Origin of the sequence: Micromonospora sp. NPDC049559 (assembly GCF_040676675.1) — a bacterium.
GTDB lineage: Bacteria > Actinomycetota > Actinomycetes > Mycobacteriales > Micromonosporaceae > JBFAPK01.
Map to the genome: position 1 here is coordinate 57,672 of NZ_JBFAPK010000026.1, position 56,676 is coordinate 114,347.

Annotated in this window: 45 protein-coding genes, 15 tRNA genes and 1 pseudogene (2 of these 61 running past the window's edge); 24 read left to right on the forward strand and 37 right to left on the reverse strand. The window is 73.7% G+C overall.

Features of this window, described 5'->3' with window-relative positions; translation table 11 throughout:
* On the forward strand, positions 1–458 hold the 3' end of the coding sequence (locus AB0J86_RS25150) for an ABC transporter permease (protein WP_363860059.1). It extends 904 nt beyond the left edge of the window; only the last 458 of its 1,362 coding nucleotides appear in the window; the start codon falls outside the window, past its left edge; the stop codon is at positions 456–458.
* Between the two features lie 3 nt (positions 459–461).
* Entirely contained in the window at positions 462–3,227 is a 2,766-nt protein-coding gene (locus AB0J86_RS25155) for a phosphoesterase (protein ID WP_363860060.1), read from the forward strand.
* Positions 3,228–3,275: 48 nt separating this feature from the next.
* Here the strand turns inward: AB0J86_RS25155 and AB0J86_RS25160 are convergent, their stop codons facing one another.
* Entirely contained in the window at positions 3,276–3,758 is a 483-nt protein-coding gene (locus tag AB0J86_RS25160; protein ID WP_363860061.1) for a MarR family transcriptional regulator, read from the reverse strand.
* 31 nt (positions 3,759–3,789) lie between these two features.
* Here AB0J86_RS25160 and AB0J86_RS25165 point away from each other — a divergent pair, with 31 nt between their 5' ends.
* Positions 3,790–4,851 (forward strand): GNAT family N-acetyltransferase, encoded by a 1,062-nt coding sequence (locus tag AB0J86_RS25165; protein WP_363860062.1) that lies wholly within the window; start codon positions 3,790–3,792, stop codon positions 4,849–4,851.
* A 46-nt stretch (positions 4,852–4,897) separates the two neighbouring features.
* On the opposite strand, the gene AB0J86_RS25170 is transcribed toward AB0J86_RS25165, so the two are convergent.
* The 3 genes from AB0J86_RS25170 to AB0J86_RS25180 form a co-directional block, all read right to left on the reverse strand.
* Positions 4,898–5,125 (reverse strand): hypothetical protein, encoded by a 228-nt coding sequence (locus AB0J86_RS25170; protein ID WP_363860063.1) that lies wholly within the window; start codon positions 5,123–5,125, stop codon positions 4,898–4,900.
* 64 nt (positions 5,126–5,189) lie between these two features.
* Positions 5,190–7,694, reverse strand: coding sequence for an L-tyrosine/L-tryptophan isonitrile synthase family protein (locus tag AB0J86_RS25175; protein WP_363860064.1), 2,505 nt, complete (start codon positions 7,692–7,694; stop codon positions 5,190–5,192).
* A 57-nt stretch (positions 7,695–7,751) separates the two neighbouring features.
* Positions 7,752–8,579, reverse strand: coding sequence for a class I SAM-dependent methyltransferase (locus AB0J86_RS25180; RefSeq protein ID WP_363860065.1), 828 nt, complete (start codon positions 8,577–8,579; stop codon positions 7,752–7,754).
* A 259-nt stretch (positions 8,580–8,838) separates the two neighbouring features.
* Here AB0J86_RS25180 and AB0J86_RS25185 point away from each other — a divergent pair, with 259 nt between their 5' ends.
* A complete protein-coding gene (locus AB0J86_RS25185; RefSeq protein WP_363860066.1) occupies positions 8,839–10,293 on the forward strand; it encodes an AMP-binding protein in 1,455 nt (484 codons plus the stop codon).
* On the opposite strand, the gene AB0J86_RS25190 is transcribed toward AB0J86_RS25185, so the two are convergent.
* From AB0J86_RS25190 to AB0J86_RS25200, 3 genes are all read right to left on the reverse strand, one after another.
* Positions 10,271–10,594 carry a phosphopantetheine-binding protein gene (locus AB0J86_RS25190; protein WP_363860067.1) on the reverse strand — a complete coding sequence of 108 codons (324 nt, stop codon included), beginning with the start codon at positions 10,592–10,594 and terminating at the stop codon, positions 10,271–10,273. The two genes, AB0J86_RS25185 and AB0J86_RS25190, sit on opposite strands and share 23 nt — an antisense overlap.
* Positions 10,595–10,758: 164 nt before the next feature.
* The gene (locus AB0J86_RS25195) at positions 10,759–12,009 is read right to left on the reverse strand and encodes an MFS transporter (RefSeq protein ID WP_363860068.1); all 1,251 of its coding nucleotides are present in this window, start codon (positions 12,007–12,009) and stop codon (positions 10,759–10,761) included.
* Entirely contained in the window at positions 12,006–13,310 is a 1,305-nt protein-coding gene (locus AB0J86_RS25200; protein WP_363860069.1) for an ATP-grasp domain-containing protein, read from the reverse strand. The genes AB0J86_RS25195 and AB0J86_RS25200 overlap by 4 nt, the downstream gene beginning before the upstream one ends.
* A 155-nt stretch (positions 13,311–13,465) precedes the next feature.
* On the opposite strand from AB0J86_RS25200, the gene AB0J86_RS25205 reads away from it, so the two are divergent.
* Positions 13,466–14,032: a CGNR zinc finger domain-containing protein gene (locus tag AB0J86_RS25205; RefSeq protein ID WP_363860070.1), complete on the forward strand. Its 567-nt coding sequence runs from the start codon at positions 13,466–13,468 to the stop codon at positions 14,030–14,032.
* Between the two features lie 74 nt (positions 14,033–14,106).
* On the opposite strand, the gene AB0J86_RS25210 is transcribed toward AB0J86_RS25205, so the two are convergent.
* Entirely contained in the window at positions 14,107–14,589 is a 483-nt protein-coding gene (locus tag AB0J86_RS25210) for a hypothetical protein (RefSeq protein ID WP_363860071.1), read from the reverse strand.
* A gap of 112 nt (positions 14,590–14,701) precedes the next feature.
* Between AB0J86_RS25210 and AB0J86_RS25215 the strand changes: the two genes are divergently transcribed.
* From AB0J86_RS25215 to AB0J86_RS25230, 4 genes are all read left to right on the forward strand, one after another.
* Positions 14,702–15,385 carry a response regulator transcription factor gene (locus tag AB0J86_RS25215; RefSeq protein ID WP_363860072.1) on the forward strand — a complete coding sequence of 228 codons (684 nt, stop codon included), beginning with the start codon at positions 14,702–14,704 and terminating at the stop codon, positions 15,383–15,385.
* The gene (locus AB0J86_RS25220; RefSeq protein WP_363860073.1) at positions 15,382–16,686 is read left to right on the forward strand and encodes a HAMP domain-containing sensor histidine kinase; all 1,305 of its coding nucleotides are present in this window, start codon (positions 15,382–15,384) and stop codon (positions 16,684–16,686) included. Before AB0J86_RS25215 ends, AB0J86_RS25220 begins: the two co-directional genes overlap by 4 nt.
* Positions 16,687–16,764: 78 nt before the next feature.
* Complete coding sequence (locus tag AB0J86_RS25225; RefSeq protein ID WP_363860074.1) at positions 16,765–17,340, forward strand: PepSY domain-containing protein; 576 nt, start codon at positions 16,765–16,767, stop codon at positions 17,338–17,340.
* A gap of 198 nt (positions 17,341–17,538) precedes the next feature.
* Positions 17,539–17,611: transfer RNA gene (locus tag AB0J86_RS25230), tRNA-Gly, on the forward strand.
* 115 nt (positions 17,612–17,726) lie between these two features.
* Here AB0J86_RS25230 and AB0J86_RS25235 read toward each other — a convergent pair.
* From AB0J86_RS25235 to AB0J86_RS25310, 16 genes are all read right to left on the reverse strand, one after another.
* The gene (locus AB0J86_RS25235) at positions 17,727–20,339 is read right to left on the reverse strand and encodes an MXAN_6230/SCO0854 family RING domain-containing protein (protein ID WP_363860075.1); all 2,613 of its coding nucleotides are present in this window, start codon (positions 20,337–20,339) and stop codon (positions 17,727–17,729) included.
* 485 nt (positions 20,340–20,824) lie between these two features.
* A tRNA-Tyr gene (locus AB0J86_RS25240) sits at positions 20,825–20,907 on the reverse strand.
* 57 nt (positions 20,908–20,964) lie between these two features.
* Positions 20,965–21,035, reverse strand: a tRNA-Glu gene (locus AB0J86_RS25245).
* A gap of 5 nt (positions 21,036–21,040) precedes the next feature.
* A tRNA-Val gene (locus AB0J86_RS25250) sits at positions 21,041–21,113 on the reverse strand.
* A gap of 33 nt (positions 21,114–21,146) precedes the next feature.
* Positions 21,147–21,220 (reverse strand) — tRNA-Pro (locus AB0J86_RS25255).
* Between the two features lie 5 nt (positions 21,221–21,225).
* Positions 21,226–21,298, reverse strand: a tRNA-Arg gene (locus AB0J86_RS25260).
* A gap of 1 nt (position 21,299) precedes the next feature.
* Positions 21,300–21,375, reverse strand: a tRNA-Ala gene (locus AB0J86_RS25265).
* Between the two features lie 6 nt (positions 21,376–21,381).
* A tRNA-Leu gene (locus tag AB0J86_RS25270) sits at positions 21,382–21,456 on the reverse strand.
* A gap of 55 nt (positions 21,457–21,511) precedes the next feature.
* Positions 21,512–21,587, reverse strand: a tRNA-Thr gene (locus AB0J86_RS25275).
* Between the two features lie 4 nt (positions 21,588–21,591).
* Positions 21,592–21,665: transfer RNA gene (locus AB0J86_RS25280), tRNA-Leu, on the reverse strand.
* Between the two features lie 5 nt (positions 21,666–21,670).
* A tRNA-Gln gene (locus tag AB0J86_RS25285) sits at positions 21,671–21,741 on the reverse strand.
* Between the two features lie 54 nt (positions 21,742–21,795).
* Positions 21,796–21,869: transfer RNA gene (locus AB0J86_RS25290), tRNA-Gly, on the reverse strand.
* 8 nt (positions 21,870–21,877) lie between these two features.
* Positions 21,878–21,950: transfer RNA gene (locus tag AB0J86_RS25295), tRNA-Thr, on the reverse strand.
* Positions 21,951–21,960: 10 nt separating this feature from the next.
* Positions 21,961–22,033 (reverse strand) — tRNA-Ala (locus AB0J86_RS25300).
* Positions 22,034–22,213: 180 nt separating this feature from the next.
* Positions 22,214–22,286: transfer RNA gene (locus tag AB0J86_RS25305), tRNA-Trp, on the reverse strand.
* A gap of 459 nt (positions 22,287–22,745) precedes the next feature.
* Positions 22,746–24,272: an MFS transporter gene (locus AB0J86_RS25310; RefSeq protein WP_363860076.1), complete on the reverse strand. Its 1,527-nt coding sequence runs from the start codon at positions 24,270–24,272 to the stop codon at positions 22,746–22,748.
* A 103-nt stretch (positions 24,273–24,375) separates the two neighbouring features.
* On the opposite strand from AB0J86_RS25310, the gene AB0J86_RS25315 reads away from it, so the two are divergent.
* The 3 genes from AB0J86_RS25315 (at position 24,376) to AB0J86_RS25325 (ending at position 27,196) form a co-directional block, all read left to right on the forward strand.
* Positions 24,376–25,113, forward strand: a complete 738-nt coding sequence (locus tag AB0J86_RS25315; RefSeq protein ID WP_363860077.1) for a TetR/AcrR family transcriptional regulator — start codon at positions 24,376–24,378, stop codon at positions 25,111–25,113.
* 173 nt (positions 25,114–25,286) lie between these two features.
* A complete protein-coding gene (locus tag AB0J86_RS25320; protein ID WP_363860078.1) occupies positions 25,287–26,747 on the forward strand; it encodes an O-antigen ligase family protein in 1,461 nt (486 codons plus the stop codon).
* Positions 26,744–27,196 carry a hypothetical protein gene (locus AB0J86_RS25325; RefSeq protein WP_363860079.1) on the forward strand — a complete coding sequence of 151 codons (453 nt, stop codon included), beginning with the start codon at positions 26,744–26,746 and terminating at the stop codon, positions 27,194–27,196. Before AB0J86_RS25320 ends, AB0J86_RS25325 begins: the two co-directional genes overlap by 4 nt.
* A gap of 159 nt (positions 27,197–27,355) precedes the next feature.
* Here AB0J86_RS25325 and AB0J86_RS25330 read toward each other — a convergent pair whose 3' ends face one another.
* The gene (locus AB0J86_RS25330; protein WP_363860080.1) at positions 27,356–28,324 is read right to left on the reverse strand and encodes a pyridoxal-phosphate dependent enzyme; all 969 of its coding nucleotides are present in this window, start codon (positions 28,322–28,324) and stop codon (positions 27,356–27,358) included.
* A 220-nt stretch (positions 28,325–28,544) separates the two neighbouring features.
* On the opposite strand from AB0J86_RS25330, the gene AB0J86_RS25335 reads away from it, so the two are divergent.
* Positions 28,545–29,120: a hypothetical protein gene (locus AB0J86_RS25335; protein WP_363860081.1), complete on the forward strand. Its 576-nt coding sequence runs from the start codon at positions 28,545–28,547 to the stop codon at positions 29,118–29,120.
* Here AB0J86_RS25335 and AB0J86_RS25340 read toward each other — a convergent pair.
* Positions 29,018–30,067 (reverse strand): DMT family transporter, encoded by a 1,050-nt coding sequence (locus AB0J86_RS25340; protein WP_363860082.1) that lies wholly within the window; start codon positions 30,065–30,067, stop codon positions 29,018–29,020. The two genes, AB0J86_RS25335 and AB0J86_RS25340, sit on opposite strands and share 103 nt — an antisense overlap.
* A gap of 286 nt (positions 30,068–30,353) precedes the next feature.
* Between AB0J86_RS25340 and AB0J86_RS25345 the strand changes: the two genes are divergently transcribed.
* Positions 30,354–33,809 carry a S8 family serine peptidase gene (locus AB0J86_RS25345; RefSeq protein ID WP_363860083.1) on the forward strand — a complete coding sequence of 1,152 codons (3,456 nt, stop codon included), beginning with the start codon at positions 30,354–30,356 and terminating at the stop codon, positions 33,807–33,809.
* 87 nt (positions 33,810–33,896) lie between these two features.
* Here the strand turns inward: AB0J86_RS25345 and AB0J86_RS25350 are convergent, their stop codons facing one another.
* The 6 genes and pseudogenes from AB0J86_RS25350 to AB0J86_RS25375 form a co-directional block, all read right to left on the reverse strand.
* A complete protein-coding gene (locus tag AB0J86_RS25350) occupies positions 33,897–34,946 on the reverse strand; it encodes an OmpA family protein (protein ID WP_363860084.1) in 1,050 nt (349 codons plus the stop codon).
* Complete coding sequence (locus AB0J86_RS25355) at positions 34,946–35,932, reverse strand: helix-hairpin-helix domain-containing protein (RefSeq protein ID WP_363860085.1); 987 nt, start codon at positions 35,930–35,932, stop codon at positions 34,946–34,948. The genes AB0J86_RS25350 and AB0J86_RS25355 overlap by 1 nt, the downstream gene beginning before the upstream one ends.
* 369 nt (positions 35,933–36,301) lie before the next feature.
* On the reverse strand, positions 36,302–37,303 hold the full coding sequence (locus tag AB0J86_RS25360) for a histidine kinase (RefSeq protein ID WP_363860087.1): 1,002 nt from the start codon (positions 37,301–37,303) through the stop codon (positions 36,302–36,304).
* Positions 37,303–37,794, reverse strand: coding sequence for a DUF418 domain-containing protein (locus AB0J86_RS25365; RefSeq protein WP_363860088.1), 492 nt, complete (start codon positions 37,792–37,794; stop codon positions 37,303–37,305). Before AB0J86_RS25365 ends, AB0J86_RS25360 begins: the two co-directional genes overlap by 1 nt.
* Before the next feature lie 72 nt (positions 37,795–37,866).
* Positions 37,867–38,343 (reverse strand): annotated as a pseudogene (locus AB0J86_RS25370) (response regulator transcription factor).
* Between the two features lie 41 nt (positions 38,344–38,384).
* Positions 38,385–39,428, reverse strand: coding sequence for a LacI family DNA-binding transcriptional regulator (locus AB0J86_RS25375; RefSeq protein WP_363860089.1), 1,044 nt, complete (start codon positions 39,426–39,428; stop codon positions 38,385–38,387).
* A gap of 157 nt (positions 39,429–39,585) precedes the next feature.
* On the opposite strand from AB0J86_RS25375, the gene AB0J86_RS25380 reads away from it, so the two are divergent.
* Genes AB0J86_RS25380 through AB0J86_RS25390 form a run of 3 tightly spaced genes read left to right on the forward strand, consistent with a single transcriptional unit; the run spans position 39,586 to position 42,781 of the window.
* Positions 39,586–40,911, forward strand: a complete 1,326-nt coding sequence (locus tag AB0J86_RS25380; RefSeq protein ID WP_363860090.1) for an extracellular solute-binding protein — start codon at positions 39,586–39,588, stop codon at positions 40,909–40,911.
* Entirely contained in the window at positions 40,908–41,855 is a 948-nt protein-coding gene (locus tag AB0J86_RS25385; protein WP_363860091.1) for a sugar ABC transporter permease, read from the forward strand. The genes AB0J86_RS25380 and AB0J86_RS25385 overlap by 4 nt, the downstream gene beginning before the upstream one ends.
* The gene (locus tag AB0J86_RS25390; protein ID WP_363860092.1) at positions 41,852–42,781 is read left to right on the forward strand and encodes a carbohydrate ABC transporter permease; all 930 of its coding nucleotides are present in this window, start codon (positions 41,852–41,854) and stop codon (positions 42,779–42,781) included. The genes AB0J86_RS25385 and AB0J86_RS25390 overlap by 4 nt, the downstream gene beginning before the upstream one ends.
* A 12-nt stretch (positions 42,782–42,793) precedes the next feature.
* Here the strand turns inward: AB0J86_RS25390 and AB0J86_RS25395 are convergent, their stop codons facing one another.
* On the reverse strand, positions 42,794–44,074 hold the full coding sequence (locus AB0J86_RS25395) for a hypothetical protein (RefSeq protein ID WP_363860093.1): 1,281 nt from the start codon (positions 44,072–44,074) through the stop codon (positions 42,794–42,796).
* Between the two features lie 297 nt (positions 44,075–44,371).
* Between AB0J86_RS25395 and AB0J86_RS25400 the strand changes: the two genes are divergently transcribed.
* Positions 44,372–45,814: a serine hydrolase gene (locus tag AB0J86_RS25400; RefSeq protein WP_363860094.1), complete on the forward strand. Its 1,443-nt coding sequence runs from the start codon at positions 44,372–44,374 to the stop codon at positions 45,812–45,814.
* Between the two features lie 285 nt (positions 45,815–46,099).
* Positions 46,100–46,855, forward strand: coding sequence for an FkbM family methyltransferase (locus AB0J86_RS25405; protein WP_363860095.1), 756 nt, complete (start codon positions 46,100–46,102; stop codon positions 46,853–46,855).
* 76 nt (positions 46,856–46,931) lie between these two features.
* On the opposite strand, the gene ribA is transcribed toward AB0J86_RS25405, so the two are convergent.
* Both ribA and AB0J86_RS25415 read right to left on the reverse strand, forming a co-directional pair.
* The gene (ribA, locus tag AB0J86_RS25410; RefSeq protein WP_363860097.1) at positions 46,932–47,615 is read right to left on the reverse strand and encodes a GTP cyclohydrolase II; all 684 of its coding nucleotides are present in this window, start codon (positions 47,613–47,615) and stop codon (positions 46,932–46,934) included.
* A gap of 174 nt (positions 47,616–47,789) precedes the next feature.
* Positions 47,790–48,602, reverse strand: coding sequence for an SAM-dependent methyltransferase (locus AB0J86_RS25415; protein WP_363860098.1), 813 nt, complete (start codon positions 48,600–48,602; stop codon positions 47,790–47,792).
* A gap of 190 nt (positions 48,603–48,792) precedes the next feature.
* On the opposite strand from AB0J86_RS25415, the gene AB0J86_RS25420 reads away from it, so the two are divergent.
* Complete coding sequence (locus tag AB0J86_RS25420) at positions 48,793–49,767, forward strand: hypothetical protein (RefSeq protein ID WP_363860099.1); 975 nt, start codon at positions 48,793–48,795, stop codon at positions 49,765–49,767.
* Positions 49,768–49,840: 73 nt separating this feature from the next.
* Here the strand turns inward: AB0J86_RS25420 and AB0J86_RS25425 are convergent, their stop codons facing one another.
* On the reverse strand, positions 49,841–50,509 hold the full coding sequence (locus AB0J86_RS25425) for a Tat pathway signal sequence domain protein (protein WP_363860100.1): 669 nt from the start codon (positions 50,507–50,509) through the stop codon (positions 49,841–49,843).
* 489 nt (positions 50,510–50,998) lie between these two features.
* Between AB0J86_RS25425 and AB0J86_RS25430 the strand changes: the two genes are divergently transcribed.
* The 3 genes from AB0J86_RS25430 (at position 50,999) to AB0J86_RS25440 (ending at position 53,158) form a co-directional block, all read left to right on the forward strand.
* On the forward strand, positions 50,999–51,748 hold the full coding sequence (locus AB0J86_RS25430; RefSeq protein ID WP_363860101.1) for a TetR/AcrR family transcriptional regulator: 750 nt from the start codon (positions 50,999–51,001) through the stop codon (positions 51,746–51,748).
* 272 nt (positions 51,749–52,020) lie between these two features.
* The gene (locus AB0J86_RS25435; RefSeq protein WP_363860102.1) at positions 52,021–52,656 is read left to right on the forward strand and encodes a DUF6230 family protein; all 636 of its coding nucleotides are present in this window, start codon (positions 52,021–52,023) and stop codon (positions 52,654–52,656) included.
* A gap of 1 nt (position 52,657) precedes the next feature.
* Positions 52,658–53,158 (forward strand): DUF6114 domain-containing protein, encoded by a 501-nt coding sequence (locus AB0J86_RS25440; RefSeq protein ID WP_363860103.1) that lies wholly within the window; start codon positions 52,658–52,660, stop codon positions 53,156–53,158.
* Between the two features lie 29 nt (positions 53,159–53,187).
* On the opposite strand, the gene AB0J86_RS25445 is transcribed toward AB0J86_RS25440, so the two are convergent.
* Positions 53,188–55,800, reverse strand: a complete 2,613-nt coding sequence (locus AB0J86_RS25445) for a CHAT domain-containing protein (RefSeq protein ID WP_363860104.1) — start codon at positions 55,798–55,800, stop codon at positions 53,188–53,190.
* A gap of 196 nt (positions 55,801–55,996) precedes the next feature.
* Between AB0J86_RS25445 and AB0J86_RS25450 the strand changes: the two genes are divergently transcribed.
* Positions 55,997–56,676 carry the 5' portion of a S8 family serine peptidase gene (locus AB0J86_RS25450; protein WP_363860105.1) on the forward strand. 622 nt of this gene lie beyond the right edge of the window, so 680 of the gene's 1,302 nt are visible here — the first part of the coding sequence; the start codon lies at positions 55,997–55,999; its stop codon lies beyond the right edge, outside the window.

Below are 56,676 nucleotides of genomic sequence, written 5' to 3' on the forward strand. Positions count from 1 at the left end.
CGCTGACCGTGCTGGTCGCCCTCACCGTCGGTGTGCTCGCCGGCGCGACCCCGGCCACGGGATCGGGGATCGAGCAGGTCAAGCTCCAGGACTCGCTGGCCACGTCGTACGCCCACCTCTACCGGCTGCAGACCCGGGAGCTGCATCGCCCCGACGTCACCGAGGCCCAACTGGGGGCGACCGCGGCCTGCGACAAGGGCGGCTCCCGCGTCGTCGACCAGGGACCGGGCAACGACTGGCGGTGCGTCGTCTCCTGGCATCTCCCCGGCGCGACCGCCGTCGGCACCGCCATCTACCAGCTCGACGTCACCGCGGACGGGCGGTACGTCGCCGACGGAGACGGACCGAAGGAGGTGAACGGCTACTTCCAGGTGCGCACCCCCACCGGGGACGCACCCAACCCCCTGTGGCAGTTCGACGGGAACGTCGACCTGCTCACAAGCAAGCCAAAGGAATAATCCATGCACGTCACGCGCCACCGCGTCGCGAAGTCCCGGCTCGGGCTCTTCCGCCGACCGATCGGCCGCCGGATCCACGTCCTCACGGCCGCCACCGCCGCGCTCGTCGTCGCGGGCGGAGGCATCGCCTACGCCTCGACCGGGGTGTTCGGCAACAACCGGGTCGGCGAAACCACCGACGCCGGCCTGCAACTCGCCAGCGACCAGGTCCTCAAGCCGATCGGTGAGCGCCTGCTCGTCGACAACGGCAAGCTGCTCGCCTCGACGGTCAGCCCGGACGGCCGCTTCCTCGCGGCGCTCACCAACGACCGGTCGATCGCCCTGACCATCGTCGACCTGAAGAACTACAAGGTGTTGCAGCAGGCCGGGACCGCCTCGACCGCCGGCGTACTGCGCATCGCCAACAACAACGTCGGGCAGGAGGGGCCGGACTACTCCCCGGACGGCAAGACCCTCTGGCTGCCGCAGATCGACGGCTTCAACCGCTTCCCGGTGAACGCCGACGGCACCCTCGGCACCCCGACGTTCGTCACCATCGCCGCGCAGGGCTCGAAAAAGGCGCTGCCGGCCCAGGCCGTCTTCTCCGCCGACGGTAGGACCGTGTACGCCGCCGTCAACGGCCAGAACCGCGTCGTGGCGATGGACGCCGCGACCGGCGCGGTCCAGCAGAGCTGGAACGTGGGCATCGCGCCCCGGGGTCTGGCGCTGGTCGGCAACAAGCTCTACGCCAGCAACGAGGGTGGCCGCCCGGCCAGGCCCGGCGAGACCACGATCAACTCGTACGGCACCCAGGTGCCGGCGAACCCGGTCACGGGTGCCACGACCACCGGCACCGTGAGCGTGATCGACGTCGCCAACCCGGCGGCCCCGGTCGGCTCCATCGACGTCGGCCTGCACCCGACGGCGATGCACGCCGCTCGCGGCGCGCTCTTCGTCACCGACACGTTCGACGACCAGGTCTCGGTGATCGACACGTCCCGCGACCGGGTCGTCCAGACGATCGCCACCCAGCCCTGGCCGGAGGCCACGGTCGGCTACGCCCCGGACGGCGTGACCCTGACCAGGGACGGACACCTGCTGGTCACGCTCGGCCGGGCCAACGCGGTCGCCGTTTACCGGTACACCAGGCCGCAGGAGCCGGTCAGCTACGTCGGCCTGCTCCCGACGGACTACTACCCGGAGGAGGTGACCACCGTCGGCGACGACGTGATCGTCACCAACACCCGGGGCATCGGCGAGCGCGGTCCGACGCGCACGATCAACAAGGGGGCCGGCACCACGCCGGCCACGGGCCACAACACCCACGACTCGACCGGTTCGCTGCTGCGGTTCAAGCTGCCGGCCGACTCGGTGATCGCCAAGTCCACCGCCACGGTCTTCGCCCAGAACGGCTGGGGCAAGAACGACGTCAAGCAGGCCGAGGGCAAGTCGGCGCACGCCGTACCGGTGCCGAAGCGCCTCGGCGACCCGTCGACCATCAAGCACGTCTTCCTGCTCGTCAAGGAGAACCGCTCCTACGACCAGGTGTTCGGTGACGACCCGCGCGGCAACGGGGACCCCACGCTGGCGCAGTTCGGCGAGAACGTCACCCCGAACCAGCACGCCCTGGCGCGGCAGTTCGGTCTCTACGACAACACGTACGACATCGGCACCAACTCGGCCGAGGGCCACAACTGGCTGATGCAGGCCGACAACCCGGAGTACACCGAGTCCAGCGCCGGCGAGTACCAGCGCAGCTACGACACGGAGGACGACGCGCTGGGCCACCAGCGCAGCGGCTTCCTGTGGACCGGTGCCGAGGCGGCCGGCAAGACCGCCCGCAACTTCGGCGAGTTCACCCAGTTCGAGACCGTTCCCGCCGGCGCCACGTGGCAGAGCTTCTACTGCGACACCCGGAACATGGCGGCGACCGGTCAGGACACCACCATCAAGACGGACACCCAGTCGCCGATCCCGTCGCTCAACGACATCACGGTGCACTCGTACCCGAAGTTCGACACCAACATCCCGGACCTCTACCGGTACGAGATCTGGAAGCGTGACTTCGAGGCCAACGGGCCGGCGAACCTCAACATGTTCTGGCTCTCCAGCGACCACACCGGCGGGGCGCCGAACGCGGTCGCCCAGGTCGCCGACAACGACCTGGCCGTCGGCAAGATCGTCGACACCATCTCGCACAGCAAGTGGTGGAAGGACTCCGCGATCTTCGTGATCGAGGACGACACCCAGGACGGCGTCGACCACGTGGACGGCGCGCGCGGTCCCGTACAGATCATCAGCCCCTGGGCCCAGCACGGCACCGTGGACAGCACCTACTACACGCAGATCACCATGATCCGCACCATCGAGCAGATCCTCGGGATCCAGCCGATGAACCAGAAGGACAGCGCCGCCACCCCGATGAGCCGGGCCTTCACCAACAAGCCCGACTACACGCCGTTCACCGCGCTGCCCAACCGGGTGCCGCTCACCGACGGCCTGGCGACCCCGCCGGCCTGCGGCAACGACACCCCGGCCGGCGCGCCGGCCAAGGCGTCGACGGTACCGGCCGACAAGCGGCACATCGCCGAGGTCTGGAGCGCCTGGCAGCAGAAGCAGCAGCTGACCGGGCCGAACGCGGTCCCGGACTTCGCCCCGCCCGCGCTCATGGACCACTTCACCTGGTACCAGGCGCACAACTGGAGCACCCCGTACCCCGGTGAGGACAAGATCCTCACCCCGGACGCGGTGCCCGGTGGCTACCTGCCGTCGCCGGAGCACGACGGCTGACCTCCGCACCATCCACGACGACGGCCCGCCGGGGATCCCGGTGGGCCGTCATCGCGTTGCCGCCGGTTCCTGGGGTCCCTCCAACCTCCGGGCGATCTGTTCGATGGCAGCGAGATCGTCCGGGGTGAGGCGGTCGATGAAGTGCTGTCGGACCGACTCGACGTGGGTGGGTGCGGCGTCGTCGAGGGCGGCCAGCCCCTGCTCGGTCAGTACGAGGAGACAACCCCGGCCGTCGGTCGGGTCGGGTGCGCGCCGCAGCAGACCACGGGCTTCCATCCGGGTGGCGTGGCGGGAGAGCCGACTGCGTGACCAGCCCATCTTGTCGGCCTGTTCGCCCAGGGTGCTGGTGTGCTCGGGCCGCTCCGACAGCGTGCTGAGCACCTCGTAGTCGGGCTTCGAAAGTCCGACCGTGGCCAGATCACGCGCGGTGCCGGCCTGGACGGCGACCATCACGCGCCGGAACGCTCGCCACGCGCGTTCCTCGTCGGGGTTCAGCCAGCGCACGATCCCGGCGGACGGTTTTGTTGACATGTAATCAATCTAGCATCTAGTCTTCGTTTCCATGTCAACGAGATTGCTTCGCGTCCTCGTGCTGGTCTGCACCACCCGTCCCGGCGCCCTCGGTCCCACGGTGGCGGAGTGGCTGATCGACACCATCACCGCTCGGGCGGCGGAACTCGGCGCCGAACTCGTGCCGGTGGCCCTCGGCGACCTGAACCTGCCGTTCCTGGACGAGGAGGAACATCCTTCGTCCGGTGTCTACCGGCACGAACACACCCGTCGGTGGAGCGAGATCGTCGACGCGGCCGACGGGTTCCTCGCGGTCACCCCGGAGTACAACTACGGAATGCCGGCGGCGTTGAAGAACGCGCTGGACTACCTCAGCCGCGAGTGGGCGTGGAAGCCGATCGGCTTCGTCAGCTACGGCAACACGTCGGCGGGCACCCGGTCGGTCCAGCACGCCAAGCAGGTGGTGACCACCCTGCGCCTGGTTCCCCTGGGCGCCACGGTCTCGTTGCGGATCGGCGAGGCCACCGAGGACGGTCGGATGCGCCCCGACCCGGCCCGTGACGCGGCCGGTGTCGCCCTGCTGGACGAACTGGTACGGGTGGCCAACGCCCTGCGGCCGATGCGTGATCGCGTACGGGCCGGTACGCTCACCGGCCCGTTGCCGGGGTCCTACGCGAGGCGGCTGACGCCCGACGACGCGCCCGACGTGACGGTGTTGCAGCGGTGCTGCTGGGTGGACGAGGCCGTCGTCAACGACACCATGGACCTGCCGGCCCTGCGCGAGTCGCTGGACGAGGTACGCGAATGGTTGAACACCTGGGACACCACCGGCCTCTGGCTGGACGGCCGACTACTGGGCATGGTGCGGACCCGCCAGGTCGAGGCCGACCTGCACGTGGGTCGGCTCGCCGTCGTGCCCGACCTTCGCGGCCGAGGGCTGGGCCGGTGGCTGCTCCGTACCGCCGAGGCCGCGGCCGAACCGGACCGCCGTCGCATCCTGCTGTCGACCGGCGCGAAGAGCGTGCGCAACATCGACCTCTACCGCGCCGAGGGGTACCGGCCGATCGGTGCCTCCGACGGCGCCGTCCACCTCGCGAAGGAACTGCCCCGGTAGGTGCCGCGGACGCCGGGGGTGCCTTCCGGCGCCGGCGGTGGCGCGCCTACCGGTGCCGGTTCCGTGGATGGTTCCTGGCCGTCCGCTCGTTGCCGTGCTTGTAGTTGCCGGTCAGGCGCGCCATCAGCTCCTGCGGGTCACCGTCCGCCAGGTCGGCCAGGAACCGGCGCGCGGCGGCGCCGCGAAGGACACCGGCGGGGCGACCGTGGTGCAGCAGCTCGACGTCCCCGTTCTTACGGAGGCGATAGGTGAATCCCTCGGGTGCTCCGCTCATCACCGCATCGTCCACGTGGCCGGCTCCGGTACGCGAACGATTTCCGGCGCACCGGGCGTCCCGGTCAGCGACGGCGCAGGCCGATGGAGGCGACGAAGTCGGGCGCCAACTCCAGCTCCGCAGCGGACGGGGCGAGCCGTACGGCGGTGACCGGGACCATCGCGAACGGCTGCGCGGTGCCGAGCAGCGGCGAGTAGAGCGGCACGAACCCCTGGTCGTGCAGGGAGAGGTGGAAGTCGGCCGAGATCGTCCCCCGGGCGTCGATCGCGCCGGTGGCGTGCCACGACGGGATCGGCGCGCCGCCCAGCAGGTTGAGCCCCAACCGGTTGCGGCCCGGCCGGACGCTGGCGAGCACGGCATTCGGGACGATCTCCTGGCGGTATCCGGCCTCCCGGTCGGCGTACCAGGCCGCGAGGTACTCCAGGGTGTCGTCCCAGGTGGTCCGGAGCAGCGCCCGCCGGGCCTGGCGAAGCTCGGCCGGTACGCCGGCGTGCACCTCGTACAGCTCCGCGTAGAGGGACTGCGCCCAGGCGAGCATCGGCATGCCGACCGGCTCCGGCACCGGGACCGAGTGGACGAGCGAGCGGAACAGTGGCACGAAGTTGCCCCTCGGGTCGACGGCGGCCGCCCGGCTCAGCGCGGTCAGCGGATCCACGGTGACGTCCAGCCCGGCGAACGCCCGCCGGTGCTCGCGTCGGACCCGCTCGGCGAACTCGGCGTGCTCCCGGCGGCGCGCGGGCTCGATCCGCTGCGCGATCAGGTCGCCGTATTCCCGGATCTCCAGGAAGTCCGCGCCGACCGCCTCGGCGTACCGGATCCGGGTCCGGAACCCCTGCTCCAGCGGCAGCAGCGGGTGCCGGCGGAAGTGTTCCCCGTCGAGGACCAGCGTGACCCGGGCGCCCGGCGGGTAGACCTGGCCCAGGGCGCCGACCAGCTCGGCCAGCCGTACCGTCATGGCCAGGTCGGCCAGGTCGGGCAGGGGACCGGGCGCCTTGAGCCGGCTGTGGCTGAACTTGGTCGCGAAGCACATCAGGACCAGCCGGACGGGTTCGCCCCGCGCGACGACCGGCATCAGATCGCCGAGCGCCTGCTCGACCGGGTAGTCCGCGCCGGTGCCGAGCCGGAACTGGCGGCGCCGCAGGACGTGGTAGACCAGTCGGGCCTGGCGCTCCACCGCACCGAGCCGGCGGTCGGTACGGCTCCGGCTGGCCACCGCGTTCTCGGCGGTACGGGCCGCCGAGCTCTTGGCGGTGGAGACGAGCCTGCTGACCAGCGCGTCGGTCTGCGCCGCGCTCCAGTGCACCGCGTACCGCCGCGCGAGCGGGTTGCGGCGCAGCTCGCCGACGCGTACCGACGACAGCGACGGGGCGTACGACAGCGCCGGCGGCGCGTACGGCCGGGCCTGGCGCCAGGTGTCCGGGGCCCGCTCGACCGTGTCCAGCACGAACACGCTTCCGCCCCCCGGCGTCGTCTCCGGCCGTGCCGTCGTCTCCGGTCGCGGCGTCGTCTCCGCCGGTTCCGGGGCCGGCACCGGCGGTGGCGGCGCACCGACGCGGAGCCGACCGGTGGTGGCCAGCGTCGCGACCGTCGCCGGCGTCGGGTCGGCTTCGCGCAGCTCGCCGCCGAGATGGAAGATCTCCTGCCGCAGCCGGGCCAGTCCGACCGGTCCGGCGTCGCCGGGCGAGCGCAGCAGGCGGACCACCGGAGCGGCCCGGTGCCCGGTCCCGTCCGGAACCCGGGCACGGCGCACCAGGTCGAGCAGGCGGCCTACCGCCTCCTCGGTCCCCGCCTCGCCGGCGTGTGCGTACCGGGCCCAGCGCGGGTCGGCGCGCAGCCGGCGTGCCGTCGCGGGTTGGAGGAAGCGCAGCTCGGCGACGACGATCGTGTCCAGTGTGGACAAAACGACGGCGGGGTCACGCCCGGACGCCGCCGCGCCGGCCGTGGCCAGGGCCGCGACGGCGGCCAGCCGGCCCGCCGCACCGCCGGGAACTCCGCCGCCGGCGCCGAAGGTCGCGTCGTCGCCGTCGTCGTGGGTCGCACCGCCGTCGCCGCCGAGGGTCACGTCGTGGCCGTGGGTCGCGTCGTCGTCGGCGCTTTCGACGGCGGTCGCGCCCTGTGGCGGCAGCGGGCTGGCCGACAGCTCGGCGACCACGACCCGCCCGGTCGGCGCACCCTCGGGCGTCAGCTCGAACAGCACGTCGGCGCCGGGGTCGACCAGCGCCCAGCCGTACCGGTCCAGGGAGGTGCGGAAGACCCGCAGCATCGGCCGGAGCAGGTACTCCACGAGCGCGTCCGGTACGTCGACCGCGCCGAGCGACGGATGGGTCAACACCGCCCGCGCGAGCGCCGGTGCGGCCGCCAGCTCCCGCGCGCTGACCGTTTCCGATCCCTTCGGTACGGCCGGGTGGTCCGGGAAGAGCGGTCCCGGCGAGGCGGGTCCGCCCGGTGCCGGTGGCGCCGGTGGGCAGGCCGCGTAGAGGCGCAGCATCGGATCAGCGCGCAGCATGCGCCGCAGATCCGTCCAGGTCGGTGGCTTCGTCCAGGTCAGGGTGGCATCGGTCGCGAACATTCCATCCCCCGTGTGTCGTCGGCGACTCGTGCTCCAGGCGGCGTCAGCGCCCGCCGGTCACTCCCGGCGGCCGATCAGCACCTCCGTACGGATCGGCTCGACGAAGACCCCGCTCGGTTCGATTCTGATCAGCTCGGCCCGCAGGTCGTCCCGGAAGTCCCCGGCCCGCTCGGCGAGCGCGCCCGGGGTGGAGTCGGGCATCGTCATCTGCAGGCCGACGAGCGACTCCACGTCGTGCCGGCGCTCCCAGCGCACCTCGAACGCCTCGACGCGGCCGAACGCGGAGGCGCCGAGCAGGTCCCGGTGCTCGCGCCGTACCTGCCCGTACGTCCGCCGGTCGGAGCGGGCGTCGCCGCGCCAGCGGCGGCGGAAGGGTATCCAGCGTTCCCGCACCGCGACCACCGCGTCCGCCCAGGTGGGACGGTCGGGCACGTCCGGCGCGGTACCGCTGACGCTTCCGGTGACCACCACCACCGCCCCGGCGGGGCGGATCATCCCGTCCAGGGTCCGGAGGGTCGCCGGCCGGTCCATCCAGTGGAACGACGCGGCCATCAGCGCGAGGTCGAACGCGCCCAGCCCGAGCCGCGCCAGCCCCGAGGAGTCCCCCTCGACGAAGGTGATGTTCCCGACGCCGGCCTGCCCGGCCGACCGGCGCCCCTCGGCGAGCATGGCCGGCTCGGGATCCACCGCGACCACCTCGGCCACGTACCCGGCCAGCGGCAGCGTCGCCGTCCCCGGCCCGCAGCCGAGGTCGAGCGCGCGCTGGGTTCCGTCGAGGCCGAGCCGGGCGGCGATCCCGGCGAAGACGTCGTCCGGGTACGCCGCGCGGTACCGCGCGTAGTATCCGGCCGCGCCGGCGAACAGGCTTGCCGTCGTTTCCGTCATCGCTTCTCTCCCCCCGTGGTCCCCACCCCGACCGGCCGCTTCCCCTCGGCCCCGGCGTTCCCCGCCCGACGGAGCGACCTCCCTGCCCCCGACGGAGCGACCTCCCCGCCCCACGAAGGGACGCTCCCCGCCGGACGAAGGGACATCGAAGCATCGAGGTGCGACAATCCTATCCTCGCCGTCGCGCATCGCCGATCGGTAATATCCGCCGGGACCGGACGTTCCGCGCGGGGCGGAACTCCGGCGGGGGAGGTCGGCGATGTCGCTCGATGGTTCCGGCGAGATCAGCATCGGTACGCGGATCGGCCGGCTCGCCGCCGCGCACCCGGACCGGCCCGCGGTGACCGCCGTCGCGCCCGACGGCAGCCGCGACAGCATGACCTGGAGCCGGCTGGAGAGCGAGAGCAACGCGGCGGCGCGTCGGCTGGCCGAGGCGGGGGTGACGGAGCGGACCACGGTGGCCGTGGCGCTGCCCGCGGGGATCGACCACGTGGTGGCGACCATCGGCGCGTGGAAGCTGGGCGCGCTGGTGGTGCCGCTGGACCCGTACGCGACCGCCTCCGAGCGGGCCGCGATCGCCACCGCGCTCGGCGAGCACCTGAGCGTCGGCGGCCCCGGCAGCACCGTACCGGCGGGCAGTTGGCGTACCGGCGGGCACCCGACCGGGCCGCTCGCGCCGCGTGGCGTACCAAGGTCGGCCTCGCTGACCGGCGGCACCACCGGGCTGCCGCGGGTGGTGCTGCGCCGCAAGCCGTGGTCGTACCCGCCGGACGGGCTGCTGTCGGCGAGCGAACGCGCCCGCGGGATGCGCTTCGAACAGGTGCAACTGGTCGTGCTGCCGATGTACCACGCCGGATTCAGCGCGCTCTACCAGGGGCTCGCCCTCGACCACCAGATCGTGCTGATGGAACGTTTCGTCCCGCGCCTCTTTCCCCGCCTGGTGCAGGAGTTCGGGGTGAACTACGTACGCATCGTGCCGGCGCTCATGCGGATGATCCTCGACGTCCCGGACCTCGGCGACTTCGACCTGTCCAGCATCGAGGGCGTGCACCACGGCGCCGGGCCGTGCCCGGAGGAGGTCAAGCGCCGCTGGCTCGCGCTGATCGGCCCGGAGCGGGTCTACGAGGACTACGCAAGCCAGGAGCGGGTGGGCTCGGTGCTGATCCGGGGCGACGAGTGGCTCGCGCACCCCGGCAGCGTCGGCCGCCCGACGGACTGCGAGATCCGCATCCTCGACGAGGACGGAAAGGAACTCCCGGTCGGCGAGACCGGCGAGATCTACCTGCGGTCGGCCGCCTCCCGCCAGCCCGAGTACGTCGGTACCGGCCCGGCGCTGCCGGAGCGCGACGGCTTCCTCAGCATCGGCGACCTCGGCTACCTCGACGCGGAGGGTTACCTCTACCTGGTCGACCGCAAGAGCAACGTCATCAACGTCGGCGGCGCGAACGTCTATCCGGCCGAGGTGGAGGACGTGCTGCTGCGCCTGGCCTCGGTGGCGGACGCGGCGGTGGTGCCCCGGCCGCACGAGTACCTCGGGCAGGTCGTGCACGCGCTGGTCGTACCGGCGGACGCGGCCCGACCGCCCACCGGGGCGGCGCTGGCCGCGCACTGCCGCGCGCACCTCTCGCCGACCAAGGTGCCGATGTCGTACGAGATCGTGGCCAGCGTCGCGCGCAAGAGTTCGGGCAAGATCAGGCGTCGGGACCTGGCGTAGCGCCCGACCCGCCGGCGGGCCGCGCGCGCAGCCGCTCGGCGACCTGGGCGGCGAACCGGCGTACGTCCGGATCCTCGAACAGGCCGGCGGGATCCACGCTCACGCCGTAGTCCTGCTCGACCCGGGCGACGATCCAGAACGCGGCGAGCGAGTGCCCCCCGAGCGCGAAGAACGTGCCGTCCGGCGGGCAGGCCACCCCGAGCACCTCGGACCAGATCTCCCGGACGTGCGCCAGGACCTCGGGATCGACGACCGGCTCGGCGGCCGGATCCACGGTCGGATCGAGAGACGAGTCGGACATCGCGCGGACCTCCCCAGCGACGGCGGCAGCGAGCGTATCAGGCCCGTCGATCCGTGCGCGGTCTTCGCCGTGCGCCGGGCGCCGGTGGGCCCGACCTCGCGCCGTCCCCGCCGCCGTCGGCCGGGTCAGGACGCGGGCTCGCCGACCGTGGGCCGGCCGGGTCATTAGACCGGCTCGCCGACCGTGGACCCGGCGCGGCGGCGCGGCAGACAGAGCTGGGCGGAGAGCAGCCCGGCCGCGCCGACCAGGGCCCACAGCGCCCACGGGCCGATCGCGTACACGGCGCCGCCGACGAGTGGTCCGGCGCCCGTACCGATCGCGTACGCGGCGCCGTACCACCCCTGGTAGCGCCCGACCAGCGGGGGCGGGGCCAGACTTCCCAGGTAGGCGCTGGCGACGGGGCTGGAGATCATCTCGCCGAGCGTCCAGATCAGCACGGTCGCCGCCAGCGGGATCATGCCGGTCGTGAACCCGGTCAGCGCGAGACCCACGGCGACGAGCAGGTTGCCGACGGCCAGCGCGTACTCCGGCCGGTACCGGGCGACCGCGCCGGTGACGGGCAGCTCCAGCACCAGCACCAGCAGACCGTTGAGCCCGAGGAGCAGACCGAAGTCGCCCGCGCGCAGACCCACGTCGCTGACGTGCAGGGGCAGGCCGACCGTGGACTGGACGTAGACGAACTCGGCGACCACGGTCATCAGCAGGAATCGCACCAGGGCACGGTCGGCGAGCGCCCGTCGGTACCCGACCGCCCGGTCCGCTCGGTCCGCCCGAGCGTCCGCGTCGTCCCGGTCGAGCCGCGACCGGGGCGGATCGCGCAGCAGCACCGCCACGACCACGCCGAACAGCAGGCACGCGGCGGCGTTGCCCAGGAACAGCTCCACGTACGAGGTGCTGGCCAGGAGGCCGCCGATGACGCCGCCCAGGGCCGCGCCGATGTTCATCGCGAACCGGAACACCGCGAAGGCGGCGAGCCGTTGCCGGTTGGTCGCCACGGAGTCGAGCAGCACCGCGGCCGCGGCCGGCCGGTAGACCTGCGAGGTCACGCCGACGAGGCCGACCACCGCGACGATGACCGGGAACGGTCCGACGGCCGGCACGATCGCCGTCAGCCCGGCGGTGGTCAGGGCCGAGAGCACGATGGTCCAGCGCCGGCCGAGCCGGTCGGCGAGGTGGCCGCCGACGGCGTTGCCGAGCACGTTGCCCAGACCGGAGACGCCCAGCACGAACCCGGCGGCGCCGGCGGAATATCCGCGCCCGGTCAGGTAGAGCATGATGAACACGGGCAGGAAGTTGCCGACCCGGTTGACCAGGATGCCGAGGCTGACGATCCAGACCCGGCCGGGCAGGCCACGCAGCGCGTCGCGGAAGCGCGGCTCGTCGGCGCCCGACCGGTCCGGCGGCGCGCCGCTCACCCGACGCGCTCGGTCCGCACGTGGATCGCCGCGGCCAGCCGCCTGGCGTGGGCGATCGCCTCGTCCGCGGTGGCGCCGCGGGCGATGACGTGACCGACCTTGTCCTCGTTCCAGGTCAGCGGTGCCACCTCGTCGCCCGGCTCCACCCGTACCCGCAGGTCGACGTAGGCCGGGTCGGCGCGTACGGCGTCGACACCGGTCACCGCCACGACCCGTCCGGGCTCCGGCGTGAGGAACCGGACGGCCACGCCGCCCCGGGGCTCCGGGGACGCGGTCAGCGGCTGCACCACGCCGAACCGCGCGCCGAGCGCGTAGCGCTCCATGTCGACGCCGTACGCGATCTCGGTCAGGTCGTTGATCCGGTCCCCGCCGACGCGGTTGTGCGACTCGACGATGCGCGGGCCGCGCGAGGTCAGCTTGACCTCGGTGTGCCCCGGGCCGTCGCGCAGCCCCACCGCGTCGAGGAGGTCCGTCACCAACCGCGTGACCTCGCGCAGCGTCTCGGCCGAGCAGCCGCTGGGCTGCGAGTGTCCGATCTCGACGAAGTTGGGGCCGGCGCACTCCTTGTCGGTCACCGCGACGACCACGTGCCGGCCGTCGAAGGACAGGGTCTCCACGCTGATCTCCGGGCCGTCGAGGAACTCCTCCATGAGGAACTCGTCGAAGGAGTCGGCGCGGGACAGGTCCCTGGCGGCCAGCTTCCCGTCGAGGGACCGGAACCGCTCGGCGACGACCTCCACGTCGGCGTGGTCGCGGACGCGGAACACTCCCAGGCTGCCCGATTCGCGGACCGGCTTCACGATGATCGGCAGCCCGTGCGCCCGGACGAACTCCCGGACGTCCCGCGCGGTACGGCCGACCGCGGCGGCCACCGGGCTGATGCCGCGGTCGGCCAGCCGCTGGCGCATCCGCCACTTGTCCAGCAGCAGTTCCACGGTGGCGACGGACTCGCCGCCGAGGCCGAGGGCCCCGTTGATCCGCGCCGCCGGCAGCAGTCCGAGTTCGAACAGCGACACGGCCGCCTGGAACGGGTACGCCTCGTGCAACGCCCGGACCAACGGCAGGAGCCGGTCGACGTCGCCGTAGTCGAGCAGCAGCGCCTGGTCGACGTAGGGCCAGTGGCCCCGGTCGTACTCGTCCGGGAACTGGGCGTGCACCACGTCCAGGCCGAGTTCCCGGGCCTTGCGCAGCTGCTCGATCCGGCCGCCGACGACCAGGGCACGGGGCCGTCCGGTGACGCCCGCCGAGGACGGTCGACCGGCGGGTACGGCGGCGTCCGGCAACATGGCTTCCCCTCGCACGCTTCCTCCCGACGACCGACTGCAACACCGGCAAAAACGCTATGCTGGTTGCAGCCGGAAGTCAACCGGCTTTCGGGTTATGGTGGTGTCGGGCTCGCGGGGGCCCCGGGACGGCGAGCTTCCGGCAGCTCGCGCCGCAGCACGAGGGGACGATCGTGACGACCGGTCCGGACAAGGGCGCCGCAACCGCGTACGCCGACCTGCTATGCGCGTTCGCCAACACCCTCGACGTGGACGTCGACGCCACCGTGCCCGACGCCCTCACCGACCCGGCCGCGCTCACCGACTGGCTCCGCGCCCACGGCCTGCTGGGCCCCGGCGACCGGGCGGACGGAGCCGACCTCGACGTCGCGCTCGCCCTCCGGTCCGGGCTGCGCACCGCCATGGCGCGTCACCACGACGACGACCCGGCGTCACCGGTGGCCGACCTCGACGCGGCGGCCACCCGGCTGCCGCTCCGGATCGTCTTCGACGGCACCCGTCCCCGGCTCGCCCCGGCGGTCGACGGCGCCCGGGGCGGCCTGGCCCGGCTCCTCGTGGCGGTGGCCGACGCGCAGGCCGACGGCGTGTGGGTACGCCTGAAGCTCTGCGTCGCCGACGACTGCCAGTGGGCGTTCCACGACACCTCGAAGAACCGCTCGCGGCACTGGTGCTCGATGGGCGTCTGCGGTAACCGGCAGAAGACCCGCACCTACCGCGCCCGCCAGCGGGCGCAGGAGTGAACCCGTCGGGTCGACGGTGGCCGCGTGGGCGGGGCCGTCGAGCTGCCGCGGCGGCGCGCCGCCCGGGCCGACCGTCAGTCGTCGTGGTCGGTACGCAGGTTCGGCTCGCCCGTGCGGCACTCCACCTCGAACTCGACCCGGTCGTGACCGTCGCGGGTGGAGCGGAACTCGCCCTCGGCGCGCTCCCGTGGCCCCGCGTCCCGCTCCCTCACCGTGAAGCCCTGCGCCGGGGACATGCTGACGATCTCCGAGCCGGTACCGACGCACCGGGCGACGACCGTGCCGCCGCGGGTCGGGAACGACCGCGTCGTACCGGAGGGATCGCCCGGCGAGGGGGCGGGTCCGGTACCGGCGCTCGCCGCGGCGGTGGGGGAGCCGGTGACGTCCAGGGAGGGCAGGGCGGCCAGTTCCCGGGACACCTCGGCCTCGCTCCTCGGCCGGGAGGCGGACGAGGAGATCCCGGAGCCGATCAGGTCGATGGCGGCGAGCCCCACGAGCACGGCCACGGCGGCGGCCCCGAGCCAACCGGCGATCGCGAAGAGCGTACGACGTCCCACCGGGTCGACTATGCCCGCCGCGGCGTTAAGACGGGTACCGGGAAACGGTAAGGGAAGGTAAAGCGAGCACCGGCGGAGCCTGCGTCGAGCGTTCCTCGCGTTACCGTGCAGCGTGGCCCATCTGCTGCTGATCGAGGACGACGTGGCGATCCGTACCACGCTGGTGCGGTCGTTGCGGGAACGCGGGCACGCGGTGGCCGCCTCGCACACCGCGATGGACGGCCTGCAGACGGCCCTGACCGAGCGCCCCGACCTGGTCGTGCTCGACCTGGGCCTGCCGGACCTGGACGGCGCCGAGCTGCTGCGCATGCTGCGCGCCGTCAGCGCCGTACCGGTCATCGTGGCGACCGCCCGCGACGACGAGGACGAGATCGTACGGGTGCTGGACGCGGGGGCGGACGACTACGTGGTCAAGCCGTTCACCGCCGCGCAGCTCGACGCGCGGGTCCGGGCGGTACTGCGCCGCGGCGGGCCGGGCCGCGCCGAGGCGCCGGTCGTGGTCGTCGGCGGGCTGCGCCTGGACGCGGGCGCCCGCACCGCCTCGCTCGACGGCGCGCCCCTGGAGCTGACGCCACGCGAGTTCGACCTGCTGCACCACCTGGCGAACCGGGCCGGACAGGTGGTGACCAAGCGCGAGCTGCTCACCGAGGTGTGGCAGGTGCCGTACGGCGGCGCCGACAAGACCGTGGACGTGCACCTGTCCTGGCTGCGCCGCAAGCTCGGCGAGACCGCGCAACGTCCGCGCTACCTGCACACCGTGCGCGGGGTCGGGATCCGGCTGAGCGAGCCGGCGTGAGGGCCCGGCTCGGGCTGCTGGTCGCGGCGACCACCTGCCTGGTGCTGGTCGCCTTCCTCGTGCCGCTGGCGCAGCTGGTCCGCCAGGTCGCCGAGGACCGGGCGGTGAGCCGCGCCAACGACCTGATCCAGGCGGTCGTCCCGCTCGTCGGCACGTCCGACCCCGCCGAGCTGGAACTCTCGCTGACCGGGCTCGCGGCGCCGGTCACCGTCTTCCTGCCGGACGGCCGGGTGCTCGGCCCGCCCGCGTCGCCCACCCCGGCGGTACGGCTCGCCGCGCGGGGCGGGTCCGCGCTGACGGTGCAGACCCGGGCCGGGCGCGAGATCGTCGTACCGGTGGTCAGCGGGGACGGCACGGCGGTGGTGCGTACCGTCGTGCCGCGCGACGAACTCACCCGCGGCGTCACGCGGGCGTGGCTCGTGCTCGCCGGGCTCGGGGTGCTGCTGGTCGGGCTCGGGCTGCTGGTCTCCGACCGTCTCGCCCGCAGCCTGACCGCCCCGATCGAGGACCTCTTCGCGGTGTCGCACCGGCTCGCCCGCGCGGACCTGGCCGCCCGGGCCACCCCGGCCGGCCCGCCCGAGCTGCGCGAGGTCGCCGGCGCGCTGAACCACCTGGCCGGGCGGATCCAGGACCTGCTCCGCGCGGAGCGCGAGCGGGTCGCCGACCTGTCGCACCGGCTGCGCACGCCGCTGACCGCGCTGCGGCTGGAGGCGGAGGCGCTGCGCGACCCGGACGAGGCCGCCCGCCTCACCGCCGCGGTGGACGGCGTCGAGGCGGCCGTCACCGCCGCCATCCAGCAGGCCCGCCGGCGCGGCGCGGAAGCGCCGCAGGCGCCGGGCCGCTGCGACGCCGCCGCCGTGGTACGCGACCGCCTCGCCTTCTGGTCCGTGCTCGCCGAGGACACCGATCGGCGGGTACGCACAGAGCTGCCGGCCACGCCGCTGCCGGTGGGCGTACCCGCCGACGAACTCGCCGCCGCCCTGGACGCCCTGCTGGGCAACGTCTTCGCGCACACGCCCGACGGCACGGACTTCGCCGTCGAGCTGCTGCCCCGCGCCGGCGGCGGCGCGCGGCTCGCCGTGACGGACGCCGGTCCCGGATTTCCCCGCGCGCAGGGCGGGGCCCCGCGGCGGGGCGCCTCGGGCAGCGGCTCGACCGGGCTCGGGCTGGACATCGCCCGCCGGGTGGTGGAGACCGGTGGCGGTTCGCTCCGCCTCGACCGGGCGCCCGGCGGCGGCGCCCGCGTGCTGCTGGTGCTGGCCGCGCCCGGCAGCGGAGCCGTGCCCTTTACCGGAGCTTAGCGAGCGCACAGCGCGCCCCTAGCGCGCGCCGGGGGACCGTGGGGACGCCCGAACACCCCAGAGTTCCCGGAGGTTCCCGTGATCAAGCTGCGTACCGTGGCCGCCCTGGCCACCTGCGTCGTCGCGGCCGGCGCCGTCACCGGTACGGCCCTCGCCGCCGGCGCGGACGACCCGACGCCGAACCCGTCCCGGTCGGCCGGCCCCTTTACCGCCGACCGCCGTACCGACGGCAACCCCTCGCCGGACGACAGTCCCTCCACCGCCGACAGCCCCTCGCCGGAGGTGAGCGCCGCCGGCCCGTCGGCGGCCCCGTCATCCTCGGTTTCGACCGTCGACGCGGCGGACGCGCGCGCGATCGCGTTGCGGACCACGAACGGCGGCCGGGTGGTGAGGATCGAGAGGGAGGCCGAGCACGGCCGACCCGTCTGGGACGTCCGGGTCCTGGTCGGCGGAGTGGAGCACGACCTCGACATCGACCGGGAGTCCGGCGCCGTGCTGCGGCACGAGGTGGAGCGCACCTCGGGCCGCGACGGCCGGGCCTCCGACGACGACCGTGACGACGACCGCGGCGGTCACGGCGCCGACGACCGTGACGACGACCGCGGCGGTCACGGCGGCGACGACCGTGACGACGACCGGGGCGGACGCCGCTAGAGACCCGTTGGGGCGCAGGTAGGGCGCCGCTGCGGCGGCCGGGCGGGCGCGGCGGGGGCCTCGGGGTGGCGCACCCCGCGCCCCGCCGCGCTCCGCGTCGTGGCCGGGGTTCCCGGCGACATCGGCGGGAACCGCTTTGGCAAGTCGTCCGGGGTTCGGCTAGAGTCCACATCCGTCGCCGCGAGACACCGGCGGCACGCGGACGTAGCGCAGTTGGTAGCGCATCACCTTGCCAAGGTGAGGGTCGCGGGTTCGAGTCCCGTCGTCCGCTCAGCTCCTCTCCCGACAGCCGGCGCGGCCCCTCCAGGCGACCAACGCCGCCACCTCACGTACGCCTCGTCGCCGTCGGCGTACCCGGCGATCAGCTCGTCGAGCACGGTCCCGGCCTACGGGGCGAGCGGTGCCAGCAGCGCGGGGACGTCGGCGGCGGCCAGGAGCCGTACCGCGTCGGCGTCGAGGCGCGCCGGGTGCAGCGCGTACACCTGCGCCCCGGGCGGGGCAGGCAGGTCCCCGCGGAGCAGGAACTGCACGCCCGCCGTGGCGGCCTCCGCCGCGCCCGCCCGGCCGTCACCGTCCGCGGTGGCCAGCCGGGCCGCGAACGAGGCCACCGACTCGCCGGCCCGGCGCCGGTACGACCACACCTCCTCGTCCCGGCGTACCAGCACCTCGGGGGCGCGGGCGGCGGCGATCCAGCGACCGAGCTGGCCCAGCGTCACCCGGGCGCCGGCGGCGAACGACTCGGTGAGCGCGTCCGCGACCACGGCGAACCGGTCGTGGTGCCGGTGCACGGCGTGGTCGGTGCCGGTGACCAGGGCGTCGACGTCGAGCCAGCGCATGGTCCGCTCGGCCAGGTCGACCACGAACGGAATGGTGACCCGCCCGGGCCCGGTCAGGTCGAAGCGCTGCTCGACCGCCCGGGCGTCGAACGCTTCGCCGCCCCCACCGTCGGAGCCGGCCCGCTCCTCCTCGCCACCGCCGTCGGAGCCGGCTTCGGCGTTGGCGGCGTCGGCGCCGGCGGCGCGGAGCATGAAGCCGGCGAACGCCTCGGCCATCTCGGTGAACGGCACGTCGTTGTAGCTGAGCACCGCCACCACCGCGTACCGGCCGCCGGCCGCCGCCAGCGTCTCGACGTCCAGGTCGATGAACTCGCTGGCACCCCGTGGCGCCGGGGCGCTGGTCAGGTCGCCCGAGTGCACCGCGCCCGGCACCCGCAGGCTCGTGTAGTCGCAGGTCGCGACGTGCCGCCAGGAGTCGTCGTACACGGCCACCGACAGATCCAGGTCGACGCGCTGCGCCGATTCCGTCCAGTGGCAGAACAGGCGCAGGTGCCGGCCGGCCGGCACCGGCAGCACGCTGCCCCGGGCGAGGGTGACCAGGGCCCGCGCGGCCGTGCGCTCGGCGAACGGGGCGACCAGGCCCTCCAGCTCCGCGTCGACCACCGCCCGGTCGACCGGCGGCAGGGCGGCGGCGCGCCGCAACACCTCGTCCTCCAGCACCCGTACCGCCGCGTCGACCAGGTCGGCCGGCAGCGGCGCGCGCCCGTCGTCGACCACGTGGGGAGCCGTCGTCCGGCCGGCCGGGAAAAAGACCCGGAGCCGGTGCGGTACCGCCCGGGTGCGAAGCTCGCCGAGCGCCGACAGCAGCACCGCCGGGGCGGTCGAGCGCGCCGCCTCGGCGAGACCGGCCAGCACCGGCTCGCGCTCGGCGGTGTCGGCGACCCGCAGCAGGTGGTCGGCCCGGCGCAGCAGCTCCCCGGGCCGGTCGCGCAGCGTCGCCACCGCGGCGGCCACGTCGCCCGTGGCCAGGGCCTGCTCCACGACCCGGCCCCGCCCGGCGACCACGACCCGGCCGTCGCGCACCTCGACCTCGGCCAGGCCGCGCGCGGTCGCGTCGAGGACGCGCCCGGCCGGATGCGCGCCGAGATCGGTCTGCCGGATCGCGGCGAACGCCAGCGCGGCGCGGGGGTAGCGTCCGGCGTACTCGCCCGGGTGCAGCCGTTCGCCCACGGCGATCCACGCCCGCCGGTGTCGGCGCATGTCCTCCACCAGCCGCGCCGGGTGGATCCGGTCCAGCGCCGCCAGCAGCGCCCGCCGCAGGGCACGGGGTACCGGGGCGAGCCGGGGACGGCCGACCAGCGAGTCCCCGCCGGAGCGGGCCACCAGCAGCCGCAGCACGTCGGTCGCCGTGTCGACCAGCCGGTCCGCCACCGGCACGGCGCCGGCCGGTACCGGGTCGGCGAGCAGCCAGCCGAGCACCCGCGCCTTCGTCTCCCGGCCCGGAATCCGCGCCGGCAGCCACGACACCTCGCCCCGCTCCTCGGCCGCGAGCAGCGCGGTCAGGTCGGCGACGTCGCCGGGCGGAAGCGCGCCCGGGCGGGCCAGCAGGGCCGCGAGTTCGGTACGCCCGTCGGCGGTCTCGTCCCGGCCCAGGTGCAGCACCCGCAGCCGCTGCGGGCCACCCGTCCGCGCCCCCGACCGGCGTACGGCCGCCTCGTCCGGCTCGCCCGCACGCAGGTACGGGTCGGCCGGGTCGAGCCGGCGGTGGCAGACCGGGCACGCCGAGAACTCGGCCGGGTCGAAGCAGGCACGGCAGACCAGGTGCGCGCAGGGGCTGACCGGGCTGACCGTCGCCTCGCGCGCGCAGAGCACGCACGCCTGCTCCGGGCTCTGGAACCAGGCGGCCAGCACCCGGTCGACGAAGAACGCACCCGTGTCCGACGGCACGCTCCGCGGAAATCGGCGGAACAGCGGCACGTGTGGACGGTCGGCGCCGAGCAGCGCGTCGCAGTCGGCGACCAGCGCCGAACCGAGCCCGACCAGTTCGGTCGGGCCGACCCGCAGCAGCGTGTCCCGCAGGGCGGGGGAGAGCAGCCAGCCACGGTCGACCAGGTCGGCCTCCAGCAGTCGTACGCCCGGCTCCGCCGCCGGGTCCGGCGACCCGCCGGCGGCCGGCGGATAGACGGCACCGCGGCGGCGCAGCAGCACCCGTGCCCGCGTCACCGGGGATGCCTGCGTCTCCCGCGTCCCTACGACCACCATGACGTCGCCGCCTCCCGCCCCGAGTGCCTCCGGACATGCGTGCGGGGCCGGTGATTGGCTGCGCTGCTCAGCCGAAGAGTTCGATAGAAGGAAGCGCATCCGGGAGCCGGCCCCGCACGGTCAAGATAGCGGATCACGCAAGCTCTCCCGTCCGCCACCCGTCGCAGGTCCCGGTGTCGAACCGGGCGGGCCGCCGTTATGAGCGGCGGTTGGACGGCCAACGTCCCCCTGCGGTCGTTCCACAGCGGATGGCACCGGGCGCTGTCCGCACCGACCGTCGTGGGCCGGTTCGGCAGGACATGCCTGAGAAGCGAGGCCGGGACTCGAACCCGTGTCACACGTTTTGCAGACGTGGCGCTCACCCAGAACGATCGCCTCGCCGTGACGCCCGCCGGTCGCGGGCCGGTACGGCGCTCGGTGTACCCGCCCTCGCCGAGGGCGTGACGTGCGGGCGGAGAGATTCGAACTCTCTCAGCACGAGGCACCTGTTTTACAGACAGGCCCGACTCTCCCACGTCGGCGCGCCCACTTGCGGTGACTGATCGGAATGGAGCCGGCACGTGTCGCGCGGACACCCGCCAGATCGTCGCGCGTGCGGGACTCGAACCCGCTCTGCCGGTGTGAAAGACCGGCGGCCTACCCATAACCGAACGCGCGGTGCGTGCTCCGGGGCGGACTCGAACCGCCGACCTCCGCCGTGTCATGGCGGCGCTCTGCCAACTGAGCCACCGGAACAGGTGCGGGACCGGGAGTCGAACCCGCCGGAAGTCGGGACGGCCGGATTCGAACCGACGACATCTTGGCCCCCAGCCAAGCGCGCTACCAAATTGCGCCACGTCCCGATGCGTGCCCCGAGCAGGATTCGAACCTGCGACCCCCTGATTCGTAATCAGGTGCGCTCTCCGCTGCGCCATCAGGGCATGGAGGACCCGACAGGAATCGAACCTGCGGCCTTCCGCGTGCGAGGCGGACGCTCTACCAACTGAGCTACGAGCCCGTTGCGTACCCGGGGCGGGATTCGAACCCGCAGAACTCCGCGTTCTGAGCGCGGCGACTTTGCCATTTTGTCCACCCAGGCGTGGAGGCTGGTCGCCCCCGTGTGAACCGGAGTCACGGCGTGTGCGCGGCCGGCGTGGAGCCGGCGACGGGACTCGAACCCGCTGCCTCCCGTTCACAAGACGGGCGCACCGCCGGATGTGCTTCGCCGGCACCGTGCCCTCGGCGCGATTCGAACGCGCACTGCCCGCCACCTCGGGGCGGTGCCTCCTGCCGTTGGGCTACGAGGGCGTGAGCTGAGAGCGGAGGATTCGAACCTCCACGATTTGCTTCAGAGGCAAACATGCTGCCGTTACATCAGCTCTCAAGGGCGGCCGGCGGGGGAGAGAGAGGGTACGGCCCGCCGGCCGCGGAACAATGCTGGAGCGGTTACCGAGAATCGAACTCGGACCTTCGCCATGGCAAGGCGATGCTCTTCCGTTGAGCTACAACCGCGGGGGAAAAGCCGTCGGCCAGACTCGAACTGGCCACCTCGCGCGTACCGGGCGCGTGCTCTACCTGCTGAGCTACGACGGCATGCCGGACGTGGACCTGGCCGGGATCGAACCGGCGCTCTCCGCCCTGCCGAGGCGGCGCGCTACCAACTGCGCCACAGGCCCGTGCTCCGGGGATCGGGATCCGTGCCCTGCCGGCCCCGCTCGGGCCGGGCCGGTCGGTACCGGTCTCCCGACCCCCGGACTCGCCCGACCGCGGCGCACCACCGTCGGCCGGGCTTGTGTTTGTGCCATCCGCTGTGGAGTTCTCAACTATCGGCCCCACCGACCGAGGTCGGGGGAGAGCAGGGGTGACAGGACTCGAACCTGCAGCCTTCGGTTTTGGAGACCGCTGCGCGACCAGTTGCGCCACACCCCTATGCACGTGTCGCCGGCCCGTTTCGCCGGGTGGGGAACGCCCGCCCGTCCGTGATTCCGGCGGGTAAGAGAAACGCCGCCCGGTCCCGGTTCGGGAGGGCGGCGTCAACGCTGGGAGATCCAGCTATGTTCGCCGCCGGTCCGGGTAACGCCGCCATTGCCGGGCGAGACAGGTCCGGGTCAGCCCCGCCGCGGGCAGCAGGACACCGCCGCGCGGCATTCGCCGCGTGGTGCCGGTGAACCTTTGCTGCGACATTTCGGGGCTCCCTCGTCCGGTGTTCGATTCTGTCCGGTGTTTAATTCTGTCCGGTTCGTTTTGCTCCGCTCTCGGCGTTGCTCTACCAAGGTATGGGCCGCTCGCTTCCGCGGCAACGGCTTTTCCGGTGGCCCCGATGTCACGGCCGCGCCGGCCGGTCCATGGTGGACGCCGGCCGGCGCGGGCGGTGGGGTGGGAGGCCGTTCACGGGGCGACGGTGGTCGTGTCCTCGCTGGGTGCCTCGGCCGGGCTGACCGGGGGCGGCGTCGGCGTCGGCTTCGGCCGCAGTACCGTCACCGCGACGACGGCCGCCGCGATGCCGCCCAGCACGCCGACGAACGACGTGGTGGCCATGGCCTCGACGAAGGCGTCCTTCGCCAACCGCGCCAGACCGGTGTCGCCCGTGGCGGCGGCGATCCGCAGCGCGTCGCCGATCGAGCGCCGGGCCGGCTCGGCGACGTCGTCCGGGATCGCGGCCGTGTACGCGGCGGTGAGGGCGCTGCCCAGTACGGCGACGCTGAGGGCGGCGCCGACCTGCTGCACGGTGTCGTTGACGGCGGACCCGACACCGGCCCGTTCGGGCGGCAGGGCCGCGAGCAGGGTGCCGTACGCGGCCGGCCCGGCCACACCGCTGCCGGCCCCGATCACGACCAGCGCGACGAGCAGCTTGAGGTAGCCGTCGCCGGGATTGATCGAGGCGAGCACCCCGAAGCCGGCGGCCATCAGCAGCAGCCCGGTGGCGACCGCCACGCGGGTACCGAGTCGCTTGTCCACCACGACGCCGACCGCGTTGAACGCCAACACGGTCGCCAGCATCGGTATGAACGCGGTGCCGGCCTTCATCGGCCCGTACCCGAGGACGAACTGCAGGTACTGGGTCAGCGCGAGCATCACCCCGCCCGCCGAGAGGGCCAGCAGCACGATGGAGAGGCTGGCGCCGGCGAAGTTGCGGTCGCGGAAGAGCGACATGGGCAGCATCGGTTCGGGCACCCGCCGTTCCCAGAGGGCGAACGCGGTGAGGACCACGGCGGCGCCGGCGAACCCGGCGACGGTCGTCGGGGCCGACCAGCCGTCCTTGGCCGAGGAGATGACGCCCCAGATCAGCGACGTCATGCCGATCGTCGAGAGCAGCGCACCGACCACGTCGGGGCGGCTGGCCGGACCGCGCGACTCGGGAATGACCGCCAGCGCGGCGACGATGCCGAGGACCGCGATCGGGATGTTCATCAGGAACACCGACCCCCACCAGTAGTGCTGGAGCAGGAGGCCGCCGACGGTCGGACCGCCGAGCGCGCCGAGCGTCAGGACGGAACTCCAGATCGCGATGGCCTTCCTGCGCTCGGTGTCGTCGAAGACCGTGGTGAGGATGGAGAGCGTGCCGGGCATCAGCAACGCGCCGCCGACGCCCATCAGACCCCGTACGGCGATCAACTGGCCGGGCGTCTGGCAGAGGGTGGCCAGCGCGGACGCGCCGCCGAACACGACCAGACCGGCCACCAGGGCGCGGCGGCGGCCGTACCGGTCGGAGAGGCTGCCGGCGGTCAGCAGCAGGCCGGCGAAGACCAGGATGTACGAATCGATGATCCATTGGATGTCGGAGGCGCTGGCGCCGAGATCGCGGATCAGCGACGGGATGGCGACGTTGAGCACCATGTTGTCGATCACGACCACGAGCAGGCTCAGGCAGAGCACGCCGAGGATCAACCACCGGCGGGGATGAGGTGCGGGCACGATGCCTCCCGATCGAACGCTGTGCGAGATTCTCGAACACTGTACCAGCGATCTCGAACGCCGTACGATGATCGGTAGACTGGGGGTGTCGAAGGGACATCACATGCCGTCGAAGCCGGAGATCACCGACTCGGTCTGGCTCCGCCCGCCCCGGAACCGGGGCGAGCAGCCCGCCCTCAGCCGGGAGCAGATCGTCCGCGCCGCGATCGAACTGCTGGACGCCGAGGGGCCCGCCGGGCTGAGCATGCGTCGGCTCGGCACCCGCCTGGGCTCCGGCGCCACCTCCGTCTACTGGTATGTGGCGAACAAGGACGAGCTGCTCGAACTCGCGGTTGACGAGGTGATGGGCGAGGTCTACGTACCCGAGCCCGGGGACACGGGTTGGCGGGTCGGCGCCTCGATCTTCATCACCGGGATGCGTGCGATGCTGCTGCGGCATCCGTGGGTGCTCGGCCTGCTCGGGGTGCGGCCGAACCTCGGCCCGAACGCCATGCGCATGGGGGAGCGGACCATCGCCCTGCTCTCCGCGTCCGGCTTCTCCCCGATGGAGATCGCACACGCCAGCTCGCTGCTGATGTCGCACGCCATCGGCTCGGCGACGATGGTGTCGGCGGCGCTCCACCGTACGAGGGAGTCGGGGCTCTCGATCGAGCAGCAGATGGAGCAGTTGAAGCCGTACCTCGACCGGGTCGCCGCCGAACACCCGCACTACGACCGGTGGCGGCAGGAGGTCGGCCCGTCGACCAGCGACCCCGAGCGGGTCTGGGAGGAGAGCTTCACCTTCGGGCTGGAGCGGCTGCTCGACGGCCTGGATTCGTGGCTCGCCCGCCGGGAGCGCTGACCCGCCGACGACCGGCGGAACGGGGGCACCGTCGGCGCTGAGGTGCCGGCGGAACCGGGCGGGTGCCGACCGGCAGAACCGGCAGGTTCCCGACGACGCCGCAACCGGCCCGCCACCCGGGGCGTGTAGCCCGTAGCGCGCGGATGACGCGCGGTGACGCTACGGGGGGGCACGTGGAGACGTCGACGCGACCGGGGCCGGAGGCCACGCCCGGTGACCCGTCCACGCCGGCGGGCGGCACCACGTTGCCGGCGCACCTGGCGCTGCTGGTCGTCGCGCTCGCCGCCGGTGTCGTGGCCCAGGGCGGCTACTACCCGGCCGGGCGGATCCTGGTCACCGGGCTGGTGGCGGTCGCCTTCGCGGTCGGCTGGTGGTCCCGCCGCGGGCCGGCCCTGACCTCGGCGCAGCTCCTGGTCGCCGGGGCGGCCGGGGCGCTGGCGGTCTGGATCCTCGTGCGGGCGGTCCCGGCCGGCGGGTACCCGGTCGCCCTCGGCGCGGCGGCCACCTGCGGCTGCGTCGCGGCCGTGGTCCTGCTCCTGGCCCGGACCGGTCCGGCCGAGCGCGAGGCGGTCGCCTTCGCCGCGCTCGGCCTGGGCGCGCTGGTCGCGCTCACCGCGTGGTGGGGCGTCGCGGGCCGGTCGCCCCGGTTCGCCGTACTGGTCGAGGGCCGGCTCTGGCGGGGCGCCGCCACGCTGACCTACCCCAACGCGGCGGCGGCGCTGCTGGTGCCGCTCGCGTTGCTCGCCGTCGCGCTGCTGGTGGCGCGGGCCCGGCCGGTGCCGCTCGCCGGGGTCGGCTACGTACTGCTGGTCGGGGTGGGTGCCGCGCTGAGTCGCGCCGGCGTCATCGCGCTGCTGGCGGGGCTCGTCGTGCTCGCGCCGCTCGCCGGCGTACGGGCGACCCTGACCCGGGCGGCGCCGCCGATCCTCGGCGCCGGTATCGCGGTCGTGGCGCTGCTGCCGTCGGTGCCCGGCACCGCGCAGCCGCGTACCGGTCTGGCGGTGCTCGGCCTGCTGGCCGGCGCGCTCGTCGCGGTCGGGCCGTTCCTGCTGGCGCGCCACCTGCCGGCCGGGCCGGGTGCCCGGGCCGGTCGGGCGGTCGCCGTGGCGACCGCGGTGGCGCTGCCGCTGCTCGGCGTGGCCGCGATCCTGGCCACCGTGGACGGAGACGCGCTGCGTACCGTGCTCGCGAGCCGGGGAAACCTCGCCTCCTCGGGGCGCAGCGGCGCGGCCGGGGCCGCACTGCGGCTGGTGGCCGCGCAGCCGGTCGTCGGTACCGGGGTGGGCCAGGCGCGCTTCCTCTGGCTGACCCCGGACGGCAACGGGCAACTCGCCCGGTACGCCCACAACGAGTACCTCCAGGTCCTCGTCGACCTCGGCGCGGTCGGGTTCGCCCTGTTGCTGGCCCTGTTCACGGCGCTGGCGCTGACCGTACGCCGGGGTCGCGCCGCCGGGCACCGGCCGGGCATCCGGGCCGGAGCGATCGCCGCGCTGGCGGCCCTGGCCGTGCACAGCGGCTTCGACTTCCTGTGGCACATAGCGGTCCTACCGCTGGCCGCGGGCCTGCTCGTCGGGCTCGCCGGTCCCGCCATCAGCGAAGAACCAACCATCCAACGGGAGAAGGAGCAGCAATGAACGTACGTCTGTCCAAGGCGGGCGCGGTGGCGGTGAGCGCGATCGGCGTCGGTGCCGCCCTCGCGTTCGCCCTGCCGGCGGGTGCCGCCGTCAGCGTGCAGTCGGAGTCGCCGTCGATCGCCGTGCTGAAGCTCGGCGACCAGGCCCGGCTCGACGCCAACGGCGCCGTGGTGTTCGCCCCGATCACCCTCGCCTGCACGCCCGGCTCCAGCACCCTCGTCGGGGTCCGGGTGACCCAGGCGGTAGGGGGCGGCGACATCGCCCAGGGATCGACGGTCCGCGAGGTCGAGGAGTGCCGCGGGAAGAACCAGCGGATCCAGCTGGCGGTCAGCCCGTCGCAGAAGGCCTTCCGCAAGGGGATCGCGTTCGGTTCGGCGTACCTGGACGTCTGCGACCACCGCGGGTGCCGGACGGTGTGGGACGAGCACAACATCCAGATCGTCAAGTAGTCGCCGCGCCGGCCCGGACCGACGACGGGACGGACCGGTCCGGCGGCACGGGGGCGACGACGGGGGCGGGGCGCCCCGGGACCGCAACGGAGGGGGTCCCGGGGCGCCTCGGCGTGGCCGGGGCGGCCCGGCCCGGCCCATCGCGCGGGGGACCGGCGGTCAGGCCCCGCAGAGTTCGGCGAAGCGCCGCGCGTCGATGTTGCCGCCCGAGACGATCAGGCCGATCCGGGCCGGCACCGGGTCGAGCCGGCCGGCCAGGAGCGCGGCCAGCGCGGTGGCGCCGCTCGGCTCGATGACGATCTTCAGCCGCTCGAAGGCCCAGCGCATGGCGGCGCGGATCTCGTCGTCGTCGACCAGGGCGATCTCGTCGACCAGGCGTTGGTTGACGGAGAACGTCAGCGCGCCGGGGATCTCGGCGGCCTGCCCGTCGGCGATCGTACGCGGCACCGGGATGCTCACCCGGTGTCCCGCCGCGAGCGAGCGCCGAGTGTCGTCGCCCGTCTCCGGCTCCACGCCGATCATCCGGATCCTCGGCAGCAGCCCCTTCGCGGCGGTGGCGCTGCCGGCCATCAGCCCGCCGCCGCCGACCGGTACCACCAGCGCCTCGAGGTCGCCGACCTCCTCCAGCAGCTCCAGCGCCGCGGTGCCCTGCCCGGCGATGACATGCGGGTGCTCGTACGGGGGGATCAGCGCCAGACCGCGGTCCCGGGCCAGCGCCTCGCCCAGGGCGACGCGGTCCCCGGTGTAGCGGTCGTACGTGACGATCTCGGCGCCGTAGCCCACGGCCGCGGCCCGCTTCGAGTCCGGGGTGTCCTCGGGCATCAGGATCACCGCGCTGCTGCCCAACTCCCGCGCGGCCAGGGCGACGGCCTGCGCGTGGTTGCCGGAGGAGTACGCGGCGATGCCCTTGGCCAACTGCTCCGGCGAGAGCCGCGAGACGGCGTTGTAGGCGCCGCGGAACTTGAAGGCCCCCACCCGCTGGAAGTTCTCGCACTTGAGGAAGACCGCGGCGCCGACCCGGTCGTCCAGCGTGCGGGACCGCAGCACCGGGGTGCGGTTCGCGATGCCGTCGATCCGCGCGGCGGCGTCGCGGACGTCGGCCAGGCCGACCGGTGGCGTGCTCGTCACGATCGCGCTCCCTCCGCACGGTTCGGACGCCGACGCCGGGTCGACGAGCCGCCGGGGTGGACAACCGGTCCACGCGCTGGACTGCCGGTGGCGAACCGTGCCGGATGCTACACCCTGGCCGGGACCGACCACCCGGTCGACGGACAGGCATCGCAGGGGTTCGGACAACGTACCGTGCGGGCCTCGACCTCGTCGCCGCCCGGGACGCATCCTGGCGGGCGTGAACCCCTCGACATCACCCACCGTGGCAACCGGCGGGCCGTCCCTCTGGCAGGCCCTCCGGCGCCGCTGGCCCGCCGCGCTCGGGCTGGCTGCCGCCGTCGTCGTGCTGGCCACCGGCGCGGACCGCGAGACCCTCGCGATCGTGGTCGGCGTGGCCACGCTCTGCTATCTCGCGGCGGCGGTATCGGGCCGGCGGTGGATGGCCTGGGTGGCGGTCCTCGGCGCGAGCGTGGTGGTGGCGGCCAGCGAGGTGACGGGTCTGCCCTGGTGGATCGGCATGGGCGCGGTCGCGCTCGGGCTGGTCGTCGTGGGGCTGCTCACCCGCGTACCGCTGGCCACGCTCGGCGCCCAGACGGCCGCGCTGCTCGGGTACGGCGGGCTCGCCGTGGTCGCGCTGTACCTCGCCCCGCAGGCCGGGCCGGTGCTGGCGGGGCTGGTGCTGGCCGGTCACGGCGTCTGGGACCTGGTCCACTATCGGCGCGACCGGGTGGTGTCCCGCTCGCTCGCGGAGTTCTGCATGCTGCTGGACGTGCCGCTGGGGCTCGGCTTCGTCGTCCTCGGTGCCGCGCTCTGACCGGCCGCACCGCCCGCGCCGTCGAGCGGCGGACCGGCCTGGCGGGGTGTGCCCGACCCGGTCGCGGTCGTCCGGTCGCGGGCCCCCGCGACGCCCCAGACGGCCCCGGCCAGCACCACCGCGCCGCCCAGCACCTGCGTCGGCGTCATGCTCTCCCGCAGCAGTAGCCAGGCCGCGACGATACTGACGACCGGCTCGACCATGCTCATGATCGAGGCACGGGTCGGTCCGATCACGCGCATGCCCGCGAAGAAGGCGCCGATCGCCACCACGGTCGAGACGGCGGCGACGCCGAGGACGGGCAGCCAGGCGCTGGCCGCGAAGTCGAACCGGAGGGCGCCGGTACCCGTACCGGCCAGCGCGAACGACGTACCGGCGAAGAGCGCCACGAAGGCGCTGGTGCCCAGCGGCGGCAACCCCGCCGACCCGCGGTCGCCCACCACGATGTAGACCGCGTAGACCACGGCCGCGCCGACCGCGTACAGCACGCCGACGAGGCTGAGCGCGGCGGTGGGGCGACCCACCACGAGGGCCATGCCGACCAGGGACAGGGCGATCGCGCCCACGCCGGCCAGCGGCGGCCGGTGCCGCCCGACGGCGCTCGACAGCAGCAGCACGAACGCCGGGTACAGGTAGAGCAGCAGCACGGCGAGCGCCGGTGAGATGTGCCGTACGGCCGAGAAGTACAGCAGCGACTGCGTGGCGTAGAGCACGCCGCCGAGCAGCACCAGCGCGCCGAGCTGCCGGGCGCCGCCGGGTCGCGGCAGCCGCCGTCGGGCGGCGAGGTAGCCGAAGAGCAGGGCGGCGGCGAGCGCGAACCGCAGCAGGAGCAGGGTCGGGACGTTGACGCCGGCCGAGTAGGCGTACCGGGCGAAGATCGGCATCAAGCCGAAGCCCGCCGCGGAGACGACCACCAGCGCGCTGCCGCGCAGGGCGGGACGGCCCATCGGATCCTCCTGTCGCGGCGACGCTGCGACGGCTTCCCCGGCCGCGTGGGGGAGGCGCCGGTCCCGCGCGGGCGTACCTCCGGCGAACCCCCCACCGGAGCGGTCCGACGGGCAGCGGGTCCGACGGACAGTGGTCGTCGGAGGGTGGGACCTTACCCGGTCGGAGAGCATAGCCCGGCACCGCCGCGGTCCGGACCGTGATTTCCCGGGGACCCGGTATCGAAGATTTCCTACATCATAGTCCATAATATTGAAGTATTCCTACGCTTCTTTACGGGGAGGACGCATGGGTCGAGGAAGAGGGCGGCTCGCGCTGCTCTGCGCCGCCGGTCTCGGCGCCGCGCTGCTCGTGGCGCCGCCGGCCGGCGCGCAGGCCGCGCGGACGACGGCGGGCGCCGGGACGGCCGCCGGCACACAGCCGGCGCGGACGACGGCGGGCGCCGGGACGGCCGCCGGCACACAGCCGGCGCGGACGGCGGCGGGCGGGCCGGCCGCCGCGCCGGCGGGTCGTACCGTGACGCTGGTCAGCGGCGATCGCGTGCGGGTGGGCGACGACGGGCGGGCCAGCGTGGAGCGGCAGCCGGGGCGCGAGCACGTGCGGTTCGTGTCGTACCGCGACGAGGCCCGGCACCTGCACGTGATCCCCTCCGACGCGCTGCCGCTGCTGCGGGCCGGGCGGCTCGACCCCCGGCTCTTCGACGTCACGGCCCTGCGCGACTTCGGGTACGACGACGGCCGGGCCGACCTGCCGCTGATCGTCACGTACGAGGGGAGCGCCGCGCGGACGTCGGCCCGCTCGACCCTGGCGGGCGCCGCGGTGAGCCGGGAACTGCCGGCGGTGGACGCGCTCGCGGTACGCGCGCCGAAGTCGCAGACCGCCTCGCTCTGGCGCGGCCTCACCGGCGGTGGCACCGCGACCCGGAGTCTGAGCGGCGGCGTCGCGAAGGTCTGGCTGGACGGGCTGCGCGAGCCGACGCTCGACGTCAGCGTGCCGCAGATCGGCGCGCCCGCGGCCTGGCAGGCCGGATACGACGGCACCGGCGTACGGGTGGCGGTGCTGGACACCGGCGTCGACGCCACCCACCCGGACCTGGCCGGCAGGGTGCTCGCCGCGCGGAACTTCACCGAGGGCGCCGAGGACGACCGGGACCTGGTCGGGCACGGCACCCACGTCGCCTCCACCATCGCCGGCAGCGGCGCGGCGTCACAGGGCCGGTACCGGGGCGTCGCGCCCGGCGCCCGGCTGCTGGACGGCAAGGTGTGCGTGGACGGCGGCTGCGCCGACTCGTGGATCCTCGCGGGAATGGAGTGGGCCGCCGCCGAGCAGCGCGCCCCGATCGTCAACATGAGCCTGGGCGGGCCCGACACGCCGGGTACGGACCTGCTGGAGGAGGCGGTGCGGCGCCTCGGCGACCGGTACGGCACCCTCTTCGTCATCGCGGCCGGCAACGACGGCGGCGAGGCGGCGGTCAACTCCCCGGCGAGCGCCGACGCGGCGCTGGCCGTCGCGGCGGTGGACGCCGACGACCGGCTGGCCGACTTCTCCAACCGCGGCCCGCGCGGCGACGACGGGGCGCTCAAGCCGGACATCTCCGCTCCCGGCGTCGACATCACGGCGGCCAACAGCAAGGACGGGCAGCTCGGCGAGCCGGGCGAGGCGTACACCACGCTCTCCGGTACGTCGATGGCCACCCCGCACGTGGCCGGAGCGGCGGCGCTGCTCGCCCAGCGTCACCCGGACTGGTCCGGGGCCTCGCTCAAGTCCACGCTGATGGGCTCGGCCAAGCCCACCGACCCCGTCGACCTGCTCGGCCAGGGCGCGGGCCGGGTCGACGTGGCCGCGGCGATCGGCCGGAGCGTCACCGCCGCCCCGGCCAGCGTCAGCTTCCCCCTCCAGGAGTGGCCGCACGACGACGACGCCCCCGTGACCAGGACCGTCACCTACCACAACCACGGCGGCGCGGACGTGACGCTCGCCCTGTCGTGGCAGGCGACCGGCCCGGACGGCGAGCCGGCGCCCGCCGGCATGTTCACTGTGGACCGGCAGACCGTCGCCGTGCCCGCCGGTGGCGACGCGACGGTCCGGCTCACCGTCGACACGAGGGCCGGGGCGCCGTTCGGCCGCTTCGGCGGATACCTGACGGCGTCCGGCGGCGGGCAGGTGGTGCGAACCCCGTTCGGGGTGGAGAACGAGTCCGAGCGGTACCCGCTCACCCTGGTCCACACCGCGCGCTCCGGTGCGCCGGCGACGGAGTACAGCGACATCGTCTTCCGGCTCGACGCGTTCAACTCCTACCCACTGGGCGGCAACGCCGACGGCGTCGAGGAGATCCGGCTGCCCAAGGGGCGTTACGCGGTCTTCTCGGCCATCTTCGAGGGGCAGGACGAGGAGCTGACCTCCACCCTGCTCGCCCAGCCGCGGCTCGACCTGACCGGGGCGCAGACCGTGGCCCTGGACGCCCGGCTGGCGAAGCCCGTGAACGTCACCGTCACCGGCCCGGCCGCCCGCGGCGTCTGGGGCGAGTTCAGCGCCCGCACCCGGGCGGCCGACCTGCCGGGCGTCTCGCTGGAGATGAACATGGGCAGCCTCTCCGGCTTCGACCGCGCGTACACCGGGCGGGTCGGCCCGGACCAGGCCGTGGACGACTTCTCCGCCAAGATCAGCGGGGTGCTGGCCCAGCCGAACCCCGACGGCAGCCTCGACGGCAGCCCGTTCGCCTACCACCTCGCCTGGTTCCGCGACGGGCGGATGTTCGACGGGCTCGACCGCCATCTCAGCCCCGCGAACCTCGCCACGGTCCGCGAGAGCTACGCCGCGCAGGGCACCGGCACCGTCGGTACGACGACGGCGGTCGCGACGGCGGCCGGCCTGGACGGCAACTTCACCACCGTCGTCCTGCCGATCCCCCTGCCGTTCACGCGGACCGAGTACTTCAACACCGACGGCGGGATCCGGTGGAGCCGGATCCTCCAGGAGGGGCTGCCGGCGACCGGCCTGCCCCGGATCCAGACCACGGTCGAGCAGCCCGACGTGGCGTACCGGGCCGGGCAGGGCTACGACGAGCGGTGGAACCGGGGCGTCTTCGGGCCCTCCCTCGCCGCCCCGACCAGCCCGTCGGCGTGGGTGAGCCGGCGCGGCGACACGATCCACGCGGCGCCGCCGCTCTTCAGCGACGGCTCGGGACGGCTCGTCTCCGGCCGGGTGTCGAACCCGCACATCGCCCTCTACCGGGACGGCAAGCCGCTCGCCGAGGCCGCCGCGCTGAGCGGCGATTTCACCGTGCCGGCCGACGACGCGAGCTACCGGCTCCAGCTGGACACCGAGCGGGTGGCGCCGTTCGCCCTCACCACCCGGCAGAGCGTGGCGTGGACGTTCCGTTCGGCGCACGTCGCCGGCGACCAGCCGGTCCGGCTGCCGCTGTCGGTGGTGCGCTTCACGCCGACGCTGGACGAGCGCAACGGCGCGCCGGCGGGCGTGACGTACCGGGTACCGATCAGCGTCGGAACCCAGCCCGGCTCGGCGGCGGGCACCCCGCAACGCCCGACCGTCCAGGTCTCCTTCGACGACGGCCAGACGTGGCGGGCGACGCCGGTGCTCGGCGAGACGGGCAACTGGTACGCGATGGTCCCGCACCCCGCCGCCGACGGGTACGTCTCGCTGCGGGCCAAGGCGGCCGACAGCGCCGGCAACGCGGTGGAGCAGACCATCATCCGGGCCTACCGGATCACCGCCGGCGGCTGAGCCCGCCGGAACGGACGCGGGGCCGGCGTACGCACGTACGCCGGCCCCGTACCCTCGACGGGTTCGCGGGCGAGCCGACGGCCCGGGTCACGGACCGTCGGTGCTCCCTGGCCCGGCGACCGCGCCGTCCGTCACCACCAACTCCACCCGCCGATTGGTCTCGCGGTTGGCCGCGGAGGTGTCGGGCACCTTCGGACGGGTCTCGCCGTACCCCTTCGCGCTCATCCGGTCGGCCGCCACGCCCTGGGTGAGCAGGAAGTCGCGCACGCTGTCGGCGCGGGCCCGGCTGAGGACGAGGTTCGAGGCGGCCGACCCGCTGGAGTCGGTGTGCCCCTCGACGCGGATGCGCACGTCCGGGTTGTCCCGCAGGATCCGCCCGACGGTTCGCAGGCTGGCCCGGTCGTCGGGGCCGAGCCCGACGCCGCCGAGCCGGAAGGTGAGCGGCGGCACGGCGGCCAGCAGTTGCCGTACGTCGGTGACCCGGAGCTGGTCCACCACGGTCGCCCCGGTACCGCGGGCGGCGGCGAGCACCGCGGTCCGGCGCGCCTGCGACGGGACGGTACCGGTCAGCAGCAGGGTGCCGTTCTCCAGGCGCAGCGTCGCGTCGTCGGTGTCGGCGCCGAACGCCGCCACCACGGCGGGCAGGCCCGACAGCGCCGCGTCGGTCACGTCGTCGCCGACGGTCAGCCGGTCGTCGACCGCGGCGGCGCCGAAGGTGGCGGCCGCCGCCCCGGTCAGCGCGGTCCGGGCGACCCCGGTGGGCACCCGGCCGCTGACGGCGACCCGGCCGCCGTGCGACGCGACCAGCACCGACGGCGGTACGGGCGGCGGGGCGGTCTCCGACGCGGGCGGTACCTGCGCCTCGGCGACGCGTACCCCCTCCAGTCCCCGTACGACGCGCAGCGCCCGTTCGGCCTCGGCCGGCGAGTCCGCCCGCAGCGTCCCGTCGCGCCCGGTGAAGCTGACCCGCACCTGGGACAGGCCGGCGGTGCGCAGCGCCTGCTCGGAGCGGGAGGTGAGGTCCGCCTCCATCCGGTGGCGGTTCGGGAACTGTTGCGCTCCGAAGACGAGGAGCAGGCCGACGACGGCCACGACGAATGCGATCAGCGGGTGGTACCCGCGGGTGTGCTTGGTCATCAGGCCCGCCCCGCGTCCCGGCCGGCGATCAGGCGCTCGGTGAGTTCGAGGAATCCCGCTTCGTCGCCGTCAGCGAGGAGTCGGGCCTGGCGTCCCCAGGTGACGAGGCTGGGTGCGAAGCTGAGGCCGGCGGCTTCGATGGCGGCGCGGCGGGTGGCGTCGTCGGTGTCGGCGAGTTGGCGGAAGCTGTGGATGCCGGCGGCGCGTAGTGCTGCGGCGAACTTGGGGCCGATGCCCTCGATGCGCTCCAGGTCGTCATCCGCGCCCGTGTCCCGGCCGGCGATCAGGCGTTCGGTGAGTTCGAGGAATCCCGCTTCGTCGCCGTCGGCGAGGAGTCGGGCCTGGCGTCCCCAGGTGACGAGGCTGGGTGCGAAGCTGAGGCCGGCGGCTTCGATGGCGGCGCGGCGGGTGGCGTCGTCGGTGTCGGCGAGTTGGCGGAAGCTGTGGATGCCGGCGGCGCGTAGTGCCGCGGCGAACTTGGGGCCGATGCCCTCGATGCGCTCCAGGTCGTCGTCCGCGTCGTGGTCCCGAGCCGCCGGGGTAGCGGTCCGCGCCGGCCGGCCGTCCGCCGGAACGTCGACGGTACCTCCGGTCCCGCGCCCCAGGTCGTCGTCGACGATGTCGTCCGGCTCGGTCCCGGCGGCGACGCGAGCACCGGCAACGGTCGGGACCGTGGGGATGGCCGGAGCGGCGGCAGCGCTCGGAGCGGCGGCGACGGTCGGGGCCGTGGCGACCCGAGTGGCGGCAGCGGTCGGGGCCGCGGTGACCGGAACGGTGGCAGCGCTCGGAGCGGTGGGAACGGTCGGCGCCGCGGGCGCGACAATGGTGCCGTCGTTCCGTTCCGGCCTTTCCGGCGCGGCGGTGGAAATGGCCTTAGCCGAGGAGGGCGACGATTTCCTCCTGCCCCAGACGAGCCAGCCGGCGAGCAGTCCCAAAAGGAAGGCCGCCAGGATAATGAAAAGCGACTGGCCGATGAACCAGGCCACGAGAGACCTCCGGGAAGAAAGGTACGAGGGGATATGTTCCTGGAGCTCGGGGCAGCATTGTGTACGCGTCCGAATCCAAAGGACGCGAACGTGGTATTGGACAAGTGGCTGTGAAAGGCCAACCCGAGCACAGGTTCCGGAGCATCCTATATGGTCGGTCGGCGCTTGTTTGGCGCCCACTCGTACCCGATTTGCCACTCGCCGGCGGCCCGACGGAACCGCTTGCCCCATTCCCGTACCCGCTGGGGCGGTTCGGCCGGGCGGGCCGCGTCGAGGTCCGAGTCGAGCGGGTCGACGGGCCGGACGCCGGGGACGGTCGACGGGCCGGACGCCGGGGACGGCGCGGCTACCCGGAGCGCGCCGCCCGCGCTATCCGAGCGGCACGATGATGGTGACGACGGTCGGGCCGCCGGGCGGGCTGGAGAGGCGCAGTTCGGCGTCGACGACGTCGAGGCGGTCGATGATGCCACGCAGGCCCGTACCTCGGGCCGGGTCCGCGCCGCCGACGCCGCTGTCGGTGACGGTGACCAGTACGCTGCCGGGGTCGTCGACGAAGGCCACCTCGGTGGCGGCACCGCTGTGCTTGACGACGTTGCCGAGGCATTCGGCAATCGCGAAGTACACGGCGGTCTCGATGGAGGCGGGGAGGGCCGGCGGTGGGTCGCCGGTCACCGTGACCGGCACGGCGAGGTTGAGTGCGAGCGCGCGGACGGCGTCGCCGAGACCGCGGTCGGCCAGGACGGCGGGGTGGATGCTGTGCATCACCGCGCGGAGGTCCTCGAGCGCGGCGACGGCGGTCAGCCGGCCCTCGTCGATCAGCCGCGCCGCCGCGTCGGGGTCGCGACGCAGCAGTTCGCCGGCCAGACCCAGGGTGAGCGCGAGGGAGGCGATGCGGGCCTGGGCGCCGTCGTGCAGGTCGCGTTCGACGCGCTTGAGCTCGGCGGCCTGCCGGTCCACCGCCGCGCGGCGGGAGCGGGCGAGCCGGGCGACCCGGGCGGTCAGTTCCCGTTCCCGCGCGCCGGGCGGCCGGCTGACCACCCAGACGTGCAGGGCGAACAGGCCGGAGAAGCCGAGGTACGTCCAGACCGGCCAGAAGTACCCTCCGCCGGTGAGCACGTAGACGGCGAGATCGACCAACATGATCATGCCACCCGCCGCGCCGTCGACGGCCAGCCAGCGGAGCCGGCCGCGCGGGACGCGCAGCACCCGGCGCAGTACGAACTCGCCGGTCAGCACGGTGCCGACCGCGAAGTACACCCACCGGGGCCAGAACTCGTCGACGCCGGTGCCGGCCCAGGCCAGCGTGGCCGCGACGCAGAGCGCCACGGCCACGCCCGCGCGGACGGCCACCTGCCGCAAGCGGCCGGTCATCACCGCGCCGGCCGCCGGGCCGGTCGGTACGTGATCCAGCGCAGCAGCGTCTCGGCCGGCCCGCGGTACGCCACCGCGCTCATCGCCTGCGCGCCCGCCAGCGACACCGCCCAGACGGCCAGCCCGGCGACGACGGCGGCGTAGGTGCCGCCGAGGTGCAGCGCCCACGGGGAGAAGAGCGCCAGCCACGACACGGACTGGAACAGGTAGCCGCTCAGGGAACGCTGGCCGAGCGCGATCACCGGCCCGAGCAGGGCCCGGCCGCGCGGTGCCGCGCTCAGGCGCAGCGCCAGCAGGGCCAGCAGGGCGATGTAGCCGGGGCCGCCGTACTCGCCGGTGACCGCGTGGACGAGGGCCATGGCCTCGACGGTACCGGCGTCGACGTGCAGGACACCGGCGGCCACCAGGGCGTACGGCAGGGCGCCGACGAACGACGCGCCGAGGCAGCCGATGGCGGTACGGCGCAGGAGCGTGCGGTGCGCGTTTGTCATGACGTCAGCGTCGTCGAGCGCCGGCCCGGTCACGAGGATGCTGCGTCCCGTTCGACGGGGGTGGTAGTACCCCTATCCGTCGAGGTACGCCAGGACGGCCAGCACCCGCCGGTTGTGGTCGTCGGACGACTGCAGGCCGTTCGCGACGACCGTGGGATCCAGCGCGGTGCCGCCACCGGCCACCCGGTGCACCGCCTCGACGAACTCGCCGATGTCGGAGACCCGGTCCTTGAGCAGCTAGCCGATGCCGCCTCGGCCGTCGGCGAGCAGTTCCCGGGCGTAGAACCGTTCCACGTACTGCGAGAGCACCAGCACCGGTAGGCCCGGCACCTCGGCTCGCGCCGCGAGCGCGGCCCGCAGTCCCTCGTCGCTGTGGGTCGGCGGCAGCCGGATGTCGACGACGGCCACGTCCGGCCGCCGCTCGATCAGCTCGCGCAGCAGGTCGGGCCCGTTGTCCACGGCGGCGACGACCCTGCAGCCGTGCGCCTCCAGCATGCGGATGAGGCCGTCGCGCAGCAGCGTCAGATCTTCGGCCACCACGATTCTCACGGCGCAACCGTAGTCGAGGCCGCCCTTGTGAAACACGGCCTCTAGGGCCCGGGGACCGTGCCGGCGCGCGAGGGGACCGGGCCGGTCGACTCCCGGACGGTCAGGTGGGTGGGGAGCACCACCGCCCGCCGGAGCACCCGCGCCGGGCGCTGATCCAGCCGGGCGAGCAGCATGGCGACCGCCGCCCGGCCGGCCTCCTCGATCGGCGCGGCGAGGGTGGTCAGCGGCGGGTTGCAGAAGTCCGCGCCGAAGATGTCGTCGCAGCCGACCACGCTGAGGTCCGCCGGGACGGCGACCCCGCGTTCGCGCAGGCGGGTGAGCATGCCGATGGCGAGCAGGTCGTTGAAGACGACGCAGGCGGTCGCGCCGGTGTTGAGCACCGCGTCGGCCGCGGCGCTGCCCGAGCGGCGGCCGGGCGGGAACGGCCCGACCCGGCGGGTACGGCGGCCGTGCCGCTCGACGGCGGCGCGCATGGCGTGCCAGCGCGCCTCGTTCGACCAGGACCGTTCCGGCCCGGAGACGTAGACGATGTCGCGGTGGCCGAGGGAGACCAGGTGCTCGACGGCCTGCCCGATCCCGGCCGGGGTGTCGATCATGACGCGCGGTACGCCCCGGACGTGCCGGTTGATGACCACCAGTGGGATCTCGCCGGCGAGGCGGGACAGCGGGCGCTCGGACAGGCGCGGCGCGGCGAGGATGGCGCCGTCCAGCGACTGCCGCATCTTGTGCAGCATCTCGGCCTCGTGCTCGCCGGAGTCCTCGGTGTCGATCAGCAGCTGGGCGTAGCCGCCCGCCTTGAGCTGCTGCTGCGTGCCGCGGATCAGCCCGAAGTAGAACGGGTTCGTCACGTCCGACACGAGCAGGGCGATGGTGCCGGTTCGGCCGGAACTCAGGGCGCGCGCCTGCGAGTTCGGTACGTAGTTCAGCTCGCGCGCGGCGGCGGCGACCCGCTCGCGGGTCGCCGCGCTGACCCGCCCGGGGTTGTTCAACGCGCGGGAAACCGTCGACGGGGCGACGCCGGTACGCGTGGCGATGTCGGTGATCGTGACCGGGCGCAGGCGGGCCGGTCGGTTGCCGCGGTCCATGCTGGGAGCCAACTACTTCCTGGCAAAGTTTGGCAAACGGTTGCCATGATTTTGGACCGTTGCTAGCGTCCCCCGCAATCCGCATCGACGCGTGCGCACCTCTCAACCCGTCCCCTCGCACGCGGTCGACCGCACCGCTCGCGAGAGGAGTGGATGTATGGACGCGAGACGCGCCCTGATCGCACTGACCGGCCTGGTCGTGGCCGGCTCGACCCTCGCCGGCTGCGGCTCGGGCGACGACTCGACCGGCGCCGGCAAGACGCTGAACGTCCTGATCGGGGTCAACTCGATCTATCCCGAGCAGCAACGGCAGTGGTTCGCCGACGTCTCCGCCCGGTTCGCCGAGGCGACCGGCGCGAAGGTGAACTTCGAGACGTTCGCCTCGCCCAACGACGAGCTGACGAAGATCCAGACCTCGGTCCTCTCCGGCCAGGGCCCCGACGTCTACGCCCTCGGCACCACCTTCACCCCGACGGCGCAGGCCACCGGCGCCTTCATCGAGCTGAGCGCGGACGACTGGGCGAAGGTGGGCGGGCGGGACCGGTTCCTGCCGGCCACGCTCGGCATCTCCGGACCCGACCCGGAGCACGAGGTCGGCGTGCCGTTCACCAGCCGGCCGTTCGTGATGGCGTACAACAAGGAACTGCTCGCCGCGGCCGGCATCGACAAGCCCGCCGACAGCTGGGACGGCCTGCGCGACCAGGCCAAGAAGCTGACCAGGTCCGGCACGTACGGGCTGGCGATCGCGTACGCCGACAGCTACGACCCGTGGAAGTTCATCTGGGCGATGGACGTGCAGGCCGGCAACCCGGTCGTGAAGGGGCGCACGGCGCAGATCGACGACCCGACCACGCGCCGGGCGTACCAGACCTACCTCGGCTGGCTCGCCACCGACCACGTCGTCGACCCCGCCGCCGTGGGCTGGAAGAACGCGCAGGCCATCGCCGCGTTCGGGGCCGGCAAGGCGGCCTTCCTGCCGATGGTCTCGGCCACCTCGAAGGCGACCCTGGACAAGTCGGCCGTCGCCGGCAAGTACGCCTACAGCGTCATGCCCACCATCCCGCCCGGCGCGACCGCGCTGCCCGCCGGCGGCGCGGCGGCGACGAGCATCCTCTCCGGCGACAATCTCGTCGTCGCGAAGTACAGCAAGAACAGAGACCTGGCGCTCGCGCTGGTCAAGCTGCTCACCGACGCCGACAGCCAGACCCGCTACTACCAGCTGCTGGGCGAACTGCCGACCAACGCCGCCGCCGCGCAGGCGCTGCGCGGCGACCCGGCCCTGGCGGCGCTGGTCGACTCGTCGGCGCGCTCGATCGGTACGCCCTTCACGGGCGCGTGGAGCCAGGTGCAGCTCGCGCTGGTCAACGTGGTGGTGCAGTCGATCCCGAACCTGGCCAAGGGCCGGGTGGACGACGCGGCGCTGGGCGCGCTGCTGACGCAGGCCCAGACGGCCGCGCAGGGCGCGCTCGACAAGACCAAATGAGCGGTACGACGACGGCCCCGTCGGCGCCGGCGCGGGAGAGCGTTCCGCGCCGGCGCCGTACCGTGGCCGAACGCCACCGGCCGCTCTGGATGCTCCTGCCCGGCGGCGTCCTCACCGTCCTGGTCATCGTGGTCCCGCTGCTGGTGGCCGCCTACATCTCGCTGCTGGACCTCGACCAGTACTCGATCCGGCAGTGGCTCGACGCGCCCTTCGTCGCGCTGCGCAACTACACCGAGGCGCTGGGCGGGCCGGACCTGCTGCACGCCATCGGCGTGAGCCTCGGCTACTCGGCGATCGTCACGGTGGCGACCCTGCCGATCGGGGTCGCCGCGGCGCTGGCCACCCAGAACCGGTTCCGGGGCCGCGCCCTGGTCCGGTCGGTCTTCCTCGTCCCGTACGTGCTGCCGGCCTTCGTGGTCGGTACGGTCTGGCGGATCATCCTCCAGCCGGCCGGGGTGGCCAACACCGCGCTGGAACACCTCGGGTTGCCCGCCGGGCTGTGGCTCAACGGGCCGCGCAGCCTCGCGGCGCTCGTCCTGGTCCAGATCTGGACGTCGTGGCCCCTGGTCTACCTGCTGGCGGTCGCGGCCCTGCAGTCGGTGGACCCGGCGGTGCACGAGGCCGCGGCGCTCGACGGCGCGGACTGGTGGACGAAGCTGCGCCGGGTGGTCGCGCCGTACCTGCGCGGGCCGGTGTCGCTGGCCCTCGTCATCACGTTCCTGCACAACATCAACAACTTCACCCTGCCGTTCGTGCTCTTCGGCGTGCCGAGCCCGCACCACGTCGAGGTGCTGCCGGTCCTGACCTACGTGGAGAGCTTCCAGAACTTCCGGTTCGGGCTGAGCGCGGCGATGGCGATCCTCTCCCTCGTCCTCGTCGCGATCCCGCTGGCGATCTACCTGCGGGCCGTCCGCCTGGACACCGGAGAGGAGCGCACCCCATGACCCCCAGCCCACCGCCGGCGGACCCGTCGCGCCCGGCCGGCCCCCGACCGTCCCGGTCGCGCCGGCACTCGGCCGAGGCGGTCACCCGGCTGCTGCCCCGACCGTTGCAGGCGCTCATCGTCGCCGTGCTGCTGGTCTTCGTCCTGCTCCCGGTCCTCTACATGTTCTTCGCCTCGATCAGCTCGGACCTCGCGGTGGCCCGGGGCGCCTTCCTGCCCAGCCGGCTGGACCTCGGCAACTACGTCCGCATCTGGTCGACCACGGACCTCGGCAGCGGTCTGGTCAACAGCGTCGCGGTGGCCGGTGGCGTCGCCGTGGCCTGCGCGCTCGTCTCGGTCTCCAGCGCGTACGTCCTCGTCCGCTACGCGTTCCGGGGCCGGCTGACGATCCTGCGGGGACTGCTCGCCCTGCAGAGCATCCCCGGCACGCTCATGCTGCTGCCGGTCTTCGTGCTGTTCGCAAGCCTGGCGACGCTGCTCGGTACGCCCGTCATCGGTACGCGCTGGGCGCTCTTCGTCACCTATCTGACCTTCGCGCTGCCCTTCTCCACCTGGATCATGGTGACCTACCTGCGTGGGCTGCCGCGCGAACTCGACGAGGCGGCCCGGGTCGACGGCGCCTCGTCCTGGCGGGTGCTGACCCGCATCATCGTGCCGCTCAGCTGGCCGGGGCTGGTGGTCTCCAGCATCCTCGCCTTCCTGCTCGGCTGGAACGACGTGCTCTTCGCCTCGGTGCTGACCAACCCGGAGACCCGTACGGCGGCGGTCTCCCTGCAGGTCTTCGGCGCGAGCCAGGAGGGCGGGGCGATCCCCGTCTACGGGCAGCTGATGGCCGCGGCCCTCGTCTGCGCGCTGCCGGTCGTCGTGCTCTACCTCGCCTTCCAGCGGTACCTGGTCAGCGGCCTCACCGCGGGCGGGGTCAAGTGAGACGCGCGGCCGTCACGGCCCCGCGGCGGCGGGTGTCACCAGTGCGCCGCCGGGTCCGGTGGCCGCCGCGCGGTCGACGGCCCGCTTCAGCAGCACCGCCTCGAAGTGGCTCATCGGACCCGTGACCAGCGCGAACTGCGTACCGAAAGGCTCGACGCGCAGGCCCGGGGCGGCCGGTACCGCGTCCCGTACCCGGGCCAGGCCGCGCTCGGCGCCCGCCCGCCGGTCGTACACGGCGATCCGGAGGCGGTGGGTGCCGGCGCCGAAGGCGAACAGCTCCGGGAAGCGCTTGCGGGCCTGCGCCTCCGGCAGCTTCTTCGAGGTCCACCGCTCCTTGCCCGGCAGCGCCGCGGCCAGCCGCCGTACCTCGGCCGGGCTCTCCACCACCTCGATGGCGGCGAAGAACTCCGTCAGCCGGTCGACGAAGCGCTGACGGACGGCGGCGGCGTCGGCGCCCGCGTTGACGAACGCGCCGTGCAGCCGGAAGAACTGCACGCCCAACTGGTTGGAGGCCAGGTCCTCGTAGGACCACGCGGACATGGCGTTGTCCAGGATCAGCTTGGCCAGTTGGCGCTCGTCGAAGCCCTTGACCAGCGCCTTTTCCTGGCCCGACAGGACCATGTCCATGCCGAGGGCGATCGCGATGAACAGGCTCTCCCGGTAGTGCAGGAAGTCGTCGGCGTTGATCAGGTTCGCCTTCAGCAGCTCCGAGTAGATGGTCGGGTCCTCGTCGTCCGGGCCGATCAGGTCGCGTACCCGCTGCTGCTTCTGCTCGATCGAGAGGCCCTTGTCCGTCGCGCCCTGCGAGCCGAGCTCCTCGGCGAACTGGATGTGCGCGAAGAAGTGCTGGGCGTCGATCCAGCCGTACACCCGGGAGAAGATGTACCGGGCGTGGCTGCTCTCCACCTCGTCCTCGACCTTGTCCGGCTCCACGAAGTGCCGGCGGAACAGCGACTCCCACTCCTGCCGGGCCAGCGACCCGGCGGTGACCTTGCCGGTGCCCGGGGTGGCGGTCTGGCCTCGGAGGTCCGCGATCGCGGCGGAGCCGGTGGCCGCGCGCGGCCTGGTCGGCTCGCGCTGGACCACGGGCGCCGGCTGCCGGGCCGCGAGCAGGCGCTGGACGGCCGCGTTGCCGCACGCGCGCTGCAGCCGCGCCAGGACGACCGGTTGGAAGGCGTTCCCGGTCGGCGGGAGCTGCCGGACGCCGTCGGCGTCGAGCGGGCGGGCAGCCTTGGCTTTCGGCGCCGGCGGTGACGGCCCGGCGCCGCTGCGGTCTGCCCGACTGGTGCCCATGACACCTCGATGGTCCGCCGCGCACCGGCCCGGCGGGCAGGCGGAGCGGTACGGCCGATGGGGCACGAGTGGCTGCCCGGAAGGGCCGAGCGGGGCGTGGCCCAGGGGCGCGCCGTCGGGTCCGCGGTAGCCGGCGCACAAGAATCGGCATGTCCACGGAGGAGCCACATCGGGCGCGCGGTGTCATTTACTCCCGTAGTGAGTAGATTTCCAATCGGGAATGATCGGTATCGAAGGTGCGGACCGCCACCACAGTGCGGTCACCGAAGCATTCCCGGATGAGAGAGAGGATTTACCTTGCGTATTCGGAAGGCCGGGCTGACCACGGCCACCGTGGTCCTGGGCATGCTGATGGCGTCGACGGGAGCGTCCGCCCAGGCTCCCGCGGAGACACCCGTCGAGCAGCCCGAGTCGTACCGCGGCCTGCCCGTCGCCGAGTATCTGCGGCAGACCATGGACGCGCTGAAGTTCCAGCAGGTCATCGACCTGGCCCCGGTGACCTCGGCGGCGTCCGGTGTGACGGCCGCCGGTGTGGACAAGGACGCGACAGCCCACTCGGAGCGCGTCCGGCGGTACGCCGCCACCACGGCCGAGCCGCAGCCGATCTCGCAACAGCCGCAGATCGACGCCACGGTCCTGGAACTCGACGCCGCGGGGCGCATCGTCTCCTCCGGAACCGTGCTGATGAGCCCCCAGTACGCGCACGGCGTGGTCGTCCCGGTCGACGCGAACCATCACACGACGGCGGTGCGCTACCGCCAGTGGGACGACGCGGGCTGGTACACCAACCACGCCCAGGGCACGATCGACATCGTGCCGGGCCGGGAGAACGCGCCGCTGGACTTCATGTCGCCCTACCCGGCCTCGGTGCTCAAGCTGATGGTGACGTTCGGGGTGCTGCACCTGGTCGACCAGGGTGTGGTCGGGCTGGACGACACCTACGACTACCGGCCCACCACCATCAGCTCCCTGTGTGGCGACGCGAGCAGCAACACCATCCGCGGGTACATCGACGCCTCCCTGACGGTCTCGTCGAACGCCGCGAGCTGCGCGCTGATCAAACTGCTCTGGGACCACGACGCGGTGACCTGGCTCAACCAGAGGTTCCAGGATCTCGGCCTGGAGACCCTGCGGCTCGCCGAGACCAACCCCGCCAACGGCGGGCACTGGGACAACCCCATCACCATGACGTCGCTCGACACCGCGAAGCTGCTGCTGTTGATCAATGGTGGCTCCGGAACGCTGTGGACGACTCCCGCCGGCATTCCGGTGACGGCGGCCTCGGCGCTCAGTGACTCCTCTCGGCGGTTCTTCGCCGCCAAGCTGGGCGAGCAGGGCTGGAACTGGATGCTGTCGACCACGAACTACTGCGGGCGTGGCTACCCGGCACCCGGCATACCGCAGGTGACGGCCGGACGGTGGATCGCGGCGGACGGCACGATGACGGTGGCCGGCAACTACTTCGGGCGGGACGTGCGGCCCTGCAATCAGGCCGCGCAGGTGACCTTCCAGCACAAGACCGGCTGGGTCGGCAACTCCGGTTCCGACGCCGGCATCGTGCGGTCGCTGCCCGGCAAGCCGTACCGGCACTACATCATCGCGGTCTTCTCGAACCTCGGTGACCAGTACCAGGACCCGCAGCGCCCGGCGACCCCGACCGGCGTCGTCCCGGTCGAGTACACCCAGAAGCTGGCCCAGCTCGGCCAGGCGATCGACCGGTACGAGGCCGCGCGGCCGTAGTCCGGCGCGATGACCAGGCGCGGGGCGGACCGGTAACGGGGCTGTCCGGCGGTACGAACCACGGCGCGGGCGACGGGTCGCCCCGCGCCGTGGCGCTGGTCGCGGCGGCCGGGACAGCGGGTCGGCCGCGGTCCGGACGGGCACACCGGCCCGGGACCGCGGCACGGCCTCGGCCGCGACCGCCGAGGACGGGCAGCGCGTCCGGCCCTCCTCCCGGTGCCCGGGCCCCCGACCGATGCCGCCGATCCCGCCCCTCGCCGGGGGATCCGCCGATAGCATCGGGGCATGTTCGGTCGCGCGTACGGGGTGGCGCGATCCCTGGTGATGTACCACGGCGTACCGGGCCAGCACCGGCGGATGCTGCGGTTCTACCGGGAGTTCCTGGGCCCGGGTGACCTCGGGTTCGACATCGGCGCCCACGTCGGCAGCCGGGTCCGCGCCTGGCGCCGGCTGGGGAGCAGGGTGATCGCGGTCGAGCCGCAGCCGGACTGCCTGCGCGTGCTGCGCCTGTTCTTCGGGCGGGACGAGAACGTCACCCTCGTACCGACGGCCGTCGGCGCCCGGGCCGGCCGCGCCCGGTTGGCGCTCTCCAGCGCGACGCCGACCGTCTCGTCGATGTCCCGGGACTGGATCGACTCGGTCGTCGCCGACCGGCGGTTCGCCCGCATCCGCTGGGACCGCTCGGTCGAGGTGCCGGTGACGACCCTCGACGACCTGATCGCGACGTACGGCACGCCGGTCTTCTGCAAGATCGACGTGGAGGGCTTCGAGACCGAGGTGCTCGAAGGGCTCACCGAGCCGCTGCGCGCGCTCTCCTTCGAGTACCTGCCGCCGGCGCACGACGCCGCGCTCACCGCGCTCGACCTCGTGGAACGGCTCGGCACGACGGCCGGGGGATACCAGTACAACTACTCGCCGATCGAGACGATGCGCTTCGCCAGCGAGCGTTGGCTCGACGCCGGCGAGCTGGTACGACTGCTCGATCGGTTCCGGCCGCTGGGCCGTTCGGGCGACGTCTACGCCCGCACCCGCCGGGCCTGACGCGGGTCTGGGAGCGGGCGCCGGAGCACGTACCGGGGTGCGTCGGCGGGTGCGGATCGGCGGGTGCGCGGGCGGGTCAGGCGACCTCGGCCCGGAGACCGCCCAGCTCGACCGTGGTCGGAAGGTCGAGGGTGTGGGCGGCGCGGCTGGCCTTCGCCGTGAGGTAGGCGGCGTTGGCGGGGGAGAGGTGCACGGCGGTCGGTACCCGGTCGGTCAGGGTCACCCCGAGCCGCGCGAGCTGTTCCGCCTTGTCCGGGTTGTTGGTCAGCAGGGCGGCCCGTCGTACCCCGAGGGCGTGCAGCATCTGCGCGGCGGCCGTGTAGTCGCGCTCGTCCTCGGCCCGGCCGAGCGCCAGGTTCGCCTCGTACGTGTCCAGGCCGCCGTCCTGGAGCGCGTACGCGTCGAGCTTGCGGTACAGGCCGATGCCGCGCCCCTCCTGGCGCAGGTACAGCAGGAGGCCGCCGGCGCGGGCGATGCGCTCGACCGCCTCCCGCAGCTGCGGCCCGCAGTCGCACCGCTGGCTGCCGAAGACGTCCCCGGTCAGGCACTCGCTGTGCGGGCGCACCAGCGGCGGTACCGTCTCACCGCGCCGCCGGTCGAGCGGCCCGGCCCAGGCACCCAACCCGAACGCGAGATGCTCCCGGCCGTCCACCAGCCCGTCGAACGAGAAGACCCGGGCGGTCGTGACATATCCGTCCGGAAATCTGATCGGTACGCTCACCTGCGTCCGGACCGTCGCGACCGGCAGGCACTCCGCCATCGATCCCCTCCTTCGGCCGGCCGGGCCAGCCCGCGGTATGTGATCGACTTCGCGTTCAGCCTATCGGCCCGGGTCTGCTCTCCCCGGCCAGTCGTCGAGATTGCCGGCGACGGCGGCCCGCCGCCGGCCTGGCCCCCGCTCGCCGGATTCCCCGCTCGCCGGGCGCCCGAGCGCCTACGGCTTCCGGGCCACCGCGCCGTATCCGTCGACCGGCGCGACCTCTGCGGCGTCGGCCTCGGGCCGCCATCTCGAGATGGACACCACGCCCGGGTCGAGGATCTCCAGCCCCTCGAAGCAGCCGCGGATCTGCTCCGGGCTGCGCAGCACGTACGGGACCGCGCCGGTGTCGTCGTAGCCCTGCTGGGCCGCGTCGAACCCCTCGCTGGTGTTGGTGCTGTCCCAGAGCACCAGGTAGCTGCCGGCGGGTACGGCCGCCATCACCCGGGACACGATCGACCGCACCTCGTCGTAGTCCGCCACGTGCCCGAGCACGCCCATGAACATCACCGCGATCGGCTGGGTGAAGTTCAGGATGTTCCGGGCGTCGGCCACGATCTGGTCGGGGTCGTGGAAGTCGCCGTCCACGTAGCCGGTGACCCCCTCCGCGGTGGTGTTGGTCAGCAGGACTCGGGCGTGCGTCAGCACCATCGGGTCGTTGTCGACGTACACGATCCGGGACTCCGGGGCGATCCGCTGGGCGACCTGATGAGTGTTCTCCATCGTCGGCAGCCCGGTGCCGATGTCGAGGAAGTTGCGCACGCCCGCGTCGGCCGCCAGGTGGCGGACCGCCCGGATCAGGAACCGCCGGGACTGCTTGGCCAGGGGGACGATGCCGGGGAACTGCGCGATGTAGGCGTCTCCGGCGGCGCGGTCCGCGGCGAAGTTGTCCTTGCCGCCCATCCAGTAGTTCCAGATCCGGGCGGAGTGCGGCACGCCGGTGTCGAGCTTGTTCGCGCGCCGGTCGGCGGTTGCCGGATCCTGCGTCACGGGGCCTCCCTCGGGGTACGGGGTGACGGATAGACCCCTGTCACCGTAGCCAACGGGATGCCCGGCCGTGCGCCCGGGCCGCTCCGCCGCCCCACCGTGCGTCCGCCGTGCTGTCCACTTCTGCGGGTGCCGGGACGCGCCGTGGCTGGTGGGCTGGCGGGGGAGTCTCCCACCTTCGAAAGAGGCGTCGATGAACTCGCAGAGATCCCGTACCTTCGCCCTGGTCGCGGCCGTGGTGACGCTGCTGGGCGCGGCCGTCTCCGGCGCGGCGCCGGCGGCCGCCGCCACGGGCGCCCCGGCCGGAATGCACCGGTTCGTGGTGTCGATCGGTGAGGCCAAGGCCAGCGTACGCACCAACTGGGTGCGGCTGGGTCTGTACACGTTCGACGACGCGGGGGGCGTCTCGGAGACGCACTGGCACTGGACCCAGCGCAAGCGGGTGACCCGCAGTTCCACCGGGGTCTCCGCGTCCGGCTGCGAGGCGCGCAACTGCGTGGTGAAGACCGGCAACGGTTTCCAGTCGACCAGCGCGCCGGAGAGCCTGCACGGCACGTACACGGTGGTCGACTCGGTCCTGCGGATCACCTGGGACGGCACCACCGGCTGGGAGGAGTGGACCGTCGGCGAGCCGCTGCCGGGCAAGCTCGCCAAGCTCACGTACCGCGGCAACTCGTTCGGCGCCACCCACGGCTTCGGCTACGGCAGCGACGCGGCGTGGAGCACCCGGGCGTCGAGCGAGCAGATCGCCACCGCGAACTGGGCCGGCATGATCCACACGTACTACGTCTGGGCCACCGACAGCAACGGCACCCCGTACGTCGACCAGGGCGACGGCGGCCGGTTCTGGAACCTGGACTGGCGCCCCTGCGCGGGCGGTCGCTGCCTCGGCGGTACGACCAGCGCCAACCAGTACTACCTGTCGCGCCCGAACACCACCTCCGCCGACCGGCGGGACACCCTCTGGTACTGGCGGACCGCCAACGCCGACGCCCGCGGCGAGTACTGCTACACCGGCAACTCCCACGTGAAGCCGATGCTGGAGATCATCGACAACGACGGCGTGCTGCACGGGTGGGTCGGCGTCGAGGCGTCCATCAACCAGTCCGTTCCGGAGCAGGGCACCAGCGCCGACGACATCGGACTGTTCCGGATCAGCGACGTCTGAGGCGGGCGGATCTCGGCCGAGCGGGGCCGGGCCGGGGTGCGGCGCGGGCCACACCCCGGCCACGGGATGTCGGTCAGTTGACGTAGACAACCGGGCTGCCGGCCTGGCTGGTGTCCCGGACCGGGGAGTACTTCGCGGTGAAGTAGCCGTTGGCGAAGCAGGTGCCGGGCCCCGAGAACTTGGTGAACTGCTGGCTGGTGAAGGTGATGGAGAGGTCGGTGTTCGAGGCGACGCCCGACACCGTGTTGGTGGCGCTGCGGTAGACGCAGGTGGTCGTGCCGAGGATGGTGCTCAGCACGATCGTGGTCTGGATGGGCGCCGCCGCCGTCCCGCTGATCGTCACCGCCTTGGTGGCGCTGTCGACGGTCGTCGCGTACGGCAGGTTGTCCACCGTCACGCTGCGGACCCCCGTGGTACCGAAGACGTTGCTGGTGCAGTTGCCGAACGTCTGCGCGGTGAGGGTCTCGGTGGCGACGCCCGGCGCCGCCGGGTTGGCCGTGACGGTGGCGGAGAAGCTCGAACTGGAGCAGCGTACGCCGGTGGTGCCGGTGGCGGTCGAGTAGAAGTTGGCGGTGGTGCCGGCCGCGAGACTGGCGGTGAGGACGTCGTTCACCGCGACGGCGCTACCGCCGGCGCTGCCATGGGTCAGGACGTTGCCCGCGGCGGCGGCCGGATCGGCCACGACCAGGGTGGCCAGCAGCGTCGGAATCGCCACCAGCGCGAGATAGCCGTACTTTCGCATGTGACCTTCACTCTCCTCGGGAGGCTGATCGGACGTCAGGACGGGACGGTCGGACGGGCGGTCGGTTCGGGGGAATCGGTTCGGTGCGGGTGCTCCCTCCTGTGTCGCGGGCGGAATCGACGAATGCGTCACGCGGCACGGATGTCCGGCCGCCGGGCGCACGGATGTCCGGCCGCCGGGCGCGCGGATATCGGCTGCGGGTTCGCGGCGATGGGTGGGGCGGAGGATTTATGCGGGGCGGATTCCGTCGGATCGGGCGACGCCTCCGCCGGACGGTTCAGCCCAGCGGCCGGGCCGCATCACCCGCCCTGCGCAATCCTTGGCGCCGTCGGTCATGATGAGGACCATGAGCCCTCCTCCGAGCAGGGAAACTGTCGGGTTCGCGCGCCGTGTTGACGCACCGTAACGGCTCAGAAACAAACCTGTGGATGTTATAAACCTCTGCGAGTATTGAAGTCAAGCGACGAGGACCGAAGGAGGTCGATATCCATGATCGCCTCTCCCGTGTCTCAACCGGGCCTGTCTCCGCTGCCCGGCGCCCGCGCGGGCCGCGATCCGGATCGGGCGATCAAGCGAGGTCCGCGTCGCCAGCCCGCGGAGGTCGTCGCCGCGACGCAGCGGGACCGGCTCTTCGACGGACTGGTGCACACGGTCGCCGCCAAGGGCTACGCCAACGCCCGGGTGAGCGACATCTGCCAGGCCGCGGGGGTGACCCGCCCCGCGTTCTACGCCCTCTTCGGGGGCAAGGACGACGCCTTCCTCGCCACGTACCGCCACGGCACCGCCGTGCTGCTCCAGCTGATGGAGGGCGCCTACCGGGAGGCCCCAGGGTGGCGTTCCGGCGTACGGGCCGCGCTGCGCGTCCTGCTCGACGTGCTCGCCAGCGTGCCCGCCTTCGCGACCATGGCCATCGTGGAGATCGACGCGGTGGGCGCCGGTGCGCGCGAGGAGCGGGACCGGCTGCTGCGACGGTTCGACCAGTTCTTCGGGGACGCGCCGATGGTTCCCGAGGTCGCCCCCCGCGACGAGCTGGTCGGCGCGGTCATCGATGGCCTCTACGCCACGATCCGCCGGTACGTGGCGGCGGGCCGGGTCGCCGAGCTGCCGGGTCTGCTGCCCATGCTGACCTACTTCACCATGGCGCCGTTCATCGGGCCCGAGGCGGCCGCCGGCGAGAGCGGTACGCCGAGCGGCGCGGTCGGGACGATCAAGGCCCCCTGCGCGCCGGCCGACCGGTGAGCCGGCCCGTACCCCACCGCCCGTCGGCATTCCCGATCACAACTCGCCGGGGTTTCTGACTCATTTCGCCGTCCATGGCAAACAAATGATCTACTTTGGTCAATGGGTTGACCGCCTGCTTACCGAGCGGTAACTTCCAGGCAGTCGTCATTGCGCGCGGATACGGCGCGCGGCCGGCCGATGCGTCCGTTCCGGCGCATTCGCCCCGCCCCGCCGTCGCGCGATCCAGCGTGGAGAAATCACCTCCGGTACACGAGACAGGGGGAACCAGGATGTCTTCCGAAGACACCGCGATCGAAGTTCCGGACGATTCCGAACGGGGCGGGGTGCGCTGGCGCCGGTTCGCGGCGATGCTGTTCTCCGCCGGCGCGGTCGGCGGCGCGCTGGTGTTCCTCACGGCGCAGGGCGTGCTCGCCGCGCAGTTCGCCATCTCCGGCATGCCGTTCACGGTCACCGCCGATCGACTCGACGGTACGGGATTCGAGCAGTTCGCGGCGCTCGACCAGATGGTGGAGGACAGCCCGAACGAGGGCGACACGGGTGGCCAGGTGGTCGTGATCGTCTCGGCGATCGACCGGGCGGAGCTGACCCGGCTCTGCCAGAGCATCGACATGGGCGGCATGCATCTCAAGATCACCGCTGGTGACGCCGGCAAGCGGGTGAGCGCGAAGACCCTCGTGGTCGACTCCGACCTGATCTCCGGCGATACCTCGTTCAACGCGATCGAGATCGGCCGGGACGCCAGCACCGTGGACAAGGTGCCGGGGGTCGCCGGCAACCCCGGCGTCTTCAGCCAGCAGGCCGACACCGTCACGATCGTCAACCTCCGGCAACACAACTACGCGACCACCGCCGCGACCTTCAGCCTGCCGCACCTGCGGATGGCCTTCAGCTCCGACGGTTGCTGACGTGACCGCGTACGCGCACGACCATGCCGCCGCCGGCGGTACGGCCGACGATGGCACCGACGAACCCACCGTCGGTGCCGCCGGGCCGCCGCCTCGACCCGCGACCGCCGGCGGCCGGATCGCCCGGGCGCGGCGGGCCTGGCGCGACTGGCGCCGGAACCGGCCCTTCTGGGGCGGCCTGCTGGTCGTCCTCGGCGCGAGCGAGATCCTGCTCTCCGTTCGCGCGCCCCTGCCGGTGGTGCTGCACATCGGCCCGCAGGGACTGGCCGGCTACCTGGTCCCGCTGGTCATGCTCGTCTGCGGGGTGCTGCTGCTGGCCAATCCCGCGCAGCGGGTGTTCTACTCGGTCGTCGCCATCGTGCTGGCGCTCGCCTCCTGGCTCACCTCCAACCTCGGTGGCTTCCTGGTCGGCCTGCTGCTCGGGCTGGTCGGCGGCTCGCTCGCCTTCGCCTGGGCTCCGCCCGGTCGGACCCGCCGCCGCCAGCGCCGCCTCGGTCGCTGACGGATCCGCGCGACGGCGCGTACCCCGCCTCAGCCGGCCCCGAAACAGACGAACGCGGCCGCGGTCGCGCGCGCGGCGGGGTCGCCCGAGTCGGCGAACGACCGCGCGGCGGCCGCGAGCGCCGGTGCGGGCCGGGTGCCGGCCGCCATCCGCCGGTGCAGGTCGAGCATGAGCGGGATGGTCGGCTCGGCCGGCACCGGCAGTACCGGCGCGATCAGGCTGCGGGCCCCCAGCCCCAGCAGCACCGAGGTGAACCCCATGATCTCGTCGCCCGGCCGGACCGCGGAGAGGCCCGAGTCGCAGGCCGAGAGGACCACGCAGCCGGGCGGGCGGGGCAGGCGCTCCAACTCGTACGCGGTCAGCGGACCGTCGGCCAGCTCCAGGGTGGAGAAGAGCGGGTTGTCCGCGCGGAACGTACCGTGCGCGGCGACGTGGGCCAGCCGGGCCCCGTCCAGACCCGCCACCACCGCCTCGGCCGTGGCGCTCGCACCGGTGAGTCGCCGGGCGTCGGGCAGGACCTCGCCGAGCAGGCGCACCTCGGTCTCGGCCGCGGGCAGCCGCGGGCCGGCGACCAGCAGCGGCGGCCCCTGCGGCAGCGCCCGGCGGCCGGCGCTCAGCCAGGAGGTCGCCGAAGGCGCCACGGTCACCGGCCGGCCGGCGCAGGTGGGCAGGCCCGCCCAGCCGACCGCGTGCAGCGCCCCGATCGGGACGACCACCAGGGGACGGTCGGCCAGGCGGGCCCGCAACGGTCCGAAGATCTGGCGGTCCAGGGTCGTGGCGGCGTGCTCCAGCGCGGCCCGCGCCTCGGCCGAGTCGCCGGTGACGACCAACCGGCGCAGCCCGAACCGGTGCAGCCGGGCGGCCTTCACCGCGTCGGCCAGCGGGCCGAGGTCGTGCAGGGTGGCCCGGCCGGACCGGACCAGCACCGCCCGGAGCCGCTCGCCGTGGGCCACGAGCTCCAGCAGCACGGCCGGGCCGAGCCGCTCGGCGAGCGTACGCACGCTCGGCGGGGCCACCGGCCCGCCGCCGCCGTTCGCGCCCCGGGCCAGCTCGCGGATCCGCTGTTCCAGCCGGGCCTGCCGGCGGCGCAGCGGGTGCCCGGACCGCCCCGCCAGCAGCGCCTCCTCGATCGCCGCGCTCACCATCCGCAGCTCGGCGAGGGCGCCGGCCAGCTCGGGGTCGCGCGGCGGGAGCACCGCGCCGTGGCGCAGCGCGTTGGCCCGCCACCGCTCCGCCCAGTCCAGTACCCGGGCCGGGGTGCCCGCCCGGACCGCGAGGTCCAGCCCCTCGGCCGCGAGTTCCGCGCCGTGGGCGCCGCTCTGCGCGCGCAGCTCGGTGGCGCCCAGCGAGGCGCGGTAGCCGTCGAGCACGGCCAGCCCCCGCCGCAGGGCCCGGGCGCCGCCCCGCTGGTCGCCGTCAAGCCGCCGGGACAGCGCGAGCGCGTACCAGCCCCGCGCCCGGCGCGACGCCGTACCCCGGCGTCGGGCCCGCGCGGCCACGTCGAGCAGCCGCGCCGCGTCCGCGGCCCGGCCGAGCGCCAGCGCCACCCGGGCCGCCTCGACCCGGGTGGTGAGCGCGGGGTCGGGCCAGCCCGTCCCGTCCAGCTCGTCGGCGGTACGCACCATCGCGGCGAGCAGCGCGGCCGAGCGGTCCCCCCGGCGGAACTCGGCGCGCAGCTCGACGTGGCGGGCGAAGGCCGCCCAGATCCGGCGTCCCTGGCGGCGGAACCGCACCCGCGCCTGGGCGGCGGTCTCGCTCGCCGTGTCCAGGTCGCCGGCGAGCAGCGCGGCCCGGGCGCGGGCCAGCAGCGCCTCGGCGAGGTCCGAGGCCATCCGCCGCCGGCGCAGCTCGCGGATGGCGGTACCGGCCACCTCGGCGGCCTCGTCGACCAGCGGTACCGACAACAGCAGCTCGAACCGGTCGAGCAGCAGCGCCGGCCGGGGCACCCCGAGCCGGGCGTACTCCTCGTCCACGGCCGCGAACCGGCGCAGCGCGCCCGGCAGGTCCCCGGCCTGCCCGGCCGCGATGCCGATGTTCCAGCCGACGTCGGCGGCGGCCAGGTCGAGCCCGAGCCGCTGGAAGATGGCCGCCGCCCGGTGCAGGTCGCCGTCGGTACCGGGCGCGCTGCCCCGGTTCGCGTGCAGCAGCCCCCGGTTGTTGCGGGCGCGCGCCTCCAGGAGCTGGTCGCCCTCGCGCTGGGCGATCTCCACGGCGAGGCCGTAGTCGCGCACCGCCTCGTCGAACCGGCCCCGGTAGTGCAGCACGACGCCCCGCTGCATCCGGGCCCGCCCCGCCTCGGCGCCGCTGAGCCGGGGCAGCGCCGCGGTGACCGCGCTCAGCGCGGCCGAGGTACGCCCCGCGCTGGCGAGCACGTAACCGAGGCTCATCTGGGCCAGCGCCGCCACCCGGGGCTCGCCGGCGACGCGTACGGCCCGGCGCAGGTGGCGCAGGGCGTCCGGCAGCTCGTTCAGCTCCCGCAGCGCGAGCCCGATGGCCCGCTCGGCGGCGGACCGTTCGTCCGCGTCCGCGAGGGGGTCGACCAGCACCCGCCGCGCGATCGTGATCGCCTCCCGGGGATAGCGCTGGACCGCGTCGAGCGCTGCCTGCGAGGTGGCGGCACCGGGAGCGGCGGCGTCGGCCATGCCAGACAGGGTTCCCGACCGGGGGTGCCCGGGTCAATCGCCGCGGCGTCGGAAAGGGGACTGTCCCGTACCGGTCCGACGGGCGGCCGAGGCATTGACAACCCCCCATGCTTGGCAAAGAATCGGCGACGCCCGGGGGGAACCCTGGGTGATTCCACCACCACCAAATGTGCTCGTCCGGACGCTTGGAGACCCCGTGCCCGATCGTCCTTCCGCCCCGCGCCCGTCCGGTCGGCCCTCCCGCCGACACCTCCTCACGCTCGCCGCGCTGGCCGCCGCGGCTGCCCCGCTCGGCGCCGCCCTGCGGCCGCGACCGGCCGCCGCCGGCGACGACGCGTACCAGTTGGCCTTCGAGAAGGCCGTGGCCGGCGACCCGGAGATCCGCCGCCACCCGGAGCCGGGCCGCGAGTTCCTGTACCGGCCCCGGCAGCTGCTCGCCGCGGAGGCCGACGCCCAGCGGGTCGCGGTCCGGCTCCGCGAACTCGGCTACCCGGTCGTGCCGGCCGGCGCCTTCGCCGGCGTGACCCGCCTGCGGTTCGACCGGGAGGTCGACGTCCCGGGCGTGGTGACCAAGCTGCGCGACCCTCGACAGTGGCCGAACCAGCGGGTACCGCGGGTGCAGCCGCATCACGTGGTGGTCGGCTACGGCAACATCATGGGCAACCCGGGCGGCCCGCCCCGGGCGGCCGGCGCGCTGCCCGCGCCGGACCCCGCCCGCCTGGGCGAGGGCGCCGGGGTGACGGTCGGCGTCTGCGACACCGGGATCTGGCGGCTCGCCGCCGGTCGCCACCCGCAGTGGCTCGGCGGCAGCTACCTGCCGCAGCCGGACGACGAGGACGCGCTCTACCTCGGCGGCGACGTCCTCGCCCTGCAGGG

Coding starts and splice junctions, on each gene's coding strand:
- AB0J86_RS25155 (WP_363860060.1), top strand. CDS start 462: ATGCACGTCACGCGCCACCGCGTCGCGAAGTCCCGGCTCGGGCTCTTC.
- AB0J86_RS25160 (WP_363860061.1), bottom strand. CDS start 3,758: ATGTCAACAAAACCGTCCGCCGGGATCGTGCGCTGGCTGAACCCCGAC.
- AB0J86_RS25165 (WP_363860062.1), top strand. CDS start 3,790: ATGTCAACGAGATTGCTTCGCGTCCTCGTGCTGGTCTGCACCACCCGT.
- AB0J86_RS25170 (WP_363860063.1), bottom strand. CDS start 5,125: ATGAGCGGAGCACCCGAGGGATTCACCTATCGCCTCCGTAAGAACGGG.
- AB0J86_RS25175 (WP_363860064.1), bottom strand. CDS start 7,694: ATGTTCGCGACCGATGCCACCCTGACCTGGACGAAGCCACCGACCTGG.
- AB0J86_RS25180 (WP_363860065.1), bottom strand. CDS start 8,579: ATGACGGAAACGACGGCAAGCCTGTTCGCCGGCGCGGCCGGATACTAC.
- AB0J86_RS25185 (WP_363860066.1), top strand. CDS start 8,839: ATGTCGCTCGATGGTTCCGGCGAGATCAGCATCGGTACGCGGATCGGC.
- AB0J86_RS25190 (WP_363860067.1), bottom strand. CDS start 10,594: ATGTCCGACTCGTCTCTCGATCCGACCGTGGATCCGGCCGCCGAGCCG.
- AB0J86_RS25315 (WP_363860077.1), top strand. CDS start 24,376: ATGCCGTCGAAGCCGGAGATCACCGACTCGGTCTGGCTCCGCCCGCCC.
- AB0J86_RS25325 (WP_363860079.1), top strand. CDS start 26,744: ATGAACGTACGTCTGTCCAAGGCGGGCGCGGTGGCGGTGAGCGCGATC.
- AB0J86_RS25340 (WP_363860082.1), bottom strand. CDS start 30,067: ATGGGCCGTCCCGCCCTGCGCGGCAGCGCGCTGGTGGTCGTCTCCGCG.
- AB0J86_RS25345 (WP_363860083.1), top strand. CDS start 30,354: ATGGGTCGAGGAAGAGGGCGGCTCGCGCTGCTCTGCGCCGCCGGTCTC.
- AB0J86_RS25350 (WP_363860084.1), bottom strand. CDS start 34,946: ATGACCAAGCACACCCGCGGGTACCACCCGCTGATCGCATTCGTCGTG.
- AB0J86_RS25360 (WP_363860087.1), bottom strand. CDS start 37,303: ATGACCGGCCGCTTGCGGCAGGTGGCCGTCCGCGCGGGCGTGGCCGTG.
- AB0J86_RS25365 (WP_363860088.1), bottom strand. CDS start 37,794: ATGACAAACGCGCACCGCACGCTCCTGCGCCGTACCGCCATCGGCTGC.
- AB0J86_RS25375 (WP_363860089.1), bottom strand. CDS start 39,428: ATGGACCGCGGCAACCGACCGGCCCGCCTGCGCCCGGTCACGATCACC.
- AB0J86_RS25380 (WP_363860090.1), top strand. CDS start 39,586: ATGGACGCGAGACGCGCCCTGATCGCACTGACCGGCCTGGTCGTGGCC.
- AB0J86_RS25385 (WP_363860091.1), top strand. CDS start 40,908: ATGAGCGGTACGACGACGGCCCCGTCGGCGCCGGCGCGGGAGAGCGTT.
- AB0J86_RS25390 (WP_363860092.1), top strand. CDS start 41,852: ATGACCCCCAGCCCACCGCCGGCGGACCCGTCGCGCCCGGCCGGCCCC.
- AB0J86_RS25395 (WP_363860093.1), bottom strand. CDS start 44,074: ATGGGCACCAGTCGGGCAGACCGCAGCGGCGCCGGGCCGTCACCGCCG.
- AB0J86_RS25405 (WP_363860095.1), top strand. CDS start 46,100: ATGTTCGGTCGCGCGTACGGGGTGGCGCGATCCCTGGTGATGTACCAC.
- ribA (WP_363860097.1), bottom strand. CDS start 47,615: ATGGCGGAGTGCCTGCCGGTCGCGACGGTCCGGACGCAGGTGAGCGTA.
- AB0J86_RS25420 (WP_363860099.1), top strand. CDS start 48,793: ATGAACTCGCAGAGATCCCGTACCTTCGCCCTGGTCGCGGCCGTGGTG.
- AB0J86_RS25425 (WP_363860100.1), bottom strand. CDS start 50,509: ATGCGAAAGTACGGCTATCTCGCGCTGGTGGCGATTCCGACGCTGCTG.
- AB0J86_RS25430 (WP_363860101.1), top strand. CDS start 50,999: ATGATCGCCTCTCCCGTGTCTCAACCGGGCCTGTCTCCGCTGCCCGGC.
- AB0J86_RS25435 (WP_363860102.1), top strand. CDS start 52,021: ATGTCTTCCGAAGACACCGCGATCGAAGTTCCGGACGATTCCGAACGG.
- AB0J86_RS25445 (WP_363860104.1), bottom strand. CDS start 55,800: ATGGCCGACGCCGCCGCTCCCGGTGCCGCCACCTCGCAGGCAGCGCTC.